Here is a 57671-nt window from a genome sequence, read left to right as displayed (position 1 = left end):
ACGTCGAGTGCCGCCTCGCGCTGTCCCGAATCGTCCAGCTGCAGTTGCGAGTTGCGCATGTAGTCGTAGCGCGGCGCGGTCACGCGCTGGGCATCCTCCGGCCCGCCGACGATGGTCGGGCGGATGAAGACCATCAGGTTGGTCTTGTCCTTCGACCGGGCGGTGGAGCGGAACAGGCTGCCGAGGATCGGGATGTCGCCCAGCAGCGGCACCTTTTCAACCGAACTGCGCTCGGCCTGGTCGAGCAGACCGCCGAGCACGACGATCGCGCCGTCGTCGACCAGCACCCGGGTCTCGATCTCGCGTTTGTTGAGGATCAGCTCGTTGAAGTCGGCCGAGACCGGCCCGGCGACCGACGACACTTCCTGCCGCAGCTGCAGGGTGATGCCGCCGCCGGCGTTGATCTGCGGGGTGACTTCCAACTGGATGCCGACGTCCTGACGCTCGATGGTGCGGAACGGGTTGGAGTTGCCGTCGCCAAGCACTTCGCCCGAGGTGATCGGCACTTCCTGGCCAACCAGGATCCGCGCCGGCTCGTTGTCCAGGGTCATGATCGACGGCGTCGACAGCAGGTTGGAACCGTTGTCGCTCTTGACCGCGTTGATGATCAGCCCGAACAGGGTGTCGCCGGCGCTGCCCGCGATCCCCGCCAGCCCACCGGTCAGCCCGAGCAACGATTGCATTGCGGCGTTGCGCGCGGTCTTGGCGAGGGCGGAATCGTCGTCCTTCAGCAGCGCCGCGCCGGCGAGCTCGGTAATACCCGGGCCGGAGTTGCGGAACTGGCTGATCCCGAACGGCACGCCGTCCTTGTTGGCCACGGCGATCTGCGCGCCGAGTTCGCGGGCGGCATCGTCGGAGATCTCGACCACGATCGCCTCGACCAACACCTGCTGGCGCCGCACGTCGAGTTGCTTGATCACGCCCAGCAGGGTGCGCTGGGTTTCCGGATCGGCGTTGATGATCAGTGCGTTCTGGCCGGGCGCGCGGACCAGGGTCGGGCGCTTGCCCGGCACCGCCGAGATCAGCTGGCCCTGGCTGGTATCGATGCTGGTGCCCGATGGGCCGGCGCTGATCCGGGTTTGCGCACCGGTGTCGCCCGTTGCTTCGGTGGGCTGCCCCGCCAGTTGCTGCAATACCGGCAACAACTGTTCCGCGCTGGCGTGCTGCAGCTGGACCACGTGCAGGTCGCCGGTGCTTTCGGCGCGGCGGTCGAGCTCCAGCACCATCTGCACCACCCGCTGGATCACCGCCGGACTGCCGCGGACCACGATCGAGTTGCTGCTCGGCACCGGCAGGATCGACATCGCCGCGTTGCCGCCTTCGGCCCCGCCCATGCCGAACAACTGGTTGACTGTGGCGGCGATCTCGCGCGCCGAACTGTTACGCAGGGTGACGGTGTCGATCGAGGCGCGGTCGCTGTCGATCTGCGCGATCAACCCGCGGATCCGGCGCAGGTTGTCGGCGTAGTCAGCCACCAGCAAGCTGTTGCCCTGGGTGGTGGCGATGACCACGCCGCCGCGGCCGACCAGCGGCTTGATGGTCTCCGCGGCGATGCGCGCGTCGACCCGCTGCAGGGGAATGATGTCGGTCGCGAAACCGGTCGCGCCGCCGCCGGCCGAACGCGGCTGCTGCGCGGCGGTGTCGTCGGGGACGACTCGGTAGGTGTCGGCGCCCGCCGGCACCGCGATCAGGCCGTTGGCGCGCAGGATCGTCAGCAGCACGCCGAGCAGCTCCGACTCGCTCATGGGCTGGTCGTTGGAGAAGTTGACCGTGCCCTGCACGCGCGGATCGACGATGAAGTTGGTGCCGGTCGCGCGGGCCACGTCCTGGATGAAGGCGCGGATGTCCGCGTTGCGCACGTTGAACGCGTCCGGCTCGGCGCCCGACTGGGCGACCGCCGGATGCATCGGTTGCAGCGCCAACGCGAGGGCGAGCAAGACGGCGGGGAAGAGACGGCTCACCGGGGTGCCTGCATGCTGGTGGTGTGGGTCTTGCCGTCGCGTTGGTACTGGATGGTCAATTGAGTCTGGCCTTTCAGTTCATCCTGCAGTCCCGCCAATCGGGCAGGGTCGAGCGGGCGTCCGTTGACCGACAGCACCACGTCGCCGGGCCGAAGGCCGGCGGGTCGTAGCAGTGACGCGCTGGCGCCTGCGGTGATTTCGTAGCCGCCACCCGGGTTCTCGGTGAGGCCGGTCGGGGACGGTGATTGGGGCGGCAAGGCCGGGGCACTGGTCGATGTGGTCGGGGCGGCGGGCTTGGCTGGCGGTGCCGTCGGCTTGGGATTGCCGACCGGCAGCGTCTTCGCTGCGGGCGCGGCGCCCGTGGTAGCAAGTGGCGGCAACTCCAACCGGTGCCGGGCACCGTTGGCGGCCAGCACCGCGTGCTCGGCGCCGACCGATTCCAGCACGATGCCCGGGGCAATCTCGCGGCCGACCGCGTACGACACCTGTTCGCCATCCTTGCCGAGGATCGCCGAGCCGGGCGTTGCCGAAGCAGGGCCACCCTCGCTGCGCACGCCGAACAGGGTGTAGCCGAGTGCTTCGCCGCTTGCGCTGGCGGGAGTGCGCGCGGAGCGGAAGAACACATCGGTCAGAGGCAGGGATGGGGACGTTTCAATGGCAATCGCCGGCCCGGCCATCGCGCTGCCGATCGGCCCGGTGGGGATCAACGCCACCCAGACCAGCCGGGCCACCTGCAGTGCCAGCAGCGTCACCAGCACCAGTTCCACCGCGACCGGAAGCCGGGTGCGCCGCTGGGTGATCTGGTCGTAGGAAAACCGGTTGAGGAGCAAGAGCTTGGGTCCTGTGGAGGCCGGGACACCGATATGTCAGGCGTGCGCACAGGATGAGATGGTTTGGTTACGGTTTGATTGCAGTTGACACATAAGGTTGCGGTGACTGTCATGTTTCGCGGCGGCATTAAAAAGCCCGGCAGGTTTCCCCGCCGGGCCGCTGCGTCCGGCCACTTCCCCAAGCGCCGGCCACTGCACTCGGGTGCCTCAGAACGAGGCGCTGATCTCGAACGAATAGCTGGTGCCCAGGTCGTAGCGCATCACGTCGGCGCGACCGCCGCCGAACTCCTGGTACTCGCTGTACTCCTCCCCCAACAGGTTGCGGGCCTCGAAGCCCACGGTCATGTCGGTGTCCCAGAGCCGGAAGCCCTTCTTCAGCACCAGGTCGACCGTGGTGCCCGGCTCCTGGATGTAGTCGGGCTGGACCACCACGATGCCGTCGGGCGAGTAGCCGTTGATGCCGCGGGCGTTGATGCGCTCGCTGGCGTAGCCGAACAGCAGCGTGGCCTGGCTACCGGTTTCCGGGTTCTCGATGCCCAGCTGCAAGTTGGCCAGATGCTCCGACTGGCCCTGCAGGCGGCTGCCATCGAGCACCAGCTCGGAGGCGGCCTGTGGGCGGCCGTTGCCGGCAAGGGTGTAGGCGACGTCGCCGTCCTCGACCTGTACTTCCGAATCCGACCAGGTGTAGTTGGTGCCCAGGAACAGGCGGCTGTCACCGGCCCAGTCGAACGGGCTGCCGAAGTACTTGCGGAAGTCCAGCTCCACGCCATACACCAGCGCCGATGGGGCGTTGATGAAGCTCTGCTGCCAGCTCGATCCCGAGCGGCCGTTGAGCACCATTTCCACCGGCTTGTCGATGTCCTTGTAGAACAGACCGGCGCTGAAGTACTCGCCCTGGTCGAAGTACCACTCGTAGCGCAGGTCGAGGTTGAGCAGCTCGCTGTCGACCAGGAACGGGTTGCCGATGACGAGACGGTCGCTGTCGAGGTCGAGGTACTGCTGCGGCGCCAGCTCGCGGAACTGCGGCCGGGCGATGGTTTGCGACGCGGCAAACCGCAATTGCTGGTTCTCGGCGAAGTTCCAGGTGAGCGCGAACGCCGGCAGGAAGTAGTCGTTCTCCAGCGGTGCCGCGGTCGGCAGTGGCCGGCCTTCGTTGAACAGGTCGATTGGCCGCACCTGCTGGGTCGCGTCCTCGTAGCGCACGCCGACGGTGGCGCGCACGGTGCCGGTCAGCTGCGACTCGGCCTCGATGTACACCGCGCTGGTTTCAAGCGAGGCGTCATACGCGGCCGCGCCGGTGCCACCGGTGGTCTCGCGCAGGGTCAGGTAGCCCTGGCTGATGTTGTAGTCCGACAGGAGGTAGTCGGGCCGCTGGTAGCGCTCGTAGAACGGCAGGTTGCCGAGCGACAGCAAGCGGAACTCGCGCGAGACCGCATCACGCTCGGTTTCGGACCAGGCACCGCCGAAGTTCACGGTGATATCGCGCTCGGTCGGCAGGCGCCAGCTGACGTCCACGCCGGCGTTGTCGACGCGCTCGTTGACCTGGCTGAAGCGGGTGTAGTTCTGCGCCTGCGAGGCGTCGTGCTGCCAGAAGCCGTCGGCGTCCTCGCGGTAGCGGAAGCCCTTCTCGTACGGCGCGTCGCGGCTGGCCCGCGAGTGGCTGGCGCGCCAGTCGATCTCCAGGTCGCGGTACTCGCCGAACGCGTGCTTGCCGGTCAGCTGGGTGTTGATCATCTCGCGCTCGAACCAGTGGCTGGTGTCGTCACGAACGTTGTCGCCGGTCAGCAGGCTGTAGCCCTCGCTGCTGCGGGTCTCCTTGTCGGTGTCGTGGACGTACATCGTCATCAGGCCGATCCGATGACCGTCCCAGTCGACCGCCGCGCCGAACAGGCCGTTGATGGTGGCGTTGTTGGTGGTCGACATGAACTCGTAGTCGCTCTGCACCGTCATCGCGCCATTCTCGACCGCGCCGTCCTGCTGCACGCCGAGCTGGGTTTGCCAGCTGTTCTTCATTGCAGCGGTGGCGACCAGGCCGAGCCGCGCGCCGCCGCCGACGTCATAGGCGTTGCCCATGCTGATCTCGGCGTTGAAGTCCGGGTCGATGCTGTCGGTCGCCTGCAGCAGGTTGAGCGGGGCATTGGTGAAGCTGCGCGCGATCTTCTTGACCTCGTCGCTGCTGAAGTCGCGCCCCGGGGTGATGCGGTTGCCGGTGGCGATCGCGTCCTTCAGCTCAGCAGTCATCTTGCGGGTGCCGTCGTCATAACCGAAGTAGTCGGAGTCGCCGCCGCCGTAATGGGTCAGGCCGGCCTGGAAGGTGGTCTCGCTGTTGCCACCGGTACCGATCTTGAGATCGAGGAATGCCTCCTCGGGGATCACCGCACTCGACAGGTTGATGGTGCCGCCGCCGAACTCGCCCGGCATGCTCGCCGAGTAGGTCTTCACCACCTCGATGGTCTGCAGTACGTTGGTCGGGAACAGGTCCAGCGGCACCACGCGCTTCAGCGGTTCGGGGCTGGGCAGCGGCGAGTTGTTGAGCAGGGCGGAGGAGTAGCGCTCGTTGAGGCCGCGCACGTAGACGTAGCGGCCATGGTTGAGGCTGATGCCCGCCACGCGCCGGAGCGCATCGGCTGCGGTGCTGTCGCCCTGGCGCTCGAGGTCTTCCCTGGAGACGTGGGTCATGACCGCCGAGCTGAGCAGCATCGGCTCCGGGATGTATTCGCCCTGGACCTGGACGGCGTCCAGGCTGGTCGCCTGCATCGGCGCAGCCGCGGCGGCGGTGGCTGCGGAGACTGGGGTGGACTGCGATTGCGGAGCGGTCTGGACGGACTGGGCCAACGCGATGGTGGGCATCAGCAGGGCCGAGATCGCCAGGAACAGGCCCGTACGGGCGGGTGTGAGCTTCATGAGTGGCAGCCTTTCAATGGGTTCGGTGCGTCCGAATAAGTCGATGCCGCGGCACTGCCGCGGCATCGATGGGGGCCCGGGGTCGCGGACACCGACCCCGTTTCCCGTGGTGTGGTGGCCGCGGCCACCACACCCGTTGTCGCCGCTCAGCAGTCGTCGGCGGTCAGGCCGCAGGTCCAGCCCTGCCACCAGGTGTCATTCGCATCCTTGACCGCGCCGATGTAGTCGACGTCGACGAAGGACGCGTTGATCGAGGCGAGGCCGGCATAGGCCGGGACCGCCGCCTCGTTGGCGCCGTTGATGAAGCCGGCGGTCAGGGTCGAGGTGCCGGTGGCGTTGTTGGTGTCGGCGGCGAAGGCCGCCTCGACATTGGCGTTGAATGCCGACGAGCCGGGCGTGCCGTCGCTGTTCGGAACGCCGCCGGCGAGTTCGGCGCAGGAGGCGTAAACCGAATTGAACGTGCCTTCGCTGGTGGCCGACTGGAACTCGATGCAGCCCGGCGCGCCGGTGAATACGGCGTTGTAGTAGCCCACAAGGGTGCCCTGGTTCAGCACCACCGCGTTGTCATGGCCGGCGCCGACGAAGGTGACGTTGGCGAAGTTGGACTCCGAGCGGTACGGCAGGTCCTGCGAGCTCATCTCGTTCATGCGGTCGCCGCCGCCGGCACGCTGCACGATCAGGCCGAACTGGATGCCGCCGCGGAAGCCGGAATCGGTATCGAAGGTGTCGTCGTCGTTGCCGGTGCCGACCAGGTGGGTGGCATTGACCGTGCCGCCGAACCACTCGAAGCCGTCGTCGGAGCTGTTGTGCACCTGCACGTGGTCGATCGTGGTGCCGTTGCCCAGACCGGCCAGTGTGATGCCGTTGAGTTCGACGTCCGGCAGGACCTCGAAGCCGGAGTGCATCACGCGGACGTACTTCAGCACGCCGGTGTTGTCGGCGTCGTCGTTGCCGCCGTAGTAGCCGTTGGCGCCTTCGACCTGCGCCTCGCAGGTGGCCGTGCCCGGCTGCGCGGTGCCCGGGCAGGTGCTGATCGCGGCACGGCCGAGCAGCACGAGGCCGCCCCACTGGCCGATCGAGTCGATGTCTGTGCTGCCTTCGACGCTCTGGCGACTGGTGAATACCACCGGCTCGGTCGCGGTGCCTTCGGCGAAGATCTGCGAGCCGCGGTTGACCATCAGGAAGTCGGCGCCGGCGGAGCCGAACACGGTCACGCCCGGCTCGAGGGTCAGGGTGCCCTTGTTCGCGCCCGGTGCCGGGTTGGCGGCGTCACCGCCCATGTCCATGCCGACATCGGTGCGGCCGTTGACCGAGTACACCACACCGTCGATCTTCGGGACCAGCAACTCGCCGACGATGCGTGAGGGCAGCTGGCAGTTGAGCAGGCCGGCGACTTCGCCGACATCGGTGGTGCCGGTCGGGCACTCGGCCGCCGTCGGCGGCGGGGTGGTCGGCGGCGGCGTGGTCGGGGGTGGGGTGGTCGGCGGAGGCGTGGTGGCCGGCGGCGGCGGGAACGCGCCTTCGCCCGGCGAGGCCACGTTGTCGGAACCACCACCACACGCGCTGAGCGCGAAGGCCGCGGCCAGGGTCATCAACAGGGTCTTGGAATTGCTGGAAGCAGCCATTTGCACGATCTCTCCGGTCACGGGTTGGGTCAATCCACGGGAAACAGATCGGTCAACCGGCACTTTCCATTGCGACCGGGTCTCTCCGCGTCCCGTAGCGAAGTTTCAGGAAATCTTTATAGGCCCGGTTTGTGACAGCCCGGCTTCAGCAACCGCGGCTTTTTGATCCAGCCGATGCGTAAAGAAGCTGCAATCAAGCTCGGTCACACTGGCGTCATGAAGCGAGAACTCGCCCCCGACACCGTCGAATGGATCCTTGGCCAGGCACGTGCGGGACAGCCGCCCGACATGCTGCTGCAACCCTTGTTGGAGGACGGCTGGGAGCAGGGCGAGGCGAGCGAGGCGGTCGAATCGGTGGTGCGCGAATGGCTCGATTCGCACGCGCGTGACAGCGGGTTGCCGCCGTCGGTGCCGGTGCCGTCGCCGATCGAACTCAAAGGTCCGTCGGCATTGCAGGTGGGCGACCACGAGGTGTGCGTCCTGGCGAGCCTGCTGCTGCCGCGGGTGATCGTGTTCGGCGGCCTGCTGGGTGACGACGAATGCGACGAACTGGTGGAGATGTCGCGACCAAAGCTGAAGCGTTCGACCGTCCTCGACCCGGACAGTGGCGGCGACGAGGTGCACGTGGATCGCACCAGCGCCGGCACGTTCTTCCCGCGCGGCGGCAACCCCCTGTGCAAGCGGATCGAGGCACGCATCGCGGCGTTGCTCGACTGGCCACTGGAGAACGGCGAAGCGCTGCAGATCCTGCGCTACGGGCCGGGCGCGCAGTACCGGCCGCACCACGACTACTTAGATCCGGCCTGGCCGGGTTCGGCGGCATCGCTGGCGCGCGGCGGGCAGCGGGTCGGCTCGCTGGTGATGTACCTCAACACCCCGCAGCGCGGTGGCGCGACCACGTTCCCCGAGGCCAATCTCGAAGTCGCTGCGGTCAAGGGCAACGCGGTGTTCTTCAGCTACGACCGCCCGCATCCGATGACGCGCTCGCTGCATGCGGGCGCGCCGGTGGTCGAGGGTGAGAAGTGGATCGCGACCAAGTGGCTGCGCGAACGCCGCCACGATTGATGCGTCAGGTGCCCGTGGTTGCCGGGACCGGTTCGCCCGGGGTCTTGTCCTTGTAACGGCAGATGTCGCGGATCGCGCAATGGGGGCAGTCCGGCGTGCGCGCCTTGCAGACATAACGGCCGTGCAGGATCAGCCAGTGGTGGGCGTCGCGCAGATACTCTGGCGGGATCACGCGCACCAGGATGTCCTCGACCGCGCGCACGGTCTTGCCGGGCGCCAGACCGGTGCGGTTGGAGACCCGGAAGATATGCGTATCGACCGCCATCGTCGGCTCCCCGAATGCCGTGTTCAAGACCACGTTGGCGGTCTTGCGGCCCACGCCGGGTAGCGCCTCCAGCGCGGTGCGGTCATGCGGAACCTCGCCGCCGTGATGGTCCAGCAACAACCGCGCCATCGCCACCACGTTGGCGGCCTTGGTGTTGTGCAGGCCGATGGTGGCGATGTACGGCTTCAACCCGTCCACCCCAAGAGCCGCGATCTGCTCCGGCGTGTTGGCGACCGCATACAACTTGCGGGTGGCCTTGTTGACGCCCACATCGGTGGCTTGCGCCGACAGCGTCACGGCCACCAGCAGTTCATAGGGTGTGGTGAATTCCAGCTCGGTGGTCGGGTGTGGATTGAGCTGTCGCAAGCGTGCGAACACCGCATCGATTTCGACCCCGGTCAGCCGTGATCGCGCCGGTCGCTTGCGGGGGGCCGGGCGGGTCAACGGCCGGCCCTGCCGGTTCCCGGGTTGCCGGCGGCTTTGGCTTTCGCCCGCGCCAGGGCAGCGGCAACCGCAACCGGCAGGGCCGGCTGCCGGGACGGGTCCACGCCGGTGGTTCCGCCTGTCGCGGCCACTTCGGTCTCCGCCGGTCGCGCCGGCGCGCTGCGTTGCGCCGCGCGCTCGGCGCGGCGACGCTCAAGACGCGCATCGCGGGCGCGGAAACGTTCGCGGGCGGCCAGGGCACGGATGCGGTCCGCGCGCGCAGCCACCAGGCGCGTATGGCAGTCCACGCTGCAGCCGGGGCACGGCATCGCCTTGAGCAGTCCGAGCTGCAAGGCGCCGTCCACATCGCCATCCATCAACGCAATGGCGACCGGGTGCACGCTGGCCCCGCGTGGATCCTCACAGCCGCAGATGCAGGCCCCGGCCACGAGCTGTCAGCTGCCCTGGAAAGCCGGTTTGCGGCGTTCAAGGAACGCGCTGGTGCCCTCGCGCATGTCGTCGGTGGAGAACATCAATCCAAATTGCGCAGTCTCGTACTCCAGGCCTTCTTCAATCCCGCACTCGCCGCCGACATTGATGCAGTCGATCACCCCACGCAGTGCCAGCGGCGCCGACGCAGCCAGTTGTGCGGCCAGCTTCATTGTTTCGGCCAGCAAGTCGGCGGCGGCCACCGTGCGATTGACGATGCCCAGTTCACGTGCCCGCGTCGCGTCGATCGGCGCGCCCACCAGGCACAACTCCATGGTCGCGGCCCGTCCGGCCAGCCGCAGCAGTCGCTGGGTGCCACCGAAGCCGGGAATGAGGCCAAGGTTGACCTCGGGTTGACCGATCTTGGCGGTATCGGCGGCGATGCGCAGGTGGCAGCACATCGCCAGTTCCAGGCCGCCGCCGAGCGCGAAGCCATTGATCATCGCGATCACCGGCTTGGGCATTTTTTCTACCCGTCGCATCAGGCGCTGTCCCCGCAGCGAGAAATCACGGCCCTGAACCGGCGTCAGTCCGTTCATCTCGGCAATGTCGGCGCCGGCGACGAACGCCTTGCTGCCAGCGCCGGTCAGCACCACGCAGCGCACGCCGGCATCGTCTGCGGCCGCATCAAACGCCACATGCAGCGCGTCCAGCGTCGCCGCGTTCAACGCATTCAGTTTGTCCGGGCGATTGACGGTGATGGTACGGACCGCGCCGTGGTCGGCGGTGGTGACAATGGAATCGGGTGCAGGGGCATTTGACATGAATGGCGTTTTCCGGCGAATGGTCGTTTACAGTGTTGAGTGGAACTTGCAAATCAGCATGTTGTCTGAATTGGTCGTCAGTGGCGGTTAAGCGCTGGCGTCGTTATCCTAGCGCGTCCTATCGGGGCTGTTGACCGATACGGGCATCCTATCGGGGCGGTGTCGCCGCTTCGCGCCATCACCGGAGGTTTTACCGAATGAAGTTGCGTTTGATTGCGGTCGCCGTAGCGGCCCTGACCCTGACCGCGGGCCAAGCCTTCGCGCAGGACATCTCATCCGAGAAAGGTAAATTGAGCTACGCGTTGGGCTATGACGCGGGCAATGATTTTGCCCAACTGGTAGCGTCGGGAGAGCAACTGGACTCTGCGTCCGTGGCCAAGGGCCTGCAGGACGCCATGGCAAAGACCCAGCCGGCCGTTTCCGCCGACCAGTTGCGCCCGGTGTTCGAGAATTTCCAGAAACGCCAGCAAGCGCGCGCGCAGCAGGCGCAGGCGGAATGGAACAAGCTCGCCGGTGAGAACAAGACCAAGAGCGATACCTTCATCGCCCAGAACAAGGCCAAGTCCGGCGTCAAGTCCTTGGCCAGCGGCGTGCAGTACCGTGTGGTCGAGAGCGGCAACGGCGCCAAGCCGACCGACGCGAGCAGCGTGGAACTGCTGGTCGCCGGTCCGTTCCCCTGGGGCGAGCGTCCGCAGGGCGAAGCCGCCCAGGCCCGTGCCATGCCGGCGATGAAGCTCAGCGAGGTCGAAATGCCGGCCATGCGTGAAGTGCTGCAGCAGATGCCGGCTGGCTCCAAATGGGAAGTCACTGTCCCGTCAGACAAGGCCTACGGTGCGGACCCACGTAGCGGGATTCCGCCGAACATGGCCGTGCAGTTCGAGATCAAGCTGGTCAGTGTCAAGTAATACGCTCTGGAGCAGTACGTCCAGGTGCTTCTGCAAGTCGTAGTTTCCGTCGCGCCGGCTTGTCCGGCGCGATTTTTTTATGAGTGGTGAGCTGCCATGGTTGTCCCTTTCCCCGTCATGCTCAGTCCCTGCACCGGGGTGTGCTGCCTGGACCAGCATGGCCGGTGCGAAGGCTGCTACCGCACCGGCGACGAGATCGCACGCTGGTCGACCATGGGCGATGACGAGCGGCTGCGCCTGATCGAGGACGTGCTGCCGCTACGCGAAGCCGGGCAGGGATGAACCGATCGTCCCTGATAGACCGCCTGCCTGAGGCGTCTCGCCTGGAGCGCGCGCTGTACCCGCTGGCCGCGCCACCGACCGGTCCTTGCTGGAACCAGGAAGGGTTGTCCGACCTGTTTCCGCCCTCGGCTGTGCATGCGGATGCCGCGGTGCTGGTGGGCCTGGTACCAAGACCCGACGCAACCCAGGTCATCCTGACCCTGCGCACGGATATCTTGCGTCATCACGGTGGCGAGGTTGCCTTTCCCGGCGGACGAGTGGAGGCCGGGGACCAGGACGGCATTGCAGCGGCGATCCGGGAGACCGGCGAGGAGATCGGTGTTGGCGCCGACCAGATCGCACCACTGGGCCTGCTGGATCCTTTGTTGACCATCACCGGCTTCCGGGTATTGCCGGTGGTGGCGGTGATCGACCCGGCCCACGTGATTGTTCCGGACCCGGGCGAGGTCGCCGAGGTGTTCGAGGTGCCACTGGAGTTCCTGCTCGATCCGGCCAATCTGCTGGATGTGGAGGTCAGCTATCGAGGGCGGACCCGTCTGCTGCACGAATATCGTTACCCGGATCGGCGGATCTGGGGTGCGACCGCGCTTATCCTGTTGAACTTGCGGCAACGGCTGGAGAACGTGTAATGACCGGGCATTCGGAACCGCGCACAAGCGCACCCAGGTGGCAGACGCTGGTGACTGCCGAGGCGTTATCGGCGGCACTGGGCCGGGACGATGTGATCGTGCTCGACGCGAGCTCGTCATTGGCCGACCCGGCCAGTTGCGAGGCGGCATACCGGCAGGCCCACATCCCGGGCGCGCGATTCGCCGACCTGGATCGCGACCTGTCCGACCATCGAAAGTCCGGTGGCCGCCACCCGTGGCCGGATGCTGCGGATTTCACCGCACGACTGGGCACGTGGGGTATCGACCCGACCGATCAGGTCGTGATCTACGACGCTGGCGACGGCGCGCTGTCGGCGGCACGCGCCTGGTTCCTGCTGCGTGTGCTGGGTCACCGCGACGTGGCTGTGCTCGACGGCGGCTGGTCAGGCTGGGCCACGCTGGGACTGCCGACCGCGTCCGGCCTGCCCGGGATACAACCGGGCCGCTACGTCGCGCAGTTCGACCGCAACCGCCTGCTCGATGCCCCGCAGCTACAGGTGCATCTGGCGAAGGGCGGGATGCTGCTCGACGCGCGCGCGCCAGAGCGCTTTCGCGGCGAGGTGGAGCCGATCGACAAGGTCGCCGGCCACGTGCCCGGAGCGATCAATCGCCCCTACAGTGCGAACCTGCGCGATGGTCGCTTCAAGCCGGCCGCGGAACTGGCAACCGAGTTCGCCGGCTTGCTGGGCGACAGGACGCCGCAGGACGTGGTGGCGATGTGCGGCTCCGGCGTCACCGCCTGCCACCACCTGCTCGCGATGGAGCACGCCGGCTTTCCCGGTGCACGGTTGTTCACCGGTTCGTGGAGCGGCTGGATCGAAGATCCAAAACGCCCGATTGCCCAGGGCGAAACCGGCTAGGAAAACCTCGGGGGGCAACTCGTAATCCCCGAAAACCCCCGGACCCCGAAAACCCCGGGCAACCCGTCATCCCCGAAAATCCCGGACCCCGCAAACCCCGGGCAACCCGTCATCCCCGCGAAGGCGGGGATCCATGGACTTTGGTTTTCCCGCACGTAACAGCCATGGATGACCAGCCCATTGGGCTGTTGTGGAGCGCTTCCCGCCTTCGCGGGAATGACGGTGATGGGTGTTACTTCTTGAGCTTGGCGACCATGGCGTGCAATGCCGCCTGGGTGCCGGGCTCCATCCATGCGTTGACGAAGCGCTCCAGCTCGATGTGTTCGGGCTGCAGCGCTTCGATCACCGCGGCGCGTGCGATCTGGCGGGTGTGTCGCATCGCTTCGGACGGTAACGCCAGCAGGGTCTGCAACCATTCGCGGGCGCGTCGGCTGACGGCATCGAGATCGTCGACCGGGTCCATTTCGACCAGCTCGTCCACCAGCCCGATCTGCAGCGCGCGCGCCGCGTCGACCATCTCGCCGGCGACCAGCATCCGCTCGGCGCGGTGTGGGCCGACCACGCGTCGCAGCAATCGCTGGACACCTTCCGGAGCGGTCAGGCCGACCTGGGTCTCGTTGAGGCCGATGCGGTAATCGCCGGCGGCCATGACCCGGTAATCGCAGCACAGCGCGTACACGCAGCCACCGGCAGGCGCATGGCCGGAGATCGCCGCCACCACCGGCACCGGGCACGAGGCCAGCGCCCGGGCGACGCCGAAGAACGCCTGCCACGCATCGGTCAATGCGCCCCGGTCATCGCCCAATGTGAGCAGGTAGGGCACGTCCAGGCCGGCCGAGAATATCTTCGGCTGGCCGGACAGCACGATGCCGTGGATGCCGGCGCTGACGGCGGCATTCAGCTCGTGAAGCAGTTCGCGGCACAGACCCGGCTCCAGCGCATTGACCGGCGGCCGGGCGAGCTTCAACTCGATGATGCTGCCGTGTTTGACGCGCTCGATAAGACTCAAGGGTTGTCCCCGGCGCTCCATCGATAGCGGACGGTATACGTCAGTCGGCTCTCGCCGCCTGCTGCAACCGGTACCTGGAACTCGACGTGGTTGGCGTCCTTTTTTGTCGCGGGTACGCTGCTGGCAACAATCTCCCAATCGCTCCAACGCGGCAGTTGCTCCACCACTTCGATGGTCGCGTCGGACTTCTTGGCGTTGCCCAGGACTATGGCGAACGACTCGGTGATCGTGCGGCCGGCCCGGTCGAGCTTGAAGTCGGTGGCCTCGCGCTCGGCGCTCAGGTCGAACACCTTGCCGACCTCCAGCCGGATGTCGGCCCCGGCGGGCGTGTGATGCAGCATCGACTCGCCAAGAAAATCAGCGCCATCGAACACCCGGATCCGCCCGGCGGGCAGGGGCTGGCCCAACCCGGCCGCCTCGGCGTTGTCCACCGATACTGTCGCGTTGACCGGCAGCGTGCCGGTCTGGCCGTGGCGATCGGGTTGGATCAACGGTGTTGGTGGCTGCCATTGCTGTCCACCGGCATCGACCACGTAAGCGCGCTCGCACGCGATCGCGGCGCGGTGGGCGAACAACGGGAAGCGCTCGGTTCCGCCGTCGCTCAGGCTGACGGTATCGGGCAGTTGGTAGGCGTGATATTCGGCCGATGTCCGCTGCTCGGGCATTGGAGATGCCTCCGCGAAGACCATGGTGTCCGCAGCGCTGCTGCGTCGCGCATAGTGCTGAGTCTGCAGCGGCGCCCGGTTGGGTTCACCCGCGATCAGGGTCAGCCGGGCATCGGCGAAACCCACGCCGGCGCGATTGATGACCATCGCCGCACCATCCAGCGCCAGCTTGCAGCCCGGGGCGTCGGCAGGGTCCAGCGTCGCCACATATTCGGCGCGCCATGCCATCCCGCCCATCGGATAGCTGAGCAGGAAGTCGGCGTCGCCGGCGTTCTGCGCCCGCACCGTCCATCGAAGTTCCGCCTGCTGTGGAAACAGGCGGGTGCCGTCGAGCACGCTGAAGTTGTCGTAGTCGCTGATGACCTTGACCCGGCCATCGCCCATTGCCAGCGTCAGTCCCGCATTGGCGGCCAGCAACACGCCCGTATCGGTCTGCTTGGCGTTGCCGGCGGTGTGCTCGACCACGATGCGGTGGCCGATCATCTGAGCGATGACATCCTGCGTGCTTTGCAGACCGGCAATGTAGCGTTGTGACGTTATCGAGACGCCGGTCGATTTGGGGCGCAACAATGCAGCTTCCACGTCCATCGACGGTGGCACGCTGGTGGCGGAGATCGAATTCAATCCTTCGGTGAGCGTGTAATGCAGCGGCCGCTCCACCAAGGCGTAGCCGGGCATGCCGGCCTGGGCCTGGCCGGTCCCGGCGAGTGCGTCGTAGGCGCCGCTGTAGATGCTCAGTTGGGTGACGCCGGCTTCCGCGGCGGCGGCGTCCTTGTCGGCGGGCACGACCGGTGGCGCCACCGGCAGCGCATCAGCGCCACGGGGCGCGGGATCCTGGGAGCAGGCGGCAAGCGCGCAGGCGGCGACGAGCAACGATAGGGTGCGGTGCATCGGGAACTCCGGAATCAGCCTGTTGGTATCATAAGCTGATGAAGCCCTTCCGCGTCCCCCTCGCCGCCGTCCTGTTGGCAACTGCGTTCAGCACGCCCCCGGTTGTCGCCGCCGATTGCAGCCCGGTAGTAACCGCAGGATGGGTGCGTCTGCCACCCATTTCGATGCCGATGCTGGCCGGGTTTGGCACCATCGATAACGTCTGCGACGCGCCGGCAAAGGTCATTGCTGCCAGCAGTCCGGCGTTTGCGGATGTATCGGTGCACGAGACGCGCGTCGTGGAGGGGATCAGCAAGATGCGCGCAGTGCCGGAGCTGGTAATTCCCGCGCATGGCCATGCCAGCCTCGAGCCCGGTGGCCTGCATCTGATGCTGATGGATCCGCACGCGCCGTTGCACGCCGACGATACGGTCGTGATCGACTTCCGGTTGGAAGATGGCACCCAGGTGCGCGGCCTGTTCCTAGTAAGCAAGTCCAGGTAGGCAAGTCCAGGTAAGCGAGTCCCGGTTGCGCCAGCCGGGCGACTGACGCGCCTGGAACCTACTGGGCCTGGCAGGCCTCACGCACGGTCGATGGCAGCGCGGCGGCCTGGCCACTGTCGCGGTCGATCCACACCATCACCACGTTGCCGTCGCAATACAGGATCTGCGGGTCCTGGGCGTCCACGATGCGATGGCCGACGGTCACGCTGGTATTGCCCAGCCGCTCGACAAATAATTCGATCGACACCTGTGCCGGCCAGGTGATCGGGCGACGGTAGTTGAGCTGGGCTGCAGCAACCACCGGGGCGACATGGTCGTCCATGCCCTGGCCGGGTACGCCGAGCATCCACTGCAATCGCGCTTCCTCCAGGTAGCTGAGGTACTTGGAGTTGTTGACGTGGTTGAACGCGTCCAGGTCGCGCCAGCGCACCGGCATCGGTACCTGGATCAGCTTGCGGGGCGAGGGCGCGGGCGCGGCGCTGGTTTCGATTGCGCTCGTCGCAGCCGGTTCCAGCTCGGCACGGGGCTTTTTTGCCGCCGGCCTGACGGGCTTTTTTGACGTCGTGGTTTTCGCCGGTTCGCGTTTGCCCGATGCCGGCTTTGCCGCCGCCGCTTCTGAAGCGGACTTCGCCGCAGCCGATTTTGCCGCGGCTTTGCGCGGCTTGGCCGGTTTAACCGGCTGCTCAATCTTGCCCGGCTTTCCGGGGGTGCTTCTGGATCCGTCGTTGTCGCTCATGCGGCAGTCTTCTTCCTGCGGGTCTTGGGCCCGGTCGAGGTGACCTTGGGCTGGTTGCCGGCCGCCTCGTCATTGGCCAGTGACCGCTCCAGCATCGGGGCCAGGAAGCGGCCGGTGTAGGAGTGTTCCAGCGAGGCGATGTGCTCGGGCGTGCCGGTAGCCAGGATGGTACCTCCGCGATGGCCTCCCTCGGGTCCCAGGTCGATGATCCAGTCCGCGGTCTTGATCACGTCCAGGTTGTGTTCGATCACCACCACCGTGTTGCCGTCATCGCGCAGGCGGTGCAGCACCGCCAGCAGATGCTCGATGTCGTGGAAGTGCAGGCCGGTGGTCGGCTCGTCGAGGATGTACAGCGTCTGTCCGGTATCGCGCCGCGACAGCTCCTTGGACAGCTTGACGCGCTGCGCCTCGCCGCCGGACAACGTGGTCGCCGACTGGCCCAGCTTGATGTAGCTCAGGCCGACGTCGATCAGGGTTTCCAGCTTGCGCGATATCGACGGGATAGCGTCGAACAGTTCCAGCGCGTCCTCCACCGTCATCGCGAGCACGTCGCTGATGCTGTAGCCCTTGTAGAGGATCTCCAGCGTCTCGCGGTTGTAGCGCTTGCCCTTGCACACATCGCAGGACACATAGACGTCGGGCAGGAAATGCATCTCGACCTTGATCAGTCCGTCGCCCTGGCAGGCCTCGCAGCGCCCACCGCGCACGTTGAAACTGAAACGTCCCGGCGCGTAACCGCGTGCGCGTGACTCGGGAACCTGCGCGAACAGTTCGCGCAACGGCGTGAACAGCCCGGTATAGGTCGCCGGGTTGCTACGCGGGGTACGGCCGATCGGCGACTGGTCGATGTCGACGACCTTGTCGAACAGGTCCATGTTCTCCACCGACCGGTAAGGCGCGACTGTGCGTGAGGCGCCGTTGAGCTGGGTGGCGGCCAGTTCGTACAGGGTGCTGTTGATCAGGGTCGACTTGCCCGAGCCGGACACTCCGGTGACACAGGTCAGCAGGCCGGCCGGGATCGCCAGATCGACATCCTTCAGGTTGTGGCCGGTGGCGCCACGCAGGTGCAGGATCTGCTTCGGGTTCGGCTTATGCCGCTTGGCCGGGATCTCGATGCGTTTGCGACCGCTCAGGTACTGCCCGGTCAGCGAGCGTGGCGCGGCCATGATGTCGTCGAACGAACCCTTCGCGACCACCTCGCCGCCGTGTACCCCGGCGCCCGGTCCGATGTCGACGATGTAATCGGCCAGCCGCATCGCGTCCTCGTCGTGTTCCACCACGATCACCGTGTTGCCCAGGTCGCGCAGGCGGGTGAGGGTGCCCAGCAAACGCTCGTTGTCGCGCTGGTGCAGGCCGATCGATGGCTCGTCGAGCACGTACATCACCCCGACCAGACCAGCGCCGATCTGCGAGGCCAGCCGGATCCGCTGCGCCTCGCCGCCGGACAGCGAATCGGCCTTGCGCTCAAGGGTCAGGTAATCCAGGCCGACATCGACCAGGAACTTCAGCCGGTCGCCGATTTCCTTGACGATCCTGACCGCGATCTCGCCGCGCCAGCCTGGCAGGTGCAGGCGCTTGAAGAAGGCGAGCGTCTCGTCGATCGGCAACACCACGATCTCGGGCAGGGCATGGCCGTCGACGAACACATTGCGCGCCGCGCGGTTCAGCCGTTGGCCACCGCAATCGGTGCAGGCGCGCTCGCTGATGTATTTGCTCAACTCATCGCGCACCGCCGACGATTCGGTCTCCTTGTAGCGCCGTTCCAGGTTCGGGACGATGCCCTCGAAGCGATGCTTGCGCTGGTGGCGGCTGCCGGCCTGGGTGAGATACGTGAATGAAATTGTCGTCTCGCCACTGCCAAACAACACCGCTTGGCGGACTTTCTCGCTCAACTGGTTCCAGGGCGTCTCGACGTCGAACTGGTAGTGCTTCGCCAACGACTGGATCAGCTGGAAGTAGTACGCATTGCGGCGATCCCAGCCGCGCACCGCGCCGGCCGACAACGCCAGCTCGGGATGTACCACTACCCGCGCGGGATCGAAGTACTCCGCCATGCCCAGGCCATCGCAGGTCGGGCAGGCGCCGACCGGCGAGTTGAACGAGAACAGTCGTGGCTCCAGCTCCTGCAGCGAGTACTCGCACACCGGGCAGCTGTACTTGGACGAGAACAGCAGCGGAGTGGCTTCGGTGTTGTCCAACGACATCACCTGGGCCATGCCGTCGCCCAGCTTCAGTGCGGTCTCAAAGGACTCGGCCAGTCGCTGCTTCATGTCCTCGCGCGGACGGAAGCGATCGATCACCGCCTCGATGGTGTGCTTGCCACGCAACGCCAGCGGCGGTACCGCGTCGATTTCGTGCAACTGGCCATCCACCCGGACCCGGACATAACCCTGCGCGCGCAGGTGATCAAACACCTGGGCATGCTCGCCCTTGCGCTCGCGGATCACCGGCGCCAGCAGCATGTAGCGTTGTTCGGCAGTGGCGGGATCGGCACCCAGCGCGATCACCTGGTCGACCATCTGGCTGACGGTCTGCGCGGCCAGCGGGTAGCCGTGGTCGGGGCATTGCGGCGTGCCCACGCGTGCATAGAGCAGCCTCAGGTAGTCGTAGATCTCGGTGATAGTGCCGACGGTGGAACGCGGGTTGTGCGAGGTCGACTTCTGCTCGATCGAGATCGCCGGGCTCAGGCCCTCGATCAGGTCGACATCGGGTTTTTCCATGATCGACAGGAACTGCCGCGCGTAGGCGGACAGTGATTCGACATAGCGCCGCTGGCCCTCCGCATAGATGGTGTCGAACGCGAGCGAGGACTTGCCCGAGCCGGACAGGCCGGTGATCACGATCAGCTTGTCGCGCGGCAGGTCGAGATCGACATTCTTGAGGTTGTGCGTCCGCGCACCGCGGATGCTGATGAATTCCATCGCCATCGAAAGACCTGCAAAATAGGGGAAGGCCGTCGGCGCAGCCGGCGAACCAGTAAGCGTAGCCAGTGCATGAAATGGGGGCAAATCGCGGAAACCGAAGAACCGCGGTGGATTTGGCCCTGTCCGGTTCATCCGGCAGCCGATCCGGCACGCCGATGTCGGTACTGGTTGCCGCAACCCCCTGAAGGGCCTACAATTCCGCTTCTGTCTGCCCTCGACGGCACGACAAGGACCAAAAATAACTACAGAGGAAACTGGTCATGTACGCAGTAGTAGTCACCGGCGGTAAGCAATACCGCGTCATGCAGGGCGAGACCCTGCGCGTTGAACTGCTCGAAGCCGAAGCCGGCAGCGAGATCAAGTTCGACAACATCCTGATGCTGGGCGATGGCGAGGGCGAAACCACGCTCGGCGATGCGCTCAAGGGTGCCACCGTCAGCGCCAAGGTTATCGGCCACGGCCGTGCGGACAAAATCCGCATCGTCAAGTTCCGTCGCCGCAAGCACTCGCGCAAGCAGATGGGTCACCGTCAGCATTACACCGAAATCGAGATCACCGGCATTGCCGGTGGCGACAAGAAGTAAGGAGCAGCAGCCATGGCACATAAAAAGTCCGGAGGCTCGACCCGTAACGGGCGCGACTCCAACCCGAAATACCTCGGCGTCAAGATCTATGGTGGCCAGGCGATCGATGCCGGCAACATCATCATTCGCCAGCGCGGCACCCAGTTCCATCCGGGTCCGGGCGTCGGCCTGGGCCGCGACCACACGCTGTTTGCGCTGGTCGATGGCAAGGTTGATTTCTCGGTGAAGGGGCTGAAGAAGCGCCGCACCGTGAGCGTCATCTCGGCGTGACCCACTCCGGTCAGGCCGCCACGGCTTGACCTGGTGACGAGCACCCGTGAAAGGCCCCGCTGCGGCGGGGCTTTTCGTTTCCGGGATATCTTGTTGTCCAGCCATTTTTACCGAGGTCTTGCATGAAACTCGTCGACGAAGCCGAAATCCAGGTCTCAGCAGGCAACGGCGGCAACGGCTGCGTTGGTTTCCGCCGTGAGAAGTACATCCCGCTCGGCGGGCCCGATGGTGGCGACGGCGGTGCCGGTGGCAGCGTTTGGGTCATTGCCGACGAGAACCTCAACACCTTGGTCGATTTCCGCCATCAGCGTCAGTTCCGCGCCGAACGCGGCGAGGACGGTCGCGGCCGGCAGATGTATGGCAAGGGCGGCGCGGACCTGGTCATCACCGTCCCGGTCGGCACCGTGGTGGTGAACGTGGAGACCGACGAGTCCATCGGCGACCTGGTCAGTCACGGCGATCGCCTGCTGGTTGCCAAGGGCGGGCAGGGCGGCCTTGGCAACATGCATTTCAAGAGCTCGGTCAATCGCGCCCCGCGCAAGGCGCTGCCGGGACTGCCGGGCGAGGAGCGGGTGCTCAAGATGGAGCTGAAGCTGCTGGCCGATGTCGGCTTGCTGGGCTTCCCCAACGCCGGCAAGAGCACCTTGATCCGTGCCGTCTCGGCGGCGACACCCAAGGTCGCCGACTACCCGTTCACCACCCTGTATCCCAACCTTGGCGTGGTCAGCGTGGAGCAGCATCGCAGCTTCGTGATCGCCGACATCCCCGGCCTGATAGAGGGCGCCGCCGATGGTGCCGGCCTGGGCGCGCAGTTCCTGCGTCACCTGCAGCGCACCAGCCTGTTGCTGCATCTGGTGGATGTCGCGCCGATGGAAGGCGGGGTGGAGATCAGTCCCGCCGAGCAGGTGCGTGCGATCGAGCGCGAGCTCGAAAAGCACGATCCGCAGCTGCTGACCAAGCCGCGCTGGCTGGTGTTCAACAAATCCGACCTGCTGCTGGAAGAGGAGCGTGACGCTACCGTCAAGGCGATTGTCGACGAGCTGGGCTGGAAGGACCGCTGGTTCCTGGCATCGGCCATCGGCCGCGACGGCACCTGGCCGATCATGCTCGACATCATGGCGTTCTTCGACCGCCAGAAAGCCGATGCGCTGGAGGCCGCCGCCGAAGCCGAAGCCGTGGCAGCAGCCAATGTCCATGATGCCGGCTGACGCCCACGAAAAAACCCGGCCTGGACCGGGTTTTTTCATGCAGCTCGATCACCCCGAAAGGGCAACCCGACTCAGGCAGCGGTCTTGATCGCCTTGATGCGGGCGGTCAGGCGGCTCTTGTGACGGGCGGCCTTGTTCTTGTGGATCAGGCCACGCGAGCTGAATCGATCGAGGATCGGCTGGGCCACCTTGTAGGCGGCCTCGGCGGCAGCGGCGTCGTTCTCGCCGAGGGCCTTCAGCACCTTCTTCACGGAGGTGCGCAGCATCGAGCGCTGGCTCGCGTTGCGGGCGTTGCGCACGACGGTCTGCTTGGCGCGCTTCTTGGCGGACTTGATGTTTGCCACTGTGTATTCCTGAAAAATTGATTGCTGCGGGTAAGAGAGAATATGGTACGGCGGAAAATCAGACCTGAAAGTATGGGGGATTCAGTGGCTTGCGTCAACAAAAGGACCCAGCGTTGAACATGCCTGCGCCCGACCGCGGTAGCCGGCAGAGCGGCATGTTGCGCTCCACCGCCGTATTCAGCGCGATGACGTTCATCTCGCGTATTGCCGGCTACCTGCGCGACTGGCTCCAGGCCAGCCTGTTCGGTGCTGGACCGGCGGTCAGCGCGTTTGTGGTGGCCTATCGCATCCCCAACTATCTGCGCCGGATCTTTGCCGAGGGCTCGTTTGCCTCGGCCTTCGTGCCGTTGCTGTCGGAGCTCAAGCAGCAAGGCGACGGCGAGGCGTTGCAGGACTTCCTGGACCACGTTGCCGGCGCGCTGCTGGCGGTGGTGGTGGTGGTCAGCGGCCTGGGCATCCTGGCCGCGCCGTGGGTGGCCAGGTTGTTTCTCGCCTTCGCTGACCCGAGCGAATCGGAGCTGATAGCGCTGACCGCGCAGATGCTACGGATCACCTTCCCGTACCTGGTGTTCATCTCGATGACGGCGCTGGCCGGCTCGGTGCTCAACAGTTTCAAGCAATTCGGCTTGCCGGCGTTGACGCCGGTGCTGCACAACCTGGCGATGATCGGCGCGATGTTGTTTCTGGCGGGCTACCTGGACGTGCCGGAGAAGGCGCTGGCCTGGGGCGTGCTGATCGCCGGCATCCTGCAGATGCTGGTGTTGTGGCCGGCGATGGGACGGTTGGGGCTGAGGCCACGGTTCAAGTTCAACCTGCGCCACAAAGGCGTGCGGCGGGTGATGACGCTGATGCTGCCGACGATTTTCTCCTCGTCGGTATCCCAGGTGAATCTGCTGGTCGGCACCGTGTTCGCGTCGCTGTTGGTGCCCGCCGCCCAGTCGTGGCTGTATTACTCCGACCGGCTGACCGAGCTGCCGCTGGGCTTGTTCGGGGTCGCGATTGGCACCGTCATCCTGCCGCAGCTGTCGCGCCATCACGCCGACAAGGATGCCGACGGGTATACGCGCTCACTCGATTGGGGCTTGCGGATGGTGCTGCTGGTCGGCCTGCCTGCCGCCCTGGGCTTGGCGCTGCTGGCCGAGCCGCTGACCGCCTCGTTGTTCCGCTATGGCGAGTTCACCCCGCAAGACACGCGGATGGTCAGCTACGCACTGACCGCGATGAGTATCGGCATCCCCGCCTTCATGCTCAGCAAGGTCCTGTTGCCTGCGTTCTACTCCCGCCAGGACACCAAGACGCCAATGCGCGCGGCGATCATCACCGTGGTCGCCAACGTCCTGCTGACGATCGCGCTGGTGACCCCGTTGTGGTGGGTGGGGGTGCCGTACGCCCATGCCGGTATTGCCGGGGCGACCGCGATTGCCGGTATCCTCAACGCCGCCTTGCTGTGGCGTTACCTGCGCCGCGACGGCATCTACCAGGCACAGCCCGGCTGGGGTCGCTGGTTGCTGCGGATCGTCCTGGGACTGGTGGCGATGGCGGTGGTCGTGGTGCTGATGCGCGAGTGGATTGGCGACTGGACCGCGATGCGCGGGTTGTGGCGCTGGATCTGGCTGCTCGCCGTGATCGCCGCCGGCGCCGGCGCCTACGGCGTGGTGCTGTTGATCGCCGGGCTGCGCCCGAGGCACCTGCGGCAATAGGGAAGGTATCGCCGCGCGTGCCCGCTATACTCGAGCCGATGAGCAGGCTGTTTAGAGACGTCGACGGCGGGCCCCGATGCCCGCACGGCAGTGTGGTCTGCATCGGCGCCTTCGATGGCCTGCATTTGGGGCATCGGGCACTGGTGCGCCACGCGGTGGCACGGGCGCGCGCGCTTGGCGTGGCGTCGGTCGCGCTGAGCTTCGAGCCGCTGCCGCGTGAACTGTTCGCCCGGGGCAACCCGCCGCCGCGCTTGTTGTCGCCGCGGGCCAAGGCCGAGGGGTTGTTCTGCCTCGGTGTGGACCAGGTCGGCCTGCTGCGCTTCAAGTCCAGGCTGGCGGCGATGAGCGCCGAGGACTTCGTGCGTGAAGTGCTGGTCAAGCTGCTGGCGGTGGACGAGGTCTGGGTTGGCCCGGGCTTCCATTTCGGCAAGGGTCGCGCCGGTGATCTCGCCCTGCTGCAACGGATGGGCGCCGAACTTGCCCGGACCGGGCAGGGGTTCGTTGCCGGCCAGATCGAGCCGGTCCTGCTGGATGGCGAACGGGTCTCCAGCACCCGCATCCGCGAAGCGTTGCAGGCCGGCGATTTCACCACCGCCACGCGCCTGCTCGGACGGCCTTATTCGATTGGTGGCCGGGTCGTGCGCGGTGCCCGGCTGGGACGCACGCTGGGCTACCCGACCGCCAACCTCCGTTTCGCCGGCAAGACCCCGGCGTTGTCGGGGATCTACGCGACCCGGGTGCACGGCGTCGACCAGGCACCGCTGCCCGCCGTATCCAGCCTCGGCACCCGGCCGACGGTGGATGGCATCGAGCCGCTGCTGGAAACCCACCTGTTCGATTTCGACCGCGACCTGTACGGTCACCGGATCGAGGTCGAATTCGTCGCCAGGCTGCGCGACGAGGAAAAGTTCGATGATCTGCCGGCCCTGACCGCGCAGATGCACCGTGACGCCGAGCAGGCGCGCGCACTTCTAACGCAACAACAACCTCGAGCCACCGCGTGAGCGATAACAAAGCCCCCAATCCCTACAAATCCACCCTGAACCTGCCATCGACGCAGTTCCCGATGCGCGGCGACCTGCCCAGGCGCGAGCCGGTCACGCTCGCGCGCTGGGAGGACGAGGGCCTGTATGCCCGCATCCGCGAGAAGGTCGGCGGCCGCGGGAAAAGCTTCGTCCTGCACGACGGCCCGCCGTACGCCAATGGTGTGATCCACATCGGCCACGCGGTCAACAAGGTGCTCAAGGACATGGTGGTGAAGTCGAAGCTGCTGTCCGGCTTCGACGCGCCCTACGTGCCGGGTTGGGATTGCCACGGCCTGCCGATCGAGATCGCGATCGAGAAGAAGTACGGCAAGGTCGGGGTCAAGCTCGACGCCGCGCAGTTCCGCGAGAAATGTCGCGAGTACGCCGCCGAGCAGGTCGACCTGCAGCGCACCGATTTCAAGCGCCTGGGCGTCATCGGCGACTGGGACAACCCCTATCTGTCGATGGCCCCACGTTACGAGGCCGACATGCTGCGCTCGCTGGCCAGGATCATCGATCGTGGTCATTTGCTGCGCGGCGCCAAGCCGGTGCATTGGTGTTTTGATTGCGGCTCGGCGCTGGCCGAGGCGGAGATCGAGTACGCCGACAAGGTGTCGCCCGCGGTGGATGTCGCGTACGCGGCCAAGTCAGACAAGAAGATGGCCAGCGCGTTCGGCGTGGTCCCCGATCCGGGGATCCAGGTATCGGTGCCGATCTGGACCACGACCCCGTGGACCCTGCCGGCCAGCCTCGCTGTCAGCGTCGGTCCGCAGCTGGATTACGTGCTGGTCGAAGGCCCTGTACGCGCGGACGGAGGCCGTCGCTGGCTGGTGCTGGCCGAGGCGCTGGCGTCGTCGTCGCTGGCCCGGTATGGGGTGGATGAAGTCGTCATCCACGGCCACGCGAGCGGTGCCGACCTGGACGGCCTGGTCGTCCAGCACCCGTTCTACGCCGACCGTGATCTACCGATCCTGCTCGGCGACCACGTCTCCGACGAGGACGGCACCGGCAACGTACACACCGCCCCCGGGCATGGTCAGGAAGATTTCGCGGTCGCCCAGCAGTACGGTCTGGTCGACCAGTACACCGCCGCCCAGCTCAACCCGGTCGACGCACGCGGCGTGTACCTGCCGGGGACGCCGCCGATCGGCGATGCCGCGCTGGAAGGCCTGCATATCTGGAAGGCCAATGACGTGATCGTCGACGGCCTGCGCGCCAACGACACCCTGCTCGCGTTCGCCAAGATCGAGCACAGTTACCCACATTGCTGGCGCCACAAGACCCCGGTGGTATTCCGGGCCACGCCGCAGTGGTTCATCTCGATGGGGCAGGCCGGATTGCGCGATGACGCGTTGGCGGCAATCGGGGACGTGCAGTGGTACCCCGAGTGGGGCCAGGCGCGGATCGCCGGCATGGTCGAAGGCCGACCGGACTGGTGCATCAGCCGCCAGCGCACCTGGGGCGTGCCGATCGCGTTGTTCATCCATCGCATCAGCGGCAAGCCGCATCCGCGCTCGGTCGAGCTGATGAACCGGGTGGCTGAACTGGTCGAGGCCGGCGGCATCGATGCGTGGCATGCGCTCGACCCGGCCAGCCTGCTGGGCGGCGAGGCGGTGGACTATGAAAAGGTCACCGACATCCTGGATGTCTGGTTTGATTCGGGCGTGACCCACGAATGCGTGCTCGCCCAGCGCCCGCAAGATGGCCTGCGCAAGCCGGCCGACCTGTACCTGGAAGGCTCCGACCAGCACCGCGGCTGGTTCCAGTCGTCGCTGCTGACCGGGGTCGCGATGGATGGCGTTGCGCCGTTCAAACAGGTGCTGACGCACGGGTTCGCGGTCGATGCGGCCGGGCGCAAGATGTCCAAATCGCTGGGCAACGTGATTGCCCCGCAGAAGGTCATCGATGCGATGGGCGCCGACGTGCTGCGGCTGTGGATCGCCTCGGCCGACTACAGCAACGAGATGTCCGTCTCCGACGAGATCCTAAAGCGCAGCGGCGACGGCTACCGACGCATCCGCAACACCGCGCGCTTCCTGCTCGGCAACCTGCATGGCTTTGATCCGGCCAAGCACCTGTTGCCGCTGGAGCAGATGGTCGAGCTGGACCGCTGGGCCGTGCATCGCGCGCACGAGCTGCAGGTCCGGATCATCGAAGCCTGTGAGGCGTACGACTTCCCCGCGATCGCGCAGATCCTCGCCAATTTCTGCAGCGTCGACCTGGGCTCGCTGTACCTGGATGTCACCAAGGACCGCCTGTACACGATGCAGGAGGACTCGCCCGGGCGCCGCTCGGCGCAAAGCGCGATGTACCGCATCGCCGAGGCGTTCGTGCGCTGGATCGCCCCGATCCTGAGCTTCACCGCCGAGGAAATGTGGGACCAACTGCCGCCGGTCACCGCCGACGGCCCGCGCGAAGGCAACGTGCTGTTCGCCACCTGGTACGACGGCCTGGCACCACTGCCCGACGACGCGCCGCTGACGGCCGAAGACTTCAAGCGCCTGCTTGCCCTGCGCGAGCAGGTCAGCAAGATCCTCGAGCCAATGCGCGCCGCCGGCAAGATCGGCGCCGCACTGGACGCCGAGATCGGCCTGCGCTGCGGCGTCACGGACCAGAACTGGCTATCGCCGTTCATCGACGAACTGCGTTTCCTGTTCATCAGCGGCGACGTCAGCATGATCGCCGACGACCAGGCCAAGGAACTCGAAGTGCACGCCACGCCCAGCACCAAGCCCAAGTGTGGCCGCTGCTGGCACCACCGCGCCGACGTCGGTAGCCACGACTCGCACCCAACCTTGTGCAGCCGCTGCATCGACAACGTCGATGGCAACGGCGAACACCGGAAGTGGTTCTAAGACGCAATGCCAACTCCCAAACCCAACGCCCTCATCTGGCTGGCCCTTTCGGCCGTCGTGATCGTCCTGGACCAACTGACCAAGTACTGGGTCCTGACCTCACTGCCCGAATACACCGCCATCCCCGTCATCGACGGCATCTGGAACTGGTACCGCACCTACAACACCGGTGCGGCCTTCAGCTTCCTCAGTGATGCCGGCGGCTGGCAGAAGTATTTCTTCGTGGTGCTCGCCGTGGGCATCTGCGGCCTGCTTGGCTACTGGCTGGCCAGGACCCGGCGCGGCGACTGGAAGACAGCACTGCCATACGCACTGGTGATCGGTGGTGCAATCGGCAACGTCATCGACCGCCTCATCCACGGCCACGTCGTCGACTTCATCCAATGGCACTGGCAAGACTGGTACTGGCCCGCCTTCAACATCGCCGACGCCTCCATAGTCGGCGGCGCCATCGGCATCGCCCTGTTCGGCCTCTTGGGGGCACAGCCAGGCAAGGGTGCCGGTAGCCCAACCCGGTAGACGGCGCATCGCGCCGTTGGGTGATGGAGGGCGTGGGGACGCGCATCGTCAATGCGCCTTACGGGCGTTTTGCGGAGCCTTGGCGGCTTGCGCCCAAGGGTGGTGGTTACGGCGTAAAATGACGGCATGGATCTGATTCTTGCCAATCCCCGTGGTTTCTGCGCTGGCGTCGACCGGGCGATCGAGATCGTCAACCGCTCGCTGGAGTTGTACGGTGCGCCGATCTATGTGCGCCACGAGGTGGTGCACAACAAGTTCGTGGTCGATGACCTCAAGCAGCGCGGTGCGATCTTTGTCGAGGAGCTCGATGAGGTCCCCGATGGGAGCACCGTCATTTTCAGTGCCCATGGCGTATCGCGCGCGGTCCGTGCCGAGGCCGAGCGTCGCGAGCTGAAAGTGTTCGACGCCACCTGCCCGTTGGTGACCAAGGTCCACCTGGAGGTCTCGCGCGAGTGCAAGGCGGGCCGCGACATGGTGTTGATCGGCCACGAAGGCCATCCCGAGGTCGAAGGCACGATGGGCCAATGGCGGCGGGAGGAGGGCAGCGGCCAGATTTATCTGGTCGAAGACCTTGCAGACGTTGCCGAACTGGTCGTAACCCAGCCCGAGCACGTCTCCTACACCACCCAGACGACGCTGTCGGTGGACGACACCCGCGCGATCATCAATGCGCTGCGGGCGCGCTTTCCGTCGATCCAGGGGCCGAAAAAGGACGACATCTGCTATGCCACCCAGAACCGCCAGGACGCGGTACGCGAACTCGCGGCGCGATGCGACCTGATGCTGGTGGTCGGCTCGGTCAACAGCTCCAACTCCAACCGCCTGCGCGAGCTGGCCGAGCGCGAGGGCGTCCAGTCCCACCTGATCGATGGCGCCGATGAGATCGACCCGGCCTGGCTGGTCGGTCGCCAGCAGATCGGCATCACCGCTGGCGCCTCCGCCCCGGAAATCCTGGTGCAAGGCGTCATCGACCGCCTGCGCGAGTTGGGTGCCGGCAACCTCAGCGCCTTGCGGGGCGAGCCGGAGAACATGGTATTCGCCCTGCCCAAGGAGCTGCGGCTCAAACCTGCCGATTGACCCTGCAACCCCGGCAACACTACAATCCAGCCCCTTGCCGGAATAGCTCAGTTGGTAGAGCGGCGCATTCGTAACAGGTCCTAGCGACTTTCGGACTGCGTCTTCCAGAGCACCAAACACGAGGCCCGCTGATGCGGGCTTTTGTTTTTTAAGGTGTTTCCAGTCCCGGGCATCGGATGCGGATGATCCTGGTCCAAACATGGTTTTAGGGGCTCCGATAGTTTTTGGCTTATCACTCACTTAAGCCTCTAGCATCCATGCGCACTCAACTGACTAAGCGGATCGTCGCGGCAGCACAGCCCCAAGCCAAACCCTACGAAATGCGAGACACCCTGGTCCGCGGACTGATCATGCGAGTTCAGCCATCGGGGCACAAAGCCTGGATCGTTTCCTGGGCGCATGGCAAGCGTCGGACGCTTGGGGCTGTCGCACACCTAACCCTCGAACAGGCGCGCGCCCACACGTCACACGCGATGGCTGAGGTCATCCAGAAGGGGCTGCCCAGCATCGCCAAGACCAAGGCCGTGACCTGCACGCTGGATCAGTTCCTGACAGATCACTACTTGCCCTGGGCGACCGTCGAACTGCGTCGGGGTAAACGCTATGTCCAGCGCATCCGGACCCAGTTTGCGGGCATGTTGAAGCTTGATCTATCTGCAATCGATGCACCCTTGATCGATCGCTGGTGGCGTGACCGTCTGACCAGCAACGGCACAGGAAAACCGGTCGCGAAGATCACCGCCTATCGTGACCTGGGCACCTTGCGGGCAGCGTTGTCGATGGCAGTTGAATGGAAGCTGCTGGAGCGCAATGCGCTGTTGGGCATGCGGGCAAAAGCAGTGGAGTCACGAAAGATCGTCCGGTTCCTGTCGGTTGATGAAGAAAGCCGCTTGCGGGGCAGCCTTGCAGCGCGCGACCGCAAGCTGATCCAGGGCCGCGCCAATGGCAATGCAGCGCGCCTAGCTCGTCACGTCCCAACACTGGCTGATATCCCGCTCGATGGCTTTGGGGATCACTTGACCCCTGTAGTGCTGCTGGCGATGAACACCGGGCTGCGTCGGGGTGAACTGCTGTCATTGCAGTGGTCGGACCTCAATTTGGATGCCCGGGTGATCACAATCCAAGCAGGCAACGCCAAGAACGGGCGCCAGCGGCACTTGCCACTGAACGATGAAGCGCTGTCGGTCGTCACCCGGTGGCACCGTCAGACCAGCGGACAGGGCAGGGTGTTCGAACCCCGAGACGTGAAGAAGGGCTGGAATGCGCTGTTGCTTGGAGCCGGGATATCAACGTTTCGCTTCCACGACCTGCGCCATCACTTCGCCAGCAAGCTCGTGATGCTGGGTGTGGACTTAAACACCGTTCGCGAATTATTGGGCCATTCGGACATCCAAATGACCTTGCGATACGCCCATCTGGCCCCCGCGCATCTTGCTGCCGCAGTAGCTAAACTGTCGGCTTGATCAGTCGGAGATGTCCACAATTGAGTAGCTACCAATGGCAGCCAGTCGCTTTCTGTAACCGTCCTAGCTCACGACAGTTACACACCCCTACGGAACGACTGGGGAGCTAGTCAGATCGCCCCTGGTTGCTTCCAGCATATGTGTGGCAGCGTAAAGGTGCAGCGTGCGTTACATCGAACTGCACTAGCCCCTACCGATCCGGAGTCCCAGACAAGCGTGTGGATCGCTACTCCCATGCAACCGGCGTGGAATTCGTCCGTAGCCAACTCCATACAAGCGAGTTGAAAGTTGCCCGTCGATTCCATTTATTCAACGACATGCGGTCAACGTCGCTGCGCCAATGCAATGCGGCAAACGAAATTTGAATAGCAGTCTCACGGATTCTCATGAAAATCTGTGGGCGGCACGACACGCTGCGCATGGGCAGTCACTAGTCGCTGAGTCATCTCGTTGCTTGGATGCGGGACCGAGGGCTCACTCGCCGTGTACACGCGCACCCACAGCATGTCTTCTTCCCCGCCAATACGTTTGCTTCCCACATAGTGGGAGGGATCATTGGTAAAAAAGATCGAATTCGCAGGACAGGGACTTGCGTATCCTTCGGCGTCAAGGTCCCGCATGGTCTTTTGAAGCTCGCCCTGCCATCGTTGCATTGCTTCGTTGTCAGCCGATGGGAGGTTGACGTCTATGAATATATAGAACGGCACTTCAGGTTGCTTTTTGTAGGCATCCAGGATGTTCTTTCGGACATCCACGGAGTAGCCGGGCGCGACGTCCAGCCCACCGCTGAAACCCAATACGCCCTTTCTGTGGCGACTCTTTACCTCCACTGCGATTTTTGCCTGTGTCAATCGATCCGTTCCAACGAACTCAGGATGGCGTCGTCTATTGTCGCGTTCGTCTTCAAACTGGAGATCGAATCCTGCCGACGCGCAAATCGCAGCGACTTTCAACTCGTATCTGGCAGCCTGAAAATTGCTCGAACTCAGCAGCCTTGCTCTCAAATCGTCTTGCAACTTTGCGTTGTCTCGAATCGTGTAGAGATCGTAGGCAAAGCGATACCAAGCCGCCCCGTTACCACTCGGGTACTCTGGGTTGCGCCCATACGCTTCAACATGTGCATGCATCCATCGAATGGCGGGATGGCGACTAGCGACTTCCTTTTTTTCCTCAGTGGCGAGCATATCTTCGCCAAAGAAATGTAGAGCGTGGTCATGAATTGCATTGACGAAGTTGTACGGGCCTTCTTGTGTCTGCTGATAAATTGCCCCATCCAGGGCTACCCACACCTTCCCGTTCATCTCGATGCCTATCGGACGACGGGCATACCCATATTTGGCTACATGCTTTTCGCGAAGGAGATCATCGGCCTTGATCTTGCGAGTCAATTCGGCGAACAGCGCGATGTTCCTCAAGCGATCTGGCCGACAGCAGCTCACGTAACGCTTTCCACTGCCACAGGGGCAACGACTCTTCTTCGACGGCTTACTCAAGAATTACCCCCGCATGCCCACATAAGCGCCATCACTCCAGCAGCTTTGCCATCTAAAAGGGGCAGTCGAATGCAAAGATGGGGCATCCATGAATGGGGCTTGGCCAGTCCTTCCATCGCCAAGTGGAAGGGTTGTCAGGTCTCCGGAGGGCACGCACGCTACTGGTGTAGAGGGGTTGCGCTTTCCCCAACGGCGACACAGTGTGCAGTAGCCATGGCACATTATAGGGAGCTTCTGACCGATGTTAATCATTGATGTTGATCATCGCAAGGTGGCCATCTCTCCAGGAAATGTGTGTCGCCAAGTCCAAGCCTACGTTAGGGTTCCATGGCGAGTGACGACAAAGAGAACCGCACGGTGATGGAAAAAACACCCGAAACGCCCACCGGTTGGGTTTCCTCCGAATTCGGCTACTACCCCTTAGTCGTCCACATAGAGACGGATCAGTTCTCGGTCCAGACCCTGGGCGATCATAAGAAGTCGGTGGCCGGTGTTGCAGACGATCCGAATGTTCACGACGAATGGATCTATCCAGGGGCACAACAGCAACGAGACTTCATGAGCGGTAGCATCCGCTCAATGCCCTATAGCGCCCGCGTCTTTGGACTGCCAAAGACTCATGTCTTGGCCCTGCATGAGGACGGCAATCAAGGCCAGGTCGAATTTGTCATATGGTGCTTGTCTTTCTTCACAGGCATGCGCCTGACAGCTACAGAGGCCGGCTTTCTCGATGCGACGCCCATTGAGCCGGGCAAGCTAGTCGATTTCGCACTGGGTCAACGCGCAGTTGCTGATGCCATCCAAGTGTCACTTGATTATATGGACTCAGAACGTAACGATCCGCGTGCGATCAAGCGGGTCGGCGCCGCCATCCACGCCCTGTTCTTGGGGCAGTCCCCGCACAACTTGCCGTTCGAGCGGTTTCAGTACCTATACATGGCACTCGACGCTTGCTCTAGCCTCGTGGTTGCCAAAGAGGCGCCGAAGCGGAAAGGTAGCCACGCAAAACGTATTCGATGGATGTGCGAGAGGTTTAGCATGTCCGTCCCTAGTTGGGCGGATACATTGTCGATAATTCGCAATGACGCCTTCCACGAAGCGCTGTTCTTTGAGCGGCCGCTAGGATTCGCAATCCACGGAGGTGACGACCCTGAGGCGACCGAAGTCAACATTGAGCTGGAAATGCAGGCTCTCGTCTGCCGGTTGCTGGTCGCCATTTTGGGTATGCCAGAGGCCGCCTACGTCCGAACGCCAGTCAACACCAGGATGCGGCACTCCCTCAACCTAGCCCGGGCGAGGTCCAATTTCGACTGACGGCTAAATAAAGTACTATCCAGTAAATTTATTTATATCCCAACAGATTAGCTAGTGCGAGGGTTTCATATTATGCCGCTGCAAACTCGCAACGTGTTCATTGATACACAGTCGTTTGAACGTTCCAACTTCGAATTTGAATCCAGGACACTCCAAGCATTTCGAGAAATTTGCAAGGACGGAGGGCTGAATTATCTCGCCACAACTATAGTGGTACATGAGGTGAAAGCTCATATCAATGAGCGCATAAAATTAGCATTCAGCGGAATCAAAGAGTTTCGCCGGAAGGCCAGAATTCTTGCCAATTCGACCGATGTTAACATCAAAGCATTATTTGCCGAACTGGATGAAGCGGCAACTCGGGGTCATGCGGTTAGTATATTCGACGACTTTTTGAATGATTGTGGCGCGACGGTGTTGGATATGAAGGGTCTTGATGCCGAGGTCGTGATTGAAGATTATTTCAACATAGCTCCCCCATTTCGGGGCAAGAAGAAATTCGAATTTCCAGACGCATTTAATATGTTGGCGGTTCAGGCATGCATTGGAAAAGAAGAGTCAGTTTACATTGTTTCAGAAGATACGGATCTGATTGCTTACTGCAACGTAAAGCAAAATTTCATCCACATTGACACTCTTGCAAAGTTGCTTGATTTATATAATGAACATGATGCTCAGCGATCTGCTTTCATTCGAGATTATGTAGACGAGCACACTGACGAAATCAAGGATGATATTGTTCGCCAATTGGAAGATGCGGGCGCTTACAACTCATCGACTTGGGATGATTCGCATGTCGAACAGTTGAATGTTATTAACATCAGCGATTTTGATCTGTCGATAATCTATTTGGATGATACTTCCTGTCAAATCACCATTGATACGACGGCAGAATATTCCGTGACGGTCACTGGCCCCGATACAATGAACGGAATCTATGACAAAGAGGCTGGGCGAGTTTACGCGCTCGGTGAAACGACCAGGGAGTCCGATGGGGAAATTGATATTTCTGTTGAAGTGGAGTTGAATTTTAGATCAGACAGCACGGGCTTCGTAATGGAAGACGCACATATATTTGTGGAAGGGGCCGTTCAAGGATTCGAAGTGTCTGTTGAGGAATGGGAAGATTCCGATTATCGCTAGTCTGGCCGCGTCATAAATCCTCTGCGGAGCCCCTGCGGCGACAAGCTTTTGCACAGCGCTATTGGAATGACGAAGCAACATCACCTGCTCTATTGCAATGCCAGTGTCAGTTGCAACTAGCTCAGCGAGCCGCACGCGCGACCTCCCGATGACTCGCTAGGAACATGCTAGACCGCCGCTAATCCCCTTTGCCAAGCTCTTTTGAAACGACCATAGAGGCAACGCCTTTGTCATTGCAGTGGTCGGACATCGACTTGGATGCCCGGGTGATCACCATCCAAGCAGGCAACGCCAAGAACTGGCGGCAGCGACACTTGCCGCTGAACGATGAAGCGCTGTCAGTCAATGCAATTCGCCCAACGAACGGCGTAATGCCAGCGAAAAGTCTCTGTTGCTAGAGATCAAAGGTGAGGACAGCGACCAGAACAAGGCCAAGCGCTCAGCCTGGATACCTGGGTTAAGGGTGTGAGTCCGAAGGGAGGCTTCGGCGTCTGGTGCTGGGATGTCCCGTTTGCGCCTCACCAGATACAGGAGATCTTGGCGAACCCAGCGACTAGCCTAGATTCGCGCTGCTCGTTCTATGGAGATTGCCAGCCACCTGGTTGACTTCGGCGGCACGCTAGACGGGCACCCACATACCTCCTAGGACTTCGCCCTTTAATCCCGACGTGCTTTTGAAATGGCTGACGGTTACCCAAGCTGATTGATTTGGTCTTATAGAGGCGCGGTAGCACACAACGTACGCGACTGCATCCTGCTTCTATAAGTTTTGCGTAGCGCGTTTTCTCTTGCGTTTTCCATGACGTTTTCATGACCTGCGTTCGGCCCCGAAGTTGTTGCGGCGGGTTATCGTCGCTCACAACATGCGAGATGACCTGGTTCAGATGCATGCACATTGGTGCATGCACTGCACTTGTCCAAACACCTTACGCATGCAGCGGCCAGTAATGCGGCCGCCGCGTAGGCTTTGTACGTTGAGTCGATGACGCTTTGGGGGACTGCTCCCCATCGGGAACGTGATCGATCACCCCGATTTTCTTACCAATCAGGAACCGCGCAGAGTGCACCCCGGAGCTCGTGCATTCGCGACTGGTAGGGTGGGGAGACCCGGGGTTGTAGGCAGCTCCAGCGGAGCGTTTAGGTGGCGTCCCGGCGATGTTTAAGGCTCGGGGTGGGAGGCTTTTACTCAACCCCTCGGAACCGGGATCTGGAGCAGGTGCTATACCTCTGACATTGCTGTTCCGGAACCTGGATTGAAGGCTGTCGACGCGGTGCGCCCGCCCGGCTCTGCCGGGCAGCGCCGCGACGGGCCCGCGCGGCGGCGCTGGGGGAACGAGCGAAGCGAGTGGGGGCAACGCCCCGCGAGCCCGTAGGGCGAGCCATTGCCCCGATCCTACGCCCCGTGCGCCGGTAAGAATGTTCTTATCTAAGTAGCTACTGCTCTGTTCTAGGTGCTTCTATCTATTAAGGTGGCCTGCCTTTCGGGGCACATCGGGGGCGTCATTCCGGGGCATCGTGTGCCCCGCATTTCAGTCACAGTGCTTCGTATACCCGGACCGCTAATCTTGCCGGCACAACTGGAAGCATTGGTGGCCACATGCCCAGCTTCCGGGCTCATAGCTCACCGCACAACGTCGTCTGGACCGACCCAGAAAAAAATTTCCGAATCGCGCGTCAAGTTTTCGGTTCCCTGACTACAATCTAAGCATAGGTGAACGCGCTGGCTCTCGGCGGTTCGCAGAAGAGATGACGCGAGGCATCCGCTCATCCCGGCAGGCAACTCCTACTGTCGACGATCACCCGCAGGCCTAACGGTCCGCTCGCCTGAAGATGCACACGCAGGCACCCGGCATCGAGTCGGGCTGCCAGACAGGAATTCCCCTGTCAACCTCAATCATCTATCCCGGGCGCGCCCGTCAAGGCGTCATTCGTCGCGATGCCGCGCGCTCAACCGAAATGGAGACAGCTAATGACGCAATTTATCCCCAGCACGCGAATCGATACAGCCAAGAACAAGTTGCAATGGAACGTTCGCTTCCTGCCCGTCCCTCACGCCGTGCTCGGTCACCCAACCTTTCACGAACTGTCAGGCAACGCGGCCAAGCTGCTACTCGCCATTTTGGCGGCCTACAAAGGCGACAACAACGGTCACTTGACCGCCACTCACTCGCTCATGAAGCGGCGCGGCTTCAACAGCAAGGATTCACTCGCACGTGGCCTGCGCGAATTGATCAGCTCCGGTTACATCATTCGCACTCGTGTTCAGTATCTACGCTCGGCGGCGCTTTATGCCGTTACGTGGCTCCCCATCAACCAGCCACCAACCGGGCAGTCTTACGACGTTGGGGTCACTGCGGGTGAGGAAGCTACGGACCTGTGGCGTGATACCAACCTGCCCAACACCAAGTGTGCAACATGAACGCCGGTCATTTTGCCCTGCAGTTCGGTGATTACGAGGAGCTACACGACGACTTTAGCCTGTCGGGGCCGCTGCCTTCGGTCGATCGTGCTGAGTGCCCTAAGCACTTCATCGAATCGGACCTGGCGCAATTGCACTACCGAGAGTATCGATCGCCTGAGGCCTCTGCCAACATCGTCACTTATCACGCAATGCACCGGTCCGGCGATATCGCTGGGTTCGTGTCGTTCCGTGCCCAGCGCGAAGACGGCGTGGGGTCGAGCCGGATATTCATCTCTGTAGAACACGTCTACGTCATGCGGAAATTTCGCATGCGCGGTCTAAGCAGGCTCCTCCTGAGTCCGCTGCTTAAGGAAGTGCAGACGCAACTGCAGCAGATGAAGCGCTCGTCCTCGCCGAAGGTCTATCTCCACTCAACAAGCGAATCAGAATCACCGCTTGGAAAGAGGACGCTCCGGAAATTCGAGGAAGAGCTACAGTTGATGGCGAGACGCTGTGTTGGAGTCGAGTTGATCGGTCGATACGTCGAGGATCCGCCCGGCGCTCGCCAGCGCTTGTGGGAGACTCATCTAGCGAGGTCACTAGCGCAGTAGTTGGGAGCGGCTCAGAGCGATTCACAGCAACTTTGGTGACGTCTCAATTGAGGTCCGTTTGCATCGGGTAGCTGGGTCAAACTGAGGTCCAGCTGACCCAGCGCAGGCCCCGTCCGTCTTCGGCTTACCAGCCACTTACCTGACCCCTGGACAGGCATAGCGATCAGGTAGTCTTTGATCCGAAAGGTCTTCCGGCGTCGTTCAGTTGGTAGAGCGGCGCATTGACTATGCGCCGCTCTCGGGACTAGCCGTCAGTACGTTGTCGACATCACTGTGGGCCGGCATCAGCGGAACCTATGTCGATGGCACTGAAGTGCACGCCTAACGCGCTATGCGCGGTTCCTGACAAGGGAACCTGCCCGCGGAGCAGGTTGGATGTTGGAGCGCGCCAGGCAGCGAGTGGGAGCGCCTGGCGCGAGTTACGAATAGGGGCTAGATGCAGTTTCTCGGGTCTGGGCGGAGGGCACGTACCCACGATCGCTGCGCGATCTCCCAGACCTCTCATATTCCCCGCGGGACGCATAGTGGAGTCTAGAAGCAAGCAGAGGCAGATAATTCCGTAGCAACGTCGCTCGATGACCTACAACGTAGGCGGAACAAAATCGTGCACGATTACATCAATGATCATTATTCGCTCAAAGATGTGGCCAGTGCACATGAGATCGTTGATCAAGGCGTCGATCATCTGAGCAAGATGGCCTGGTCTGCCGGTATTCCCGGTGCGTACAGTTCCTTAGGGCTCAGCCGGTAAAGCGTCCACTTTTTTTATATCATGGGACGCAGTTAGCTATTCTATCTAGTAATGGCGCAAAGCCTGAAAAGTCAATGGTTGGCCATTGTTTCTTGATGACATACTCCGCAAACATGTGTTTGCCGTAGTGTATGGAGTTGTCAAATCCCTCGCCTTGTCTGTGGAACGTTTTCGAGCCGAGGGTAGCATCTAGAATATTTTGAGGAAAAAGATCTTCAATAGCAACCTCTTCAGAGCCTGATGGCAACGGCACCTGCACTACGTAGAGGTTGTGAATAACCTTTGTGTAGGGCGTGCCCGAATCAAAGTTCTGACCCTTCGGAAGATGTGGTTTAACTTTGGCGCGCACTATGTTGGCGCCCTTATCGTTGTCTATAACTATGATACAAGGTTGCCCGGACGGTGGAGCCTTGTTTCGTCTCCACATTCGGTCGTACTCAGAGATAAAGTTCGCAAGATTTGCTGATCCGCCATCGAGGCCAAGGATCCGCTTACTCGTTTTGGAGTATCCATAGAATTGAACCCTCCTATCAAGTTTGCCCGCCTCGCCCACGGTGGCAAGCTTAGGGAAGTCCGCGCCGAGGCGTCTAAGGGCGAACTTTAGGTAGATATTATCTGTCTTGCCTTCGCACAGCAACGTTGGAATTTCATTGGCGTAACATAGTCGATAAAATAAAAACTGGCGATAGACTTTCTCATCGGCAGATAAGGCCAGTAGTTCACTGTTAGGTTTCGCTCGCTTCCAGGCGTCCCGATTATGTTGATCACTCCTGCGGTGAACAGCCACTGAATTGATATGGCTAAGGACCCCGTGAAGCTTATTCATGCTTGGTGTGGGATCTTCTTCGGGTTCTTGTTTACTAGTAAAGTGGAAGGATCCGGTCTTAATTAGCTTATCTACCATGACGCGCGCACGCTTTCGATAGCTAACACTTACCGCGATTTTTTTGTTTACTGTAAGTCCCGTAACTTCCTGCCTTGAATTAATAAACTGCAATCGAGTCTTTTTGGTGTTCTCCTGATAGCCAGCTTGTTTCAAAACCCGACTGAGTGTCGTGCCTGTGAGAGTTTTCCCGGAGTTCGGACAGGCAGTGGCGAGCGCTTTCGGGAACGAATTAAGGTTAGTAGAAAATGTTAGGTCGTCCGCGTAGCGGGTGTAGGCGCAACTGTGTGCTTCCGCCAGCTTACTTAAGCGTGCGTCGACGACACGTGCCACAAGATTGGCAATGACTGGCGAGGTTGGCGCCCCTTGGGGTAGCTTGTTGTTATGACAAACAAGCTGCGCGATCGTGGTTGCAACTGCTGGCTTCAGTTCGAAGTCTTTGCTGCTGATCAGGTAGCCCCTGACTCTTCCGAAGTTGATTGTTCCGAAGAAGTCAGCAAGGTCTACGTTCAATACGAACCGTCGGCCGCGATGAACGGATGCGTTTGTCATGATGCTGCGCCCACGGATAAAGCCGTGAGCGTGGGGGCGTGTGAACCCGTTCTGTTTGTCCAGGTTCTCTAGGCAATCTTGCAGGTAGTCTGCAATCCGGCGTTGCAGCTTTAGTAGGCGCGGTTCAGGCGCGCAAATTTCACGCTGACCACCGCTCTTCTTTGGAATTGAAAAACTTGTATACCGCTTGCTTGGCGGCAATTTATAGATGAGGTAGCTGACTGCCTTCGGCTGGAAATCGACGAGGCGCGCCAGGTCCGCTAAGTCGTCACAGCGTTTGAGCTTGGCAAGCTTTGAATCCATGGAGAGCCCTGAAATTAAGGGGGGCCTGCAGACACTCCTTAGCCAAATCCATCGCGTAACAGATTGCACCCATTGTGCATAGGGAGCAATGCCGTCTGACATTGCTTTCACGCGCCGCGAAGCACGGCGCAAATTCTATCTGCAGGCCCCGGTTAAGCTTAGCACTCGTTAGGTACTGGGGCGGGAGTGTCGCGAGTCTTCGCCGCAACGACACAGGTCGATGGTGGCGTTTGCCTTCGCCGCGAAGTGCTGGTTGCTCGTTTTGGTCGCAAATACGTGGGTGCGACATCACCCTGAAATTTGCGGGTTGGGCCAGGAGCTCCCGGGGCGCTGGGGCGGCGTCGGACGGTCACGGCATCAGGCATGCGCCCGAGCATAGCGCGCATGCGAAAGCCCCGGCGTCTGTGCGACGCGGGGCCCCCGGTATTCGATTGGTGGAGCGGAGGAGGATCGAACTCCCGACCTTCGCATTGCGAATGCAAGACTTGCTGGGTCACGCTAGATGCTGGGGCCGCGCTATTCGCATCCGCGCAAGCTGAACTGTGTGGCCCGCCACGCCACCCGAGATCCGGCTTAGCAGGTACTTATCGCACTTCCCGCGAGCTGGCCGAGCGCGAGGGCGTCCAGTCCCACCTGATCGACGGCGCCGAGGAGATCGACCCGGCCTGGCTGGTCGGCCGCCAGCAGATCGGTATCACCGCTGGCGCCTCCGCCCCGGAAATCCTGGTGCAAGGCGTCATCGAGCGGCTGCGCGAGTTGGGTGCCGGCAACCTCAGCGCCTTGCGCGGCGAGCCGGAAAACATGGTCTTCGCCCTGCCCAAGGAGCTGCGGCTCAAACCTGTTGATTGACCCTGCAACCCCGCTAACACTACAATCCAGCCCCTTGCCGGAATAGCTCAGTTGGTAGAGCGGCGCATTCGTAACAGGTCCTAGCGACTTTCGGACTGCGTCTTCCAGAGCACCAAACACAAGGCCCGCTGATGCGGGCCTTTGTTTTTTAAGGTGTTTCCAGTCCCGGGCGTCGGATGCGGATGATCCTGATCCAAACATGGTTTTAGGGGCTCCGATAGTTTTTGGCTTATCACTCACTTAAGCCTCTAGCATCCATGCGCACCCAACTGACTAAGCGGATCGTCGCGGCGGCACAGCCCCAAGCCAAACCCTACGAAATGCGAGACACCCTCGTCCGCGGACTGATCATGCGAGTTCAGCCATCGGGGCACAAAGCCTGGATCGTTTCCTGGGCGCATGGCAAGCGTCGGACGCTTGGGGCTGTCGCACACCTAACCCTCGAACAGGCGCGCGCCCACACGTCACACGCGATGGCTGAGGTCATCCAGAAGGGGCTGCCCAGCATCGCCAAGACCAAGGCCGTTACCTGCACGCTGGATCAGTTCCTGACAGATCACTACTTGCCCTGGGCGGTTGTCGAACTGCGTCGGGGTAAACGCTATGTCCAGCGCATCCGGACCCAGTTTGCGAGCATGTTGAAGCTCGATCTATCTGCAATAGATGCACCCTTGATCGATCGCTGGTGGCGTGATCGTCTGACCAGCAACGGCACAGGAAAGCCGGTCGCGAAGATCACCGCCTATCGTGACCTGGGCACCTTGCGGGCAGCGTTGTCGATGGCAGTCGAATGGAAGCTGCTAGAGCGCAATGCGTTGTTGGGCATGCGGGCAAAAGCAGTGGAGTCACGAAAGATCGTCCGGTTCCTGTCGGTTGATGAAGAAAGCCGCTTGCGGGGCAGCCTTGCAGCGCGCGACCGCAAGCTGATCCAAGGCCGCGCCAATGGCAATGCAGCGCGCCTAGCTCGTCACGTCCCAACACTGGCTGATATCCCGCTCGATGGCTTCGGGGACCACTTGACCCCTGTAGTGCTGTTGGCGATGAACACCGGGCTGCGTCGGGGTGAACTGCTGTCATTGCAGTGGACGGACATCAACTTGGATGCCCGGGTGATCACCATCCAAGCAGGCAACGCCAAGAACGGGCGGCAGCGGCACTTGCCACTGAACGATGAAGCGCTGTCCGTCGTCACCCGGTGGCACCGTCAGACCAGTGGGCAGGGCAGGGTGTTCGAACCCCGAGACGTGAAGAAGGGCTGGAATGCGCTCTTGGTTGAAGCCGGGATATCGACCTTTCGGTTCCATGACCTGCGCCACCATTTCGCCAGCAAGCTCGTCATGGCGGGAGTCGATCTAAACACCGTTCGGGAATTACTGGGGCACTCGGACATCCAGATGACGCTGCGCTACGCCCATCTAGCACCCGCCCATCTAGCGGCTGCGGTGGCGAAGTTGTCTGTTCCAGCCTAATCACAGACATCGCACGATTGGATGTGCTGCCAACTGCAGCCTACCGCTGCCTATGAGCGTCCTAGCAACTGACATTGACGCCCCTACATAGGTGATCGCGCGGGGCGGCCAGACGCATTTGACTGATGATGCTGGTTGACCACCGGCCTGCGTCGGGGGGTGAGCTGCTGGCACTGGCGGCCAAGGTGCAGACCTTCCGCTTCCACGACTTGCGACATCACTTCGCCAGTCGGCTGGTGTAATGCCGTAGCGGACTTGAACACGGTTCGTGAGTCATTGGGCCACGGGGATCTGACGATGACTCTGCGGTATTCCCACTTGGCGGGAGAGCACCTGGCCGCAGCCTTTGAGAAGTTACGCGCCTATCCCTAGTTGCTCACAACCGCCTTCGCTAGCAAGAACAACACCCCAAAACACAAACCGTCAGGTGATCTTGCGGTTCCACCGGTATGCTGGCCCCATTGGTTGGGGGACGTGTGCTGGCACGTGTGGGTCGACAGATGATGTCAATGACTCTAAACGATGGCTTCCAGCACGCTGCAGCGACGACAAAGTGGCCTGCCTGGAATGCTCCGGCGGATCACTTACGACATAGCTGTCACTCCTCGCGCGTTCAACCCACAGGGGGAGTGACTATGACGATCAGCATCACGACGAATGGGCCGTTCTATCAGGAGTACAAGCAAGCCAATTCTGATTTCAGCGCAGACACGTTTCGCTGTGCGGAAGATACCGTTGCTGCGCTCCTGAATCAGGCAACCAGCTCCGAGCACCCAGGAATGCTATTGGGTAAGGTGCAGAGCGGTAAGACTCGCACCTTCATCAGTGTGCTTGCACTCGCATTCGACAACGACTACGACATTGCTCTTGTCCTGAGCAAAAATTCGAAAGCGCTAATCGAACAAACGCTTAAGCGACTCACCAGCGAGTTCCGGATGTTCATCAGCGAAGGTGATGTCGAAATTAGCGACATCATGAAAGCGCCAAAAAAAATCGGGAAATTCGAAACCGACGCCAAGATGGTCTTCGTAGCCAAGAAGCAAGACGATAACCTCCAGCGACTAATTGGCTTATTTAATAACCACCCTGATATGGCCGCAAAGCGAATCATCATCATCGATGACGAAGCCGACAGCGCATCGATCGGCTATGCGAAGAAGAAGGACATCGTTACCGCAAACAAGATCGCTAAGCAGGTGAGTGAACTTCGCACCGTCATCAATCAGTCCTCGTTTCTGCAGGTCACAGCTACTCCGTATTCGCTTTATCTCCAGCCGACCGAAGTGAACGTTGATAACGTCGCAGAGTTCAAGCCGACTCGCCCGGCTTTCACCAAGCTGGTCCCGGTCCCTCCGGCCTATGTTGGTGGCGACACATACTTCGGAGAATCCGCTCGCAGCGGCAAAGAAACACTTGAGAGCCTGATCCACTACTCAGTTGATCACAATGAACTGGAACTGTTAAAGAAGCAGGATGGGCGCAAGCTCAAGCTAGACGACGTCCTCACCAGCTCCAAAATCGAGGGTTACCGCACTGCGATCATCAACTTCATCGTGGGCGGCTGCATTCAGCGCATAAACGGCATCACCGCAGGCGAAAAGCCGCGTAAATTGCGCTACTCCTTTCTCCTGCACTCGGAAGCAGGAAGACAAGCCCATCATTGGCAGGCAACGCTCACCAGTAGGATCGTAAAGAGGCTGACTGAGGCTGCCGAATCCAACGACCCTATCCTCAAGACACTAGCCGGGAATTCCTATGGCGATTTAGAGCGCTCCCTTGCTCTGGCGTCAAAGCCGATTCCGGCTAAAGAGCAGGTGCTTGATGCCGTTGTTGAGGCTCTGTCCGAAGAATTCATCACGATTACCAAAGTCAATTCGGATGAAGACGTCGTCACAATGCTGGACGATACGGGGCAACTGAAGCTCCGCAGCCCCCTGTGCATCTTCCTGGGAGGCCAGGTGCTGGATCGCGGCGTCACTATCGCCAATTTGATCGGCTTCTACTACGGACGTAGGCCAAATAGATTTCAACAAGACACGGTGCTGCAACACTCACGCATGTATGGCTATCGCCGCAACGATTTGGCAGTCACGCGCTTTTATACCTCTCTACCGATCCGCTATGCCATGCAACAAATGGAGGAATTCGACTCCTCCCTGCGTTCCGCTATCGAGGCCGGCGGTGACAAGGCCGTTCAATTTATTCGCCGGGCTCAAAATGGCTCTATCATCCCCTGCAGTCCGAACAAAATTCTAGTTTCGACCGCGCAGACACTGCGCCCATTTAAGAGAATGTTGCCTATCGGCTTCCAAACCGGATACAGGACCGGGGCAACCGGCATCGGAAAGAAGATCGAGCATATCGATGCACGTGTGGCGGAGTTGTGCGGATTTGGCGCGGACGAACCTGTGCTGATCGACGTGGGCACCGCATACGAGCTCTTGCGGTCGATCAAGCCGACATTGGAATTTCCTGATGACGACGCCCCGTCTTTTGATTGGAACGCCGCGGAAGCTGTTCTGGCGCACCTGAGTCAGCAACACCCGGAGAAGTCCGAGCGCGGCAAAGTCTTGTTGTGGGCAGCAAATAACCGAAACTCAGCACGATTGGCCGGCGCTGGTTCGCACGCGAAGTACATCGAAACGCCGGACTCGGAGAAGACTGAGGGTGATCTAACCAGAAGCTTTGCCATCGACTATCCGATACTGTTCCTACTCCGACAGAATGGTGCGGCAAGCAAGGGTTGGCGGGATACGCCGTTCTACTGGCCGGTAGTACGTGCGCAGAAGAACACGCCAACCGCAATCTACGCCGCCGAAACCATCGACTGATCATCGCCGCGCCTGCCACGAGACAACGCTATGGCTAAATCTACTGTTGCTGAAATTCGTTCTGCCATCCTGAACCTTTTGCCGAAGGATGGCACCGCCGTTGGCAACATGAGCATGCGGGGCCAGGTGACTGACAAGCTTGGAGCCAAGGTGTCCGAGGAAGACTACGCCGAAGCCCGCGATGCGCTGGTGGATGCCGGCAAACTCGTCAAAGGCAGGGGGCGTGGTGGTTCGGTGGCACTGGCGGTCGACCAGATCGAGCCGTTCTCGCTGTCGACGCTGGAGAAGCCGGTCGGCGCGGATGCACCGAAGCCAAAGCAGGCTTCTATTACTCTGGCGCAGGCCAGAAAGGCCAAGGCCGAGGTGAAGCCGAAGAAGGCTGACGATGGGGCGAAGGTCATCGCCTATCAGCACGATCAGAAGCGCAAGAACAACCCTGATGTTGGCATGGTGACACCGGACAATGACCCGGAGCTGCCGAAGGCGAAGTGGACCTACGACCCACACATCGACCCGGCGCTGCAGTTCGACATGGGCCGCGCGCAGATTGAAAAGCTGGTCGACGAGGCCCTAGCCAGCGGCGACGAGGCAGTGATGCGCGCGGCACTAGAGCAATTGAAGCGCCAGGCTGAGCCGTATCTCAACTGGACGGGTAAGTCGGAGCGGACGAGCTTCGAGGTCGACACTGTCAGTCTGCATGTGCATGAACGCATCGACCCTTCGACGATTCTTTCTGCCATCCAGAAACAGGTTAAGGGCGGCGACGGCGACGACCAGGGCGATATGTTTCAGGCATGGTTCGAGCGGCCACTGCCACTGCGCGAAGCGGTGGATTTCTACAAGCACGACCGGGGCTGGATGAACCGGCTGGTGGCAGGCGATTCTCTGCTGGTGATGAATAGTTTGCTGCAAAAAGAAAGCATGGCCGGGCAGGTGCAGATGATCTACATCGACCCTCCTTACGGCATCAAATACGGCAGCAACTTTCAGCCGTTCGTTAACAGCCGGGATGTGAAGGATCGCAAGGACGAGGACCTGACCCAAGAACCGGAGATGATCAAGGCGTTCCGGGATACATGGGAGCTGGGTATCCACTCATACTTGACGTACCTGCGGGATCGGTTGTTGCTGGCAAAGGAACTATTGCACGAGTCTGGAAGCGTATTTGTTCAAATATCGGATGAGAACGTTCATTTTATTCGCAATCTCTGCGATGAGATATTTTCGAACGAAAATTTTGTTTGTGAGATTCTGGTCCAAAAAACGGGGAGCCAAGAAGGCGAGTTCATTGTTCCAAACACCGATATACTTGTCTGGTATTGCAGAAGCAAGAAGGCAGCCGCGAAAATGTATCGCCAGCTTTACTCGCCGCGACGGGTTGATGATGATAGTTTTTCGGCTGACCCGTTGACTTCAGACGGCTTCCGCGCAACGACCACTACTGAATTTGTGTTTCGAGGACTGACTTTCCACCCGGGGGATAACAACCACTGGAAAGTAACGACCAAAGGCCTTGAGCGTGTTGCGGCTGCGGGTCGCCTTGCCGCTCAGAAAAAGCAAATCCGAATCAAGCGTTATCAATCCGATTTTCCAGGCAAGGCAGTCGGTCAGATTTGGAATGATGTGGGTGGTGCCAGAGATAAGAGCTACGTGGTGCAAACAGCGACTAAAGTGATAGAGCGCTGCCTTCTAATGACGACTGCCCCCGGCGACCTCGTTCTCGACCCCACCTGTGGCTCTGGCACGACAGCCTTCGTCGCCGAGAAATGGGGCCGCCGCTGGGTCACCTGCGATACCTCGCGTGTAGCCGTCACACTCGCCAAGCAACGCTTGATGACCGCCAGCTACGACTACTACGAGCTCAGGTACCCCCATGAAGGCCTGAAGGGTGGCTTCATCTACAAGACCGTTCCCCACGTCACCCTAAAATCCATCGCCAACAATCCTGATATTGACGACATCTGGGACAAGCTACACCCGGCTATAGAACAGGCATTGACTAAGCTTAACGCCGCTCTAGAAGCCGAAGGCACACCGTTTAAGGTGACCGAAGGGGATCGCAAAGGGAAGATCATCGACTTTGCCATCGGTGCGGCACTGCGTGAATGGGAAGTCCCCTTCGACTTTCCGGACGATTGGAAGCCTGGCGGGCGCGGAGCTTTCGACGCCTTCCACGCCGCCCGCCAGGCAATGCAGGCGAAGATGGACGACTCCATTGCTGCCCACGCAGGCCAGGAAATCCTTTACGACCAACCTGCAATCTCGAAGGACAAGCTACGCATTACCGGTCCCTTCACCGTCGAAGCGGTCCCCTTCCCTAGTGTGCTGTCGCTGGACGAAACCCAACCGGCACAAGACGCCGACGCCGCTATCGCTCGCAGCGGCGAATCGCAACGTCAGCATGGCTGGCGGGATGAGCTACTGAAGACTGGCATCCGCGGCAAGGGCGGCCAGATGTTCAAGTTTGCCGAACTGGAAACCCTACCCAGCGGCGACGGGTTCCGTCACCTGCACTGCACCGGACACCTGGCCACCGGCGAGCGCGTCGTCGTCAGCTTCGGCCCCGAACACGCCGCCCTGGAGCAGCGTCAGGTGGCGCTGGGGCTCAACGAGGCGGAGAAACTGCGCCCCGCTCCCAAGTTCATCGTGTTCTGTGCTTTCACCTTCGACCCAGAAGCCGCGAAGGACATCGATGAAACCAAGTGGGCGGGCGTCAACCTGCTCAAGGCGCAGATGAACACTGATCTGCTGACCGAAGATCTAAAGAAGGCCCGTAGCAACAATCAGAGTTTCTGGCTGATGGGCCAGCCTGACGTGGATGTGAAGCAGTTGAAGGATGGGCGATATCAAGTCGAGGTCAACGGCTTCGATTACTTCGACACCACTACTGGAAAACTGGAATCCGGTGGCAAGAAGAAGATCGCCGCCTGGAGTTTGGATACCGATTACGACGAACGCAGCTTGTTCCCTCACCAGGTGTTCTTCCCCATGGCCGGCGCCAAGGACGGCTGGAACAAGCTAAAGAAGAACATTAAGGCCGAGCTGGACGAGGCCAAGCTTAAAAAGCTGCAGGACACCGTTTCGCTGCCGTTCGAAGCAGGTGAGAACCGCAAGGTGGCTGTGAAGATTGTTGACGATCGCGGCATTGAGTCGCTGAAAGTGATTGCGCTGGACTAAGCCACGATGACCGCACCCAAGTCGCTAATTGTTAACTCGCCGTTCGAAGTCCCACTCTGGCACTGGCAGGACGACCGTGGCAACTTGAAGCTGGCCGAGGGTCGCCGGCCCGCTGGCTACGAAATCTTCGACACCCGCAACAACACCCGACGCACCGAACCACTGGAGCAAGTTGAGCGCATCCGCGAACGTGTGGATGCATGGCGGCAAGCGAAGTATCCGGGCATCACCACTGTCACTCGACGCCTGTTGGAGCACTGGAACGATCCTAGTGCGCGTCAATACCCGTTCTACTTCTGCCAGATCGAGGCCATCGAAACTCTGATTTGGTGGGAGGAAGCGCCGGCCGGCTACAAGCAGGGTATCGCCATTCCCCGCGATGGCGGACCTTGGGAGCGGCTCTGCAGCAAGATGGCCACCGGCAGCGGAAAGACCACGGTGATGGCCATGCTGATCACCTGGCAGGTGCTGAACGCTCTGGCCTACCCGAAGCGCAACAAGGATTTCTCCCGCGTCATCTTCATCGTGGCCCCCGGGCTTACGGTGCGCGAACGTCTGCAAGTGCTCTACCCAGGACATCCGCAGAACTATTACGACGCATTTGGCCTTTGCCCGAACGAGGCCATGCGCAGCAAGCTCAACCAAACCGAGCTACTGGTCGAGAACTGGCACACTTTGATGCCGCTGAAGGAGCAGGCACGCTCGGTGGTGAAGAAGGGCGCCGAGAGCGACAAGGCTTTCGTAAAGCGCGTCCTTGGCAAGCTTGCTGGCTACAAGGACATCGTCGTTATCAACGACGAAGCACACCATGCCTACCGCATCGCCGCTGAAGACAAGCGAGATCGCGAGACCAAGCGCCGCGCCGAGGAAATGGGCTCGGACATGGACGAGGCCACGCGCTGGATCGAAGGCCTTGATCGGATCCACAAAGAGCAGCGTATTCAGCGCTGCTTCGATCTATCGGCCACGCCATTTGCACCCACCGGCCGCGCGAATACCGAATCCGGTCTGTTCGAGTGGATCGTCTCTGACTTTGGCCTCAACGATGCCATCGAGGCTGGCCTGGTTAAGACGCCGCGAGTGGTGGTGCGCGATGGCGTGGTGCCGGACACCAAAACCCTGAGGCCCAAGCTTTATCACCTCTATCGCGACCCCGAGGTGCAGGAGGACCTGAATCGGCGCGGCGCAGAGCCACATGAGCCGCTGCCGCAACTTGTGCAGCAGGCATATACCCTGCTCGGTGCCGACTGGCGCCAGGCTGCAGAAGCCTGGGCGAATGGAGGTCACACGTCTCCACCTGTTCTGCTTACCGTCTGCAATCGCACGGAAACCGCTGCACGTATAGAACGCTACTTCACCAGCGGCGACGTCCATTGGCCAGAACTGCGCGATGCTGACCGCACACTGCGGGTGGACTCGAAGGTGCTGGAGAAGGCGGAGATCGGGGAGAAGGCCAGCGTTGGCTCCTTAGCTAAAGCCAAGATGGCTGCCATTGTGGACGCTCTTTGCAAGACCGATACGCAGAAGACCAAGTACAAAGACGCAAAGAAAGCTGCTGGGAAGCTCAGGTACCTGGTGGAATTATGTGGCCACCGTGCCAGCGAAGTTGCATCGGTTCGGCAATGGACGGATGCGAAAATCTCAGAGTGGCTGTTCAACCATGCCCCGCTGCCTAAGGCCCAGCGTGATTACTTCACCAGCGCCATGGATTACGAGTCCCGACTCAAGTCCATCGTCGAAGCTACGTCGCTCCCCAGAGACAAGAAGCAGGCTCTCCTTGAACTTGACAAGGAAGAACTGCTGCGCGAGATCGTCGACAACGTAGGCAAGCGCGGCACCGCTGGACAGAACCTGCAGAATGTCGTCTCGGTAGCCATGCTGTCAGAAGGCTGGGACGCCAAGAACGTTACTCACATCATGGGCTTGCGTGCTTTCACCAGTCAGTTGCTTTGCGAGCAGGTGATCGGTCGTGGCCTGCGCCGCGTCGGCTACGACACCGAGCCGGTCGTCGGCCCGGATGGTGTAGAGCGGCAACTGTTCAAGCCGGAATTCGTCAACGTCTTCGGCGTGCCGCTCTCCGTATTCCAGGACATCGGCGGCGGTGACCCACCGCCTCCTCCGAAATCCAGCACCCAGATCGAATCGCTGGAAGAACGTAACAGCCTGGAAATTCGTTGGCCCAACGTGCTGCGCGTCGACGCTATCGTGCGACACGGGCTGGCACTCGACTGGGCAAAAATGGAGCCGCTGAAACTTGACCCGGCAAAGACGCCGTTGGCCGCAGAACTGGCGCCGGCACTGGGAGGCGCTAATGCTTGGGATCAGATCACCGAGATCGACCTGGAGAAACTGCCGGACGAATTCCGTCTGCAGCGACTCGTATTTCAGGCTGCCCGCAAGGCTTACGATCATCTGCGCGACCAGTTCACCGGGACGCCAGAGTACCTAGCCTTTCAGCTGATTCGCCTGATCGAGAAGTTTCTCTCGTCGGACAGGTTGGACGTGCCGTCGCTGTTTCACCAGGAGCCGTTACGCAAGCGCATCCTCGTATCGCTGAATATGGACGTGGTTGTGCAGCACTTGCTGCGCTATCTCATTGAACAAAACCAGGAGCGTATTGAGCCGGTATTCGACGAAGAGTATCCGATCGGCTCAACCCGCTACATGCGCACTTGGTATACAACCCGGGCCTGTCAGGCTGCACAGAAGTCGCAGATCAGCCATATGGTCGCTGATGGTGCGTGGGAAGCCCATGCCGCCAATGTGCTGGAGACCAGCAAACTAGTGCAGTCCTACGCCAAGAACGACCACCTCGGCTTCCAGGTCTACTACATGTGGAACGGCGCCAAGCGTCGCTATATCCCTGACTTCCTGCTCCGCCTGTCCAACGGCAAGACCCTGGCACTAGAGATCAAAGGCGAGGACAGCGAACAGAACAAGGCCAAGCGTTCCGCACTGGACACCTGGGTTAAGGGTGTGAATCAGAAGGGGGGCTTCGGCGTCTGGTGCTGGGATGTCGCGTTTGAGCCTCACCAGATCCAGGACATCTTGGCGACCCATGCGGGCCCAACCCAGCCAATAACCTAGATTCGCGCTGTCCGTTCTATGGAGATTGCTAGCCACCTGGTTGACTTCGGCGGCACGCTAGAGGGACACCCACATGCCTCCTAGGACTTCGCTCTTTAATCCCGACGTGCTCTTGAAATGGCTGACGGTTACGCAAGTTGATTGATTTGGTCTTATAGAGCCGCTGTAGCGCGCGACGTACGCGACTGAACCATGCTTCTATAAGTTTTGTGTAGCGCGTTTTCTTTTGCGTTTTCCATGACGTTTCCATGACCTGCGCTCGGCCCCGGAGTTGTTGCGGACGGTTGTCGTCGCTCACAAACATGCGAGATGACCTGGTTCAGAGGGATGCACATTGGTGCATGCACTGCACCTGTCCAAGCACCTTACGCATGCAGCGGCCAGTAATGCGGCCGCCGCGCAGGCTTTGTACTTTAGGTCGTTGACGCTTGCGGGAGATTGCTCCCCATCCGGAGCGTGATCGAGCACCCCGATTATCTTGCCAATCAGGAACCCTCTAGATCGCATCCTGGAGCTCTTGGATTCTCGGCACGTAGGGAGGTCGTAGACGGTCCTGCTTGGCGTCTAGGCGGCTCTCCGTCGATGTCGTGAGCTTCCCGCGCGATCTCTTTACCTGCTTTCGGCTCTCCGTGTGCAGATACCATGGCGACCCGCGATTTATTCTCCTAGTAATTTCCTAAAATCCGGGACCTACTACCAAAGTGAGCGCTGCCGTGCGCGATTACCATCCGCTTGCGCACCAAGTCAAAGGATTTCTTTAGGCTATGCAAAATTTGCTGACTTCCGCGCAAAATTAAGATCGCCTAAATTTCTTACGTGCTTTTTCATTCGAAGTAGCTATAAATAGCTCCCCGTCGACGTACTTCCGTGTGCCGACGCAGCCCTTTCTCGTCAATCCACCAGTGAGGAAATCACTATGAGTAAACTTAGCAACCGAGGGAAGTGGTCCGGATCTAGTATGCAAGAGCGACACAAACTAGCTTCAGAACGCCGAGCAATCCGTAAAGAGCCTTCCGCAATCAAGCGCCGCACCCGCGAGCTGGCAATTGCTCGCAAGGTGGTTGACTCGAAGTCCCTGGAGCGCGAGCCGGAACTCACTCCGTCCGCATGGGTCGCCTATGGCTACCTGTCTGCGCTAGAGCGCACAGAGCTCTTCTGCGAGGCGTACCTCGACTGCTATCGGCGTTACTACGCGAGATACAAGGATATGAGCACGGCGGAAGAGCAACAGCCTATCGCCCGCGAGCTCTTCAATAATGAACCCAGCGAAATCAACAGCTTTTGGAACGCGCGGCAGACGGCTGATGATATCGGCATGCCCTACGACAAGTATCTCAACGAGGTCATGGAATGGGCGACCGCCCAGAAGAACCGGAAGAAGTTTCCACGGCCCAATCAGCTCTATTCCGCTTCCCAGGTCACAGGGGCCTCGGATGTCTGGAACGAATGGCACAACACCGTCGCGCTGTTCGAGGAGGGTTGGGATGATCGCTTCTTCAAACAAAGTGGGCGGTTAGACCCACCTCGTAAGCGAGCGCTAATGCAAGCATTCACCAGGATGAAAAAATCAACAAATCCGGAAATTGCTTTGGCGAACCTCTTAGGTCGCTCGGATGCGCTAAGCGAGGAACACGCGAGGCGTATCGCCATCACCGTGTTCCCCGACAAACCCAATTTGATGGAGGACGCGAAGCATTCTGTCGCACTACCGACAAAAATTCGTGTGGCAACCACCTTCGAGCCTTACTTACCGCCGTGTCTCGGCATGCGCGAGGACGTTAGTTCGGGCGCCTGCAGTCAATGCAATTTCATACTTCAGTGCCAGAAGGCGCGCTTCGTATCCAACAAGCTGCTGCTGACACAGACTGGGAGTTCAGACCCACGCAAGGACAAGAAGCGCGAACAGGATCGTATCCGGCAGCAGCGGAAACGTGAGAGGGATCGCGACGCACAGCGCGCGCCCGAGCCTGTAGTTGCCGCCAGTTGAAGTTGACTTGTCGATATACGATCTCCGGGGTGTGCGATCCGATAGCACTGATGATCTGTCACGCTTTCCAGTCACGCTCCCCTTATTATTCTTATTACCTATAAGCTAACAACAGTATTAATAGAAAGAAGAAGCGGGCGTGACATCCCCGGAGTGTGATCATCCCGATCAGGGCAATCCCGGAATGAGATGTGCCGGAATGCCAGTTACAGCCCGACTGGGTCACCATCCACTGGGAACCTTAATTCGAAGCCTGTGCAGGGGCGCTGTGGTCGCGCTGGAGCCGGTTCCCGCCCTCGTTTGGTCCCTGTCTACCGGGTTAACTTAAGATCGCTCCACAGCGCTTCTGAAGGCGTTCTAGCTCGACGCCAAAAAGAGCGAGCATCTGCTCGGAAAGCTGCAACTTGTCCGTATCAATAAGACAAATGATTCACAACAACGACATGGGTAGTTTCGCTTCGGGGCAAGCGAGTCACGAACTCCGGGCGGTCACGTTTCCCGTTCACCCTGCCAAACCATGCCTCAAGCAGTCTGCCGGTGGCACCGAGTCGGTTGCTATCAGCAGAGCCCTAAGCGCAGGACAGCGCCCAATCGCTTCCCCAAGGTGCTGGCAGTGCTCGTGACGAGGACCATCCGCAAAGGCGATCTCGCCATACTGAGGTTCAGCTCGCTTATCCAGCGGGCTCCAGCTGCATCCGGCTTAGAGGTCACCAATGAAGTTGCAGCACTTGCGACGGAGTCAGGTTGAACGGAATCGAACCATGGGCACCGGGAGTTCATCAAGTGAGGCTCGGACGGACATGCACACGCTAGTTCCTCACTTCAAACGGATTGCCACTTTGCCTGACTAGATGCTGGCGTTGATCGCTGCGTATCCCGACGACGAAGCGCTGCTGCGCGTCTACGCCAACTCGCAAGCCACCTCTGGTGACGCTGCTGACGAGCATATGAGACGGTTCCTATGGCGGGCGATCCAGTTCGTCCTGATCGACTATGGGTACGCGGTCAGGTGACCAAGCAATCAGCATGCCGCATCGTAGGGTGCTGCGAGTACCAGTCTTCGCTATGATCCGGCTACGGTCGCTGTCCTACGGTGGGGGGCGCTTATACTGGGGAAAGCGCGATGCTCGAAAGTGTGCGGGTTCAGCGGTTCAAGTCAATCACCGATGCGACCGTTCCACTCGGGAGAATCACTCTGCTGGTTGGCCCTAACAATGCGGGGAAAAGCAGCTTCCTGCATGCGATACAGTTTGCGGTGTCAGTGGCTCAAAGCTTGAGGTTGGACAACGTATCGTTGTGGAACGGGGAAGTCCTCTCCGGAAGCCTCTCCGCACAGCAGTTGGTGTACACGCCACTGCGCGACGTGCACGCGCTCGCAGCTGGGGGAAACTTGCGGCAGGACGCCAATCAAGCAATCGAGGTTACCCTCACTACGAGTGATCTGGGGTCGGCAACTATCCAGGTTCGTCGCGGCAAGAACAAGAACATTGCCGTGACAATTCAAGGGAGCGTCCTCGGTAAGCGGTTCGAAGTGATGGAAAGGCCATTCAGCGTTGTAGCTCCGGGTTTAGCGGGTATACCTGCCTTTGAGGAGTATCGATCGCCCGGAATTGTTCAGCGCGCTGCGGCGAAGGGCGATGCTAATGGCGTTTTTCGCAACGTTCTTTGGCTGCTGAAGCAACGTGCTGGAGATTGGCAAGAGTTTCAATCGAGACTGGAGACGATATTTGGTGGGCTAAATATCGACGTCGACTTCAACGCAGCCGTAGATGAAGTCATCTCCGCGCACGCGGTTAATGCCGACGGCAGCTTGCCTATCGATTCGTGCGGAACCGGGGTGCTGCAGGCGGTGCAGACGCTCTCCTATATCGGTGTCTACCAGCCCAAGGTACTCATTCTGGATGAGCCTGACTCTCACCTCCATCCCGACAACCAGCGACGACTAGCACGCCTGTTGGATGAAATAACTAAAACGATCGACCTTCAGGTAGTTATCTCAACCCACTCGCGTCATTTTTTAGATGAATTTTCGAAGTTGGGTGCCGCTACACACTGGCTCTCTGGAGGAACTGTGCACCCGGACAATAGTGATCGCGTTTCTGTGCTTCTCGGCCTCGGAGCGCTGGATGCTGGCGATCGGTTGCGAAATGGCGAAACGCCCGTAATTTTCTTGACCGAGGACTCCCGCACGGAAAATTTGAAGAGGGTTCTGCAGTCCTCCGGACTGGGCGACGATGTCTGCGATGTATGGTCGTACTCTGGGTGTACCAACCTACAATCAGCCAAAGTTCTGGGAAATTTCATCCGGGAACATGCTCCTGCAACCCGCGTAATTGTGCACCGCGATCGCGATTACATGTCGGACGACCTGGCTGTAAAATATCAGGAGGATCTGACGGAAGCGGGGCTGGAAAGTTTCCTGACGTTTGGAACAGACATCGAAAGCCATCTCCTTAGCGTGGATCACCTCTCCGCAATTGCACCGGGCGTAAACAGGGATGCACTTGAGCGCATGGTTGAAGAAGCAACTGCCGCATCACGCGAAAAATCTGTCGAGAGATGTATCAATCATTGGCTTTCGGACGCACAGCGCGCGAGAAACAAGGGCGGGCCTGAACCTAACGCCGGCAGGATATCCGCTGACGCAAACAGGGAATATGACGAAAACCCGATCCGTTACCGTTATGGAAAACGTGTTCTTGGCGTTGTGAAGTCGAAGTTACAAGAAGCGTTAGGTCGCAATGTGGAGCTAGCTCAAGTTTCCCCTGCGCTCTCGGTTCCTCAATTGCGCGCTATCGCCGATGGATTGGTGGCCTAGAGTCTTTTCCGAAATCGCCCTCCTCGCGGCACTGGTAGATGTCGGGGAATTCATATTCCAACTGAGGTGATTGATCATGTGGCAGCTGCTTCAGCTATCAAATTCGCGAGCGATACTCGTTGGTGCAGTGGTAGTCGACACGATCTGTCTTGGCACCCTGGCGCTACTGCTCATGGTTCCAAGTGTGGTCCTGGGCGAATCAGCCTCAACGACTGTGTTGATTTCGGTTGCAATCACGGCGCCCGTCCTCGCGCTTGGAATTGCAGCAATGGCGGGGATGGTGCCTAAGAGATTCGACGCAGAGGAACGCGCACGACGAGCGATCCTCGCCGGAACAGTCCTCCACATCGGCGTCCAAGCGAGCGCGGTGATCAGCATTTTGTGTCAGAAGGGCCCAGCTAGCCCGTCAGCCTATGTCCTGCACGAGCTGCTTTGGATGTTCCTATTGTTAGCGCCTATGGGCATCTTCGTTGCCATTTGGAGCTGGAGACGAGGTCATGCTCCTGCTGTTACTACTCAAGACGATCAATCTTCTGGTGCAATGCCGTAGGGGTGACTTGAGATTGAGCTAAGGCTTACCGGCCACTTACGGCGGAGCCACGCGAAGTTGAGCTTCGGTCAACTCCTTGTTCCACAAGGAGACAGCTGATCGCTTGTCTCGCCGCACGGCGCATTGCTTATGCGCCGCTCCCGGGCTCGGACAGATGCGGACGATGCTCATCCAACGTAATAAACGCAGCCTTTCGTGCACTCGTATGATCTACAATTTCCTCAGTCGCAATCTACGAGGCTAAGGAGTAGGAGTGACTTGCAAACGTGGAGAAGGGGCTAAAGAGCAACGGCGTCGCGCGTCAAGAATTGTCACGGCTTCGTTGAATCGGTGATGTATATGGGAGAAATCTGTGCTTGGGCTGTCTGTTTCGTTCCGCTTGCGGATACGGGGCAGAAGTTCTTTGGGTTCTCGGAGTACCTTGCTGCGCTGGCGCTGATGGTGCTGGCGTGGACAATAGCGGGCGTGCGTTATCGTTTTCGCATTAAAACAGCGCCGTTGCCATTGCTAGGGTTTACCTACTACGTCATAGGCGCTGTCGGCGTTCTTGCATTGCTAACCGATTGGTGGCGAGCGGAGGAGTGGCTTGTTCCCAAGGGGAATATGTTCACCCCGGCGGGGTGGCAGGCTGTTCTCGGAGGCGCGTTTTTGCTCACTTTCATGATATGGGCATGGTT

General features: G+C 61.2%; 39 protein-coding genes and 3 pseudogenes (2 of these 42 cut by a window edge). 28 read left to right on the top strand and 14 right to left on the bottom strand.

Going from position 1 to position 57671, the window contains the following annotated elements:
- The 4 genes and pseudogenes from gspD to ACW7G1_RS11030 all read right to left on the bottom strand — a co-directional run.
- Positions 1 to 1907 (bottom strand): annotated as a pseudogene (gene gspD, locus ACW7G1_RS11045) (type II secretion system secretin GspD); its annotated part reaches 103 nt to the left of the window's first position; the annotation flags it as partial.
- Between the two features lie 50 nt (positions 1908 to 1957).
- Positions 1958 to 2791 carry a type II secretion system protein N gene (locus ACW7G1_RS11040; RefSeq protein WP_456979754.1) on the bottom strand — a complete coding sequence of 278 codons (834 nt, stop codon included), beginning with the start codon at positions 2789 to 2791 and terminating at the stop codon, positions 1958 to 1960.
- A 207-nt stretch (positions 2792 to 2998) separates the two neighbouring features.
- Positions 2999 to 5695 (bottom strand): TonB-dependent receptor domain-containing protein, encoded by a 2697-nt coding sequence (locus ACW7G1_RS11035; RefSeq protein ID WP_456979753.1) that lies wholly within the window; start codon positions 5693 to 5695, stop codon positions 2999 to 3001.
- 146 nt (positions 5696 to 5841) lie between these two features.
- A complete protein-coding gene (locus ACW7G1_RS11030) occupies positions 5842 to 7320 on the bottom strand; it encodes a hypothetical protein (RefSeq protein WP_456979752.1) in 1479 nt (492 codons plus the stop codon).
- A gap of 216 nt (positions 7321 to 7536) precedes the next feature.
- Here ACW7G1_RS11030 and ACW7G1_RS11025 point away from each other — a divergent pair, with 216 nt between their 5' ends.
- Entirely contained in the window at positions 7537 to 8385 is an 849-nt protein-coding gene (locus ACW7G1_RS11025; protein WP_456979751.1) for a 2OG-Fe(II) oxygenase, read from the top strand.
- A gap of 4 nt (positions 8386 to 8389) precedes the next feature.
- On the opposite strand, the gene nth is transcribed toward ACW7G1_RS11025, so the two are convergent.
- The 3 genes from nth to ACW7G1_RS11010 form a co-directional block, all read right to left on the bottom strand.
- Entirely contained in the window at positions 8390 to 9094 is a 705-nt protein-coding gene (gene nth, locus ACW7G1_RS11020; RefSeq protein WP_456979750.1) for an endonuclease III, read from the bottom strand.
- Entirely contained in the window at positions 9091 to 9450 is a 360-nt protein-coding gene (locus tag ACW7G1_RS11015; RefSeq protein ID WP_456979906.1) for a hypothetical protein, read from the bottom strand. The genes nth and ACW7G1_RS11015 overlap by 4 nt, the downstream gene beginning before the upstream one ends.
- A gap of 78 nt (positions 9451 to 9528) precedes the next feature.
- Complete coding sequence (locus ACW7G1_RS11010; RefSeq protein ID WP_456979749.1) at positions 9529 to 10326, bottom strand: enoyl-CoA hydratase/isomerase family protein; 798 nt, start codon at positions 10324 to 10326, stop codon at positions 9529 to 9531.
- A 197-nt stretch (positions 10327 to 10523) separates the two neighbouring features.
- Here ACW7G1_RS11010 and ACW7G1_RS11005 point away from each other — a divergent pair, with 197 nt between their 5' ends.
- The 3 genes and pseudogenes from ACW7G1_RS11005 to ACW7G1_RS10995 all read left to right on the top strand — a co-directional run bounded on the left by ACW7G1_RS11005 (position 10524) and on the right by ACW7G1_RS10995 (position 13023).
- Positions 10524 to 11231 (top strand): FKBP-type peptidyl-prolyl cis-trans isomerase N-terminal domain-containing protein, encoded by a 708-nt coding sequence (locus ACW7G1_RS11005; protein ID WP_456979748.1) that lies wholly within the window; start codon positions 10524 to 10526, stop codon positions 11229 to 11231.
- Between the two features lie 96 nt (positions 11232 to 11327).
- Positions 11328 to 12142, top strand: a pseudogene (locus ACW7G1_RS11000) (NUDIX hydrolase).
- Complete coding sequence (locus ACW7G1_RS10995) at positions 12142 to 13023, top strand: sulfurtransferase (RefSeq protein WP_456979747.1); 882 nt, start codon at positions 12142 to 12144, stop codon at positions 13021 to 13023. Before ACW7G1_RS11000 ends, ACW7G1_RS10995 begins: the two are co-directional and overlap by 1 nt.
- Before the next feature lie 232 nt (positions 13024 to 13255).
- On the opposite strand, the gene ACW7G1_RS10990 is transcribed toward ACW7G1_RS10995, so the two are convergent.
- Complete coding sequence (locus tag ACW7G1_RS10990; protein ID WP_456979746.1) at positions 13256 to 14053, bottom strand: enoyl-CoA hydratase/isomerase family protein; 798 nt, start codon at positions 14051 to 14053, stop codon at positions 13256 to 13258.
- Complete coding sequence (locus tag ACW7G1_RS10985; protein WP_456979745.1) at positions 14029 to 15588, bottom strand: DUF4139 domain-containing protein; 1560 nt, start codon at positions 15586 to 15588, stop codon at positions 14029 to 14031. Before ACW7G1_RS10985 ends, ACW7G1_RS10990 begins: the two co-directional genes overlap by 25 nt.
- 38 nt (positions 15589 to 15626) lie before the next feature.
- Here ACW7G1_RS10985 and ACW7G1_RS10980 point away from each other — a divergent pair, with 38 nt between their 5' ends.
- Positions 15627 to 16070 (top strand): copper chaperone PCu(A)C, encoded by a 444-nt coding sequence (locus ACW7G1_RS10980; RefSeq protein WP_456979744.1) that lies wholly within the window; start codon positions 15627 to 15629, stop codon positions 16068 to 16070.
- Between the two features lie 58 nt (positions 16071 to 16128).
- Here ACW7G1_RS10980 and ACW7G1_RS10975 read toward each other — a convergent pair whose 3' ends face one another.
- The gene (locus tag ACW7G1_RS10975; protein WP_456979905.1) at positions 16129 to 16506 is read right to left on the bottom strand and encodes an acyl-CoA thioesterase; all 378 of its coding nucleotides are present in this window, start codon (positions 16504 to 16506) and stop codon (positions 16129 to 16131) included.
- 296 nt (positions 16507 to 16802) lie between these two features.
- A complete protein-coding gene (gene uvrA / locus ACW7G1_RS10970) occupies positions 16803 to 19733 on the bottom strand; it encodes an excinuclease ABC subunit UvrA (protein ID WP_456979743.1) in 2931 nt (976 codons plus the stop codon).
- Between the two features lie 257 nt (positions 19734 to 19990).
- Between uvrA and rplU the strand changes: the two genes are divergently transcribed.
- The 3 genes from rplU (at position 19991) to cgtA (ending at position 21792) form a co-directional block, all read left to right on the top strand.
- On the top strand, positions 19991 to 20314 hold the full coding sequence (gene rplU / locus ACW7G1_RS10965) for a 50S ribosomal protein L21 (RefSeq protein ID WP_456979742.1): 324 nt from the start codon (positions 19991 to 19993) through the stop codon (positions 20312 to 20314).
- Between the two features lie 12 nt (positions 20315 to 20326).
- Positions 20327 to 20584, top strand: coding sequence for a 50S ribosomal protein L27 (gene rpmA, locus ACW7G1_RS10960; RefSeq protein WP_456961848.1), 258 nt, complete (start codon positions 20327 to 20329; stop codon positions 20582 to 20584).
- Between the two features lie 122 nt (positions 20585 to 20706).
- Entirely contained in the window at positions 20707 to 21792 is a 1086-nt protein-coding gene (cgtA, locus tag ACW7G1_RS10955; RefSeq protein ID WP_456979741.1) for an Obg family GTPase CgtA, read from the top strand.
- Between the two features lie 71 nt (positions 21793 to 21863).
- Here the strand turns inward: cgtA and rpsT are convergent, their stop codons facing one another.
- Positions 21864 to 22136: a 30S ribosomal protein S20 gene (rpsT, locus tag ACW7G1_RS10950; RefSeq protein ID WP_456961846.1), complete on the bottom strand. Its 273-nt coding sequence runs from the start codon at positions 22134 to 22136 to the stop codon at positions 21864 to 21866.
- A gap of 119 nt (positions 22137 to 22255) precedes the next feature.
- On the opposite strand from rpsT, the gene murJ reads away from it, so the two are divergent.
- The 6 genes from murJ to ACW7G1_RS10920 all read left to right on the top strand — a co-directional run bounded on the left by murJ (position 22256) and on the right by ACW7G1_RS10920 (position 30775).
- Complete coding sequence (murJ, locus tag ACW7G1_RS10945; RefSeq protein ID WP_456979740.1) at positions 22256 to 23836, top strand: murein biosynthesis integral membrane protein MurJ; 1581 nt, start codon at positions 22256 to 22258, stop codon at positions 23834 to 23836.
- A 38-nt stretch (positions 23837 to 23874) separates the two neighbouring features.
- Positions 23875 to 24840, top strand: a complete 966-nt coding sequence (locus tag ACW7G1_RS10940; RefSeq protein WP_456979739.1) for a bifunctional riboflavin kinase/FAD synthetase — start codon at positions 23875 to 23877, stop codon at positions 24838 to 24840.
- Between the two features lie 62 nt (positions 24841 to 24902).
- Positions 24903 to 27716, top strand: coding sequence for an isoleucine--tRNA ligase (gene ileS, locus ACW7G1_RS10935; protein ID WP_456979904.1), 2814 nt, complete (start codon positions 24903 to 24905; stop codon positions 27714 to 27716).
- A gap of 6 nt (positions 27717 to 27722) precedes the next feature.
- Entirely contained in the window at positions 27723 to 28235 is a 513-nt protein-coding gene (gene lspA / locus ACW7G1_RS10930) for a signal peptidase II (protein WP_456979738.1), read from the top strand.
- A gap of 126 nt (positions 28236 to 28361) precedes the next feature.
- Entirely contained in the window at positions 28362 to 29312 is a 951-nt protein-coding gene (gene ispH / locus ACW7G1_RS10925; RefSeq protein WP_456979737.1) for a 4-hydroxy-3-methylbut-2-enyl diphosphate reductase, read from the top strand.
- Between the two features lie 257 nt (positions 29313 to 29569).
- Complete coding sequence (locus tag ACW7G1_RS10920; protein WP_456979736.1) at positions 29570 to 30775, top strand: tyrosine-type recombinase/integrase; 1206 nt, start codon at positions 29570 to 29572, stop codon at positions 30773 to 30775.
- 374 nt (positions 30776 to 31149) lie between these two features.
- Here the strand turns inward: ACW7G1_RS10920 and ACW7G1_RS10915 are convergent, their stop codons facing one another.
- Entirely contained in the window at positions 31150 to 32190 is a 1041-nt protein-coding gene (locus tag ACW7G1_RS10915) for a hypothetical protein (RefSeq protein ID WP_456979735.1), read from the bottom strand.
- Positions 32191 to 32595: 405 nt separating this feature from the next.
- On the opposite strand from ACW7G1_RS10915, the gene ACW7G1_RS10910 reads away from it, so the two are divergent.
- The 5 genes from ACW7G1_RS10910 to ACW7G1_RS10890 all read left to right on the top strand — a co-directional run bounded on the left by ACW7G1_RS10910 (position 32596) and on the right by ACW7G1_RS10890 (position 38488).
- Entirely contained in the window at positions 32596 to 33582 is a 987-nt protein-coding gene (locus ACW7G1_RS10910) for a hypothetical protein (RefSeq protein WP_456979734.1), read from the top strand.
- 72 nt (positions 33583 to 33654) lie between these two features.
- Positions 33655 to 34725, top strand: coding sequence for a PIN domain-containing protein (locus ACW7G1_RS10905; RefSeq protein WP_456979733.1), 1071 nt, complete (start codon positions 33655 to 33657; stop codon positions 34723 to 34725).
- A 1969-nt stretch (positions 34726 to 36694) separates the two neighbouring features.
- Entirely contained in the window at positions 36695 to 37144 is a 450-nt protein-coding gene (locus tag ACW7G1_RS10900; protein ID WP_456979732.1) for a helix-turn-helix domain-containing protein, read from the top strand.
- Positions 37141 to 37737: a GNAT family N-acetyltransferase gene (locus ACW7G1_RS10895; RefSeq protein WP_456979731.1), complete on the top strand. Its 597-nt coding sequence runs from the start codon at positions 37141 to 37143 to the stop codon at positions 37735 to 37737. Before ACW7G1_RS10900 ends, ACW7G1_RS10895 begins: the two co-directional genes overlap by 4 nt.
- Before the next feature lie 604 nt (positions 37738 to 38341).
- The gene (locus ACW7G1_RS10890; protein ID WP_456979730.1) at positions 38342 to 38488 is read left to right on the top strand and encodes a hypothetical protein; all 147 of its coding nucleotides are present in this window, start codon (positions 38342 to 38344) and stop codon (positions 38486 to 38488) included.
- A 19-nt stretch (positions 38489 to 38507) separates the two neighbouring features.
- On the opposite strand, the gene ACW7G1_RS10885 is transcribed toward ACW7G1_RS10890, so the two are convergent.
- The gene (locus ACW7G1_RS10885) at positions 38508 to 40226 is read right to left on the bottom strand and encodes a retron Ec67 family RNA-directed DNA polymerase/endonuclease (RefSeq protein WP_456979729.1); all 1719 of its coding nucleotides are present in this window, start codon (positions 40224 to 40226) and stop codon (positions 38508 to 38510) included.
- A gap of 600 nt (positions 40227 to 40826) precedes the next feature.
- Between ACW7G1_RS10885 and ispH (ACW7G1_RS10880) the strand changes: the two are divergent.
- The 9 genes and pseudogenes from ispH (ACW7G1_RS10880) to ACW7G1_RS10840 form a co-directional block, all read left to right on the top strand.
- Positions 40827 to 41075: pseudogene (gene ispH, locus ACW7G1_RS10880) on the top strand (4-hydroxy-3-methylbut-2-enyl diphosphate reductase); the annotation flags it as partial.
- A 257-nt stretch (positions 41076 to 41332) separates the two neighbouring features.
- The gene (locus ACW7G1_RS10875) at positions 41333 to 42544 is read left to right on the top strand and encodes a tyrosine-type recombinase/integrase (protein ID WP_456979728.1); all 1212 of its coding nucleotides are present in this window, start codon (positions 41333 to 41335) and stop codon (positions 42542 to 42544) included.
- Between the two features lie 635 nt (positions 42545 to 43179).
- Complete coding sequence (locus ACW7G1_RS10870) at positions 43180 to 45375, top strand: Z1 domain-containing protein (RefSeq protein ID WP_456979727.1); 2196 nt, start codon at positions 43180 to 43182, stop codon at positions 45373 to 45375.
- Between the two features lie 30 nt (positions 45376 to 45405).
- Positions 45406 to 48552: a site-specific DNA-methyltransferase gene (locus ACW7G1_RS10865; RefSeq protein WP_456979726.1), complete on the top strand. Its 3147-nt coding sequence runs from the start codon at positions 45406 to 45408 to the stop codon at positions 48550 to 48552.
- 6 nt (positions 48553 to 48558) lie between these two features.
- Positions 48559 to 51639: a DEAD/DEAH box helicase family protein gene (locus ACW7G1_RS10860; protein ID WP_456979725.1), complete on the top strand. Its 3081-nt coding sequence runs from the start codon at positions 48559 to 48561 to the stop codon at positions 51637 to 51639.
- A gap of 958 nt (positions 51640 to 52597) precedes the next feature.
- A complete protein-coding gene (locus ACW7G1_RS10855; protein ID WP_456979724.1) occupies positions 52598 to 53626 on the top strand; it encodes a hypothetical protein in 1029 nt (342 codons plus the stop codon).
- 851 nt (positions 53627 to 54477) lie between these two features.
- Complete coding sequence (locus tag ACW7G1_RS10850) at positions 54478 to 54639, top strand: hypothetical protein (protein WP_456979723.1); 162 nt, start codon at positions 54478 to 54480, stop codon at positions 54637 to 54639.
- A 110-nt stretch (positions 54640 to 54749) separates the two neighbouring features.
- Complete coding sequence (locus ACW7G1_RS10845; RefSeq protein ID WP_456979722.1) at positions 54750 to 56444, top strand: AAA family ATPase; 1695 nt, start codon at positions 54750 to 54752, stop codon at positions 56442 to 56444.
- Between the two features lie 883 nt (positions 56445 to 57327).
- Positions 57328 to 57671 carry the 5' portion of a hypothetical protein gene (locus ACW7G1_RS10840; RefSeq protein ID WP_456979721.1) on the top strand. It continues 1366 nt past the right edge of the window, so 344 of the gene's 1710 nt are visible here — the first part of the coding sequence; it begins with the start codon at positions 57328 to 57330; its stop codon lies beyond the right edge, outside the window.

Source organism: Lysobacter sp. A378 (assembly GCF_054052125.1).
Note: the sequence above shows the minus strand (reverse complement) of the source record. Positions and strands in the feature narration are given on the sequence as shown.

Excerpts from the sequence above, each read along its gene's own strand:
- ACW7G1_RS10995 (WP_456979747.1), top strand. The coding sequence starts at position 12,142 with ATGACCGGGCATTCGGAACCGCGCACAAGCGCACCCAGGTGGCAGACG.
- murJ (WP_456979740.1), top strand. The coding sequence starts at position 22,256 with ATGCCTGCGCCCGACCGCGGTAGCCGGCAGAGCGGCATGTTGCGCTCC.
- ACW7G1_RS10855 (WP_456979724.1), top strand. The coding sequence starts at position 52,598 with ATGCAAGAGCGACACAAACTAGCTTCAGAACGCCGAGCAATCCGTAAA.
- rpmA (WP_456961848.1), top strand. The coding sequence starts at position 20,327 with ATGGCACATAAAAAGTCCGGAGGCTCGACCCGTAACGGGCGCGACTCC.
- ACW7G1_RS10870 (WP_456979727.1), top strand. The coding sequence starts at position 43,180 with ATGACGATCAGCATCACGACGAATGGGCCGTTCTATCAGGAGTACAAG.
- ACW7G1_RS10850 (WP_456979723.1), top strand. The coding sequence starts at position 54,478 with ATGCTGGCGTTGATCGCTGCGTATCCCGACGACGAAGCGCTGCTGCGC.
- ACW7G1_RS11025 (WP_456979751.1), top strand. The coding sequence starts at position 7,537 with ATGAAGCGAGAACTCGCCCCCGACACCGTCGAATGGATCCTTGGCCAG.
- uvrA (WP_456979743.1), bottom strand. The coding sequence starts at position 19,733 with ATGGCGATGGAATTCATCAGCATCCGCGGTGCGCGGACGCACAACCTC.
- ACW7G1_RS10905 (WP_456979733.1), top strand. The coding sequence starts at position 33,655 with ATGCCGCTGCAAACTCGCAACGTGTTCATTGATACACAGTCGTTTGAA.
- ACW7G1_RS10910 (WP_456979734.1), top strand. The coding sequence starts at position 32,596 with ATGGCGAGTGACGACAAAGAGAACCGCACGGTGATGGAAAAAACACCC.
- ACW7G1_RS11005 (WP_456979748.1), top strand. The coding sequence starts at position 10,524 with ATGAAGTTGCGTTTGATTGCGGTCGCCGTAGCGGCCCTGACCCTGACC.
- ACW7G1_RS10980 (WP_456979744.1), top strand. The coding sequence starts at position 15,627 with ATGAAGCCCTTCCGCGTCCCCCTCGCCGCCGTCCTGTTGGCAACTGCG.
- ACW7G1_RS10900 (WP_456979732.1), top strand. The coding sequence starts at position 36,695 with ATGACGCAATTTATCCCCAGCACGCGAATCGATACAGCCAAGAACAAG.
- ACW7G1_RS10865 (WP_456979726.1), top strand. The coding sequence starts at position 45,406 with ATGGCTAAATCTACTGTTGCTGAAATTCGTTCTGCCATCCTGAACCTT.
- ACW7G1_RS10985 (WP_456979745.1), bottom strand. The coding sequence starts at position 15,588 with ATGCACCGCACCCTATCGTTGCTCGTCGCCGCCTGCGCGCTTGCCGCC.
- ACW7G1_RS10990 (WP_456979746.1), bottom strand. The coding sequence starts at position 14,053 with ATGGAGCGCCGGGGACAACCCTTGAGTCTTATCGAGCGCGTCAAACAC.
- ispH (WP_456979737.1), top strand. The coding sequence starts at position 28,362 with ATGGATCTGATTCTTGCCAATCCCCGTGGTTTCTGCGCTGGCGTCGAC.
- ACW7G1_RS10895 (WP_456979731.1), top strand. The coding sequence starts at position 37,141 with ATGAACGCCGGTCATTTTGCCCTGCAGTTCGGTGATTACGAGGAGCTA.
- ACW7G1_RS10845 (WP_456979722.1), top strand. The coding sequence starts at position 54,750 with ATGCTCGAAAGTGTGCGGGTTCAGCGGTTCAAGTCAATCACCGATGCG.
- ileS (WP_456979904.1), top strand. The coding sequence starts at position 24,903 with ATGCGCGGCGACCTGCCCAGGCGCGAGCCGGTCACGCTCGCGCGCTGG.
- ACW7G1_RS10940 (WP_456979739.1), top strand. The coding sequence starts at position 23,875 with ATGAGCAGGCTGTTTAGAGACGTCGACGGCGGGCCCCGATGCCCGCAC.
- ACW7G1_RS10920 (WP_456979736.1), top strand. The coding sequence starts at position 29,570 with ATGCGCACTCAACTGACTAAGCGGATCGTCGCGGCAGCACAGCCCCAA.
- ACW7G1_RS10860 (WP_456979725.1), top strand. The coding sequence starts at position 48,559 with ATGACCGCACCCAAGTCGCTAATTGTTAACTCGCCGTTCGAAGTCCCA.
- ACW7G1_RS11010 (WP_456979749.1), bottom strand. The coding sequence starts at position 10,326 with ATGTCAAATGCCCCTGCACCCGATTCCATTGTCACCACCGCCGACCAC.
- ACW7G1_RS11035 (WP_456979753.1), bottom strand. The coding sequence starts at position 5,695 with ATGAAGCTCACACCCGCCCGTACGGGCCTGTTCCTGGCGATCTCGGCC.
- ACW7G1_RS10885 (WP_456979729.1), bottom strand. The coding sequence starts at position 40,226 with ATGGATTCAAAGCTTGCCAAGCTCAAACGCTGTGACGACTTAGCGGAC.
- rplU (WP_456979742.1), top strand. The coding sequence starts at position 19,991 with ATGTACGCAGTAGTAGTCACCGGCGGTAAGCAATACCGCGTCATGCAG.
- ACW7G1_RS10875 (WP_456979728.1), top strand. The coding sequence starts at position 41,333 with ATGCGCACCCAACTGACTAAGCGGATCGTCGCGGCGGCACAGCCCCAA.
- lspA (WP_456979738.1), top strand. The coding sequence starts at position 27,723 with ATGCCAACTCCCAAACCCAACGCCCTCATCTGGCTGGCCCTTTCGGCC.
- cgtA (WP_456979741.1), top strand. The coding sequence starts at position 20,707 with ATGAAACTCGTCGACGAAGCCGAAATCCAGGTCTCAGCAGGCAACGGC.
- ACW7G1_RS11015 (WP_456979906.1), bottom strand. The coding sequence starts at position 9,450 with ATGGATGGCGATGTGGACGGCGCCTTGCAGCTCGGACTGCTCAAGGCG.
- ACW7G1_RS11030 (WP_456979752.1), bottom strand. The coding sequence starts at position 7,320 with ATGGCTGCTTCCAGCAATTCCAAGACCCTGTTGATGACCCTGGCCGCG.
- ACW7G1_RS10975 (WP_456979905.1), bottom strand. The coding sequence starts at position 16,506 with ATGCCGGTGCGCTGGCGCGACCTGGACGCGTTCAACCACGTCAACAAC.